At 47.2% G+C, this 56,171-nt stretch carries 65 protein-coding genes (1 of these 65 running past the window's edge); 57 read left to right on the top strand and 8 right to left on the bottom strand.

Features of this window, described 5'->3' with window-relative positions:
• From VV089_RS13765 to VV089_RS13720, 10 genes are all read left to right on the top strand, one after another.
• Positions 1-706, top strand: the 3' portion of a protein-coding gene (locus VV089_RS13765) for an ATP-binding protein (protein ID WP_334336313.1). It extends 152 nt beyond the left edge of the window; the window shows 706 of its 858 coding nt (coding positions 153-858); its start codon lies beyond the left edge, outside the window; its stop codon occupies positions 704-706.
• 30 nt (positions 707-736) lie between these two features.
• On the top strand, positions 737-919 hold the full coding sequence (locus VV089_RS13760) for a transposon-encoded TnpW family protein (protein WP_162225358.1): 183 nt from the start codon (positions 737-739) through the stop codon (positions 917-919).
• A gap of 78 nt (positions 920-997) precedes the next feature.
• Positions 998-1,822, top strand: a complete 825-nt coding sequence (locus VV089_RS13755; RefSeq protein ID WP_334336312.1) for a PD-(D/E)XK nuclease family transposase — start codon at positions 998-1,000, stop codon at positions 1,820-1,822.
• A gap of 225 nt (positions 1,823-2,047) precedes the next feature.
• Positions 2,048-3,220 (top strand): DUF262 domain-containing protein, encoded by a 1,173-nt coding sequence (locus VV089_RS13750; protein ID WP_334336311.1) that lies wholly within the window; start codon positions 2,048-2,050, stop codon positions 3,218-3,220.
• A complete protein-coding gene (locus tag VV089_RS13745) occupies positions 3,220-4,641 on the top strand; it encodes an ATP-dependent nuclease (protein WP_334336310.1) in 1,422 nt (473 codons plus the stop codon). The genes VV089_RS13750 and VV089_RS13745 overlap by 1 nt, the downstream gene beginning before the upstream one ends.
• A 260-nt stretch (positions 4,642-4,901) precedes the next feature.
• Positions 4,902-5,279, top strand: coding sequence for an ABC transporter permease (locus tag VV089_RS13740; protein ID WP_442891548.1), 378 nt, complete (start codon positions 4,902-4,904; stop codon positions 5,277-5,279).
• Complete coding sequence (locus VV089_RS13735; protein ID WP_334336309.1) at positions 5,258-6,061, top strand: ABC transporter ATP-binding protein; 804 nt, start codon at positions 5,258-5,260, stop codon at positions 6,059-6,061. The genes VV089_RS13740 and VV089_RS13735 overlap by 22 nt, the downstream gene beginning before the upstream one ends.
• A complete protein-coding gene (locus tag VV089_RS13730; RefSeq protein WP_334336308.1) occupies positions 6,051-6,797 on the top strand; it encodes an ABC transporter ATP-binding protein in 747 nt (248 codons plus the stop codon). The genes VV089_RS13735 and VV089_RS13730 overlap by 11 nt, the downstream gene beginning before the upstream one ends.
• Before the next feature lies 1 nt (position 6,798).
• Entirely contained in the window at positions 6,799-8,259 is a 1,461-nt protein-coding gene (locus VV089_RS13725) for a sulfatase family protein (protein ID WP_334336306.1), read from the top strand.
• The gene (locus tag VV089_RS13720; protein WP_334336305.1) at positions 8,259-9,029 is read left to right on the top strand and encodes a sulfite exporter TauE/SafE family protein; all 771 of its coding nucleotides are present in this window, start codon (positions 8,259-8,261) and stop codon (positions 9,027-9,029) included. Before VV089_RS13725 ends, VV089_RS13720 begins: the two co-directional genes overlap by 1 nt.
• Before the next feature lie 213 nt (positions 9,030-9,242).
• Here VV089_RS13720 and VV089_RS13715 read toward each other — a convergent pair whose 3' ends face one another.
• A complete protein-coding gene (locus VV089_RS13715) occupies positions 9,243-9,662 on the bottom strand; it encodes a putative ABC transporter permease (protein ID WP_334336304.1) in 420 nt (139 codons plus the stop codon).
• Between the two features lie 204 nt (positions 9,663-9,866).
• Between VV089_RS13715 and VV089_RS13710 the strand changes: the two genes are divergently transcribed.
• Genes VV089_RS13710 through VV089_RS13690 form a run of 5 tightly spaced genes read left to right on the top strand, consistent with a single transcriptional unit; the run spans position 9,867 to position 15,227 of the window.
• A complete protein-coding gene (locus tag VV089_RS13710) occupies positions 9,867-11,234 on the top strand; it encodes an AAA family ATPase (RefSeq protein WP_334336303.1) in 1,368 nt (455 codons plus the stop codon).
• Complete coding sequence (locus VV089_RS13705) at positions 11,234-11,827, top strand: hypothetical protein (protein WP_334336302.1); 594 nt, start codon at positions 11,234-11,236, stop codon at positions 11,825-11,827. Before VV089_RS13710 ends, VV089_RS13705 begins: the two co-directional genes overlap by 1 nt.
• A 29-nt stretch (positions 11,828-11,856) precedes the next feature.
• Positions 11,857-13,146, top strand: a complete 1,290-nt coding sequence (locus VV089_RS13700) for a bifunctional folylpolyglutamate synthase/dihydrofolate synthase (RefSeq protein ID WP_334336301.1) — start codon at positions 11,857-11,859, stop codon at positions 13,144-13,146.
• A gap of 56 nt (positions 13,147-13,202) precedes the next feature.
• Positions 13,203-14,330 carry a prephenate dehydratase gene (pheA, locus tag VV089_RS13695; RefSeq protein WP_172541291.1) on the top strand — a complete coding sequence of 376 codons (1,128 nt, stop codon included), beginning with the start codon at positions 13,203-13,205 and terminating at the stop codon, positions 14,328-14,330.
• Between the two features lie 27 nt (positions 14,331-14,357).
• Positions 14,358-15,227, top strand: coding sequence for a DegV family protein (locus tag VV089_RS13690; protein WP_334336300.1), 870 nt, complete (start codon positions 14,358-14,360; stop codon positions 15,225-15,227).
• Here the strand turns inward: VV089_RS13690 and VV089_RS13685 are convergent.
• Positions 15,208-16,116, bottom strand: a complete 909-nt coding sequence (locus tag VV089_RS13685) for an AraC family transcriptional regulator (protein WP_334336299.1) — start codon at positions 16,114-16,116, stop codon at positions 15,208-15,210. The genes VV089_RS13690 and VV089_RS13685 overlap by 20 nt on opposite strands.
• Before the next feature lie 124 nt (positions 16,117-16,240).
• Here VV089_RS13685 and VV089_RS13680 point away from each other — a divergent pair, with 124 nt between their 5' ends.
• The 5 genes from VV089_RS13680 to VV089_RS13660 all read left to right on the top strand — a co-directional run bounded on the left by VV089_RS13680 (position 16,241) and on the right by VV089_RS13660 (position 23,458).
• Complete coding sequence (locus VV089_RS13680) at positions 16,241-17,674, top strand: MATE family efflux transporter (protein WP_334336298.1); 1,434 nt, start codon at positions 16,241-16,243, stop codon at positions 17,672-17,674.
• Positions 17,675-17,774: 100 nt separating this feature from the next.
• Entirely contained in the window at positions 17,775-19,124 is a 1,350-nt protein-coding gene (rpoN, locus tag VV089_RS13675) for an RNA polymerase factor sigma-54 (RefSeq protein WP_334336297.1), read from the top strand.
• A 201-nt stretch (positions 19,125-19,325) separates the two neighbouring features.
• Positions 19,326-21,374 carry a penicillin-binding transpeptidase domain-containing protein gene (locus tag VV089_RS13670; protein WP_334336296.1) on the top strand — a complete coding sequence of 683 codons (2,049 nt, stop codon included), beginning with the start codon at positions 19,326-19,328 and terminating at the stop codon, positions 21,372-21,374.
• Entirely contained in the window at positions 21,364-22,647 is a 1,284-nt protein-coding gene (locus tag VV089_RS13665) for an AI-2E family transporter (RefSeq protein ID WP_172541297.1), read from the top strand. The genes VV089_RS13670 and VV089_RS13665 overlap by 11 nt, the downstream gene beginning before the upstream one ends.
• A 46-nt stretch (positions 22,648-22,693) precedes the next feature.
• On the top strand, positions 22,694-23,458 hold the full coding sequence (locus VV089_RS13660) for a type III pantothenate kinase (protein WP_334336295.1): 765 nt from the start codon (positions 22,694-22,696) through the stop codon (positions 23,456-23,458).
• A 28-nt stretch (positions 23,459-23,486) separates the two neighbouring features.
• On the opposite strand, the gene VV089_RS13655 is transcribed toward VV089_RS13660, so the two are convergent.
• Positions 23,487-24,713: a DNA polymerase Y family protein gene (locus VV089_RS13655; protein WP_334336294.1), complete on the bottom strand. Its 1,227-nt coding sequence runs from the start codon at positions 24,711-24,713 to the stop codon at positions 23,487-23,489.
• 123 nt (positions 24,714-24,836) lie between these two features.
• On the opposite strand from VV089_RS13655, the gene hydG reads away from it, so the two are divergent.
• Together hydG and VV089_RS13645 are read left to right on the top strand one after the other, a co-directional pair.
• Positions 24,837-26,255: a [FeFe] hydrogenase H-cluster radical SAM maturase HydG gene (gene hydG, locus VV089_RS13650; protein ID WP_172541300.1), complete on the top strand. Its 1,419-nt coding sequence runs from the start codon at positions 24,837-24,839 to the stop codon at positions 26,253-26,255.
• Positions 26,230-26,493, top strand: a complete 264-nt coding sequence (locus tag VV089_RS13645) for a hypothetical protein (RefSeq protein WP_172541301.1) — start codon at positions 26,230-26,232, stop codon at positions 26,491-26,493. The genes hydG and VV089_RS13645 overlap by 26 nt, the downstream gene beginning before the upstream one ends.
• 2 nt (positions 26,494-26,495) lie before the next feature.
• On the opposite strand, the gene VV089_RS13640 is transcribed toward VV089_RS13645, so the two are convergent.
• Together VV089_RS13640 and VV089_RS13635 are read right to left on the bottom strand one after the other, a co-directional pair.
• Positions 26,496-27,341 carry a beta-1,6-N-acetylglucosaminyltransferase gene (locus tag VV089_RS13640; RefSeq protein ID WP_172541302.1) on the bottom strand — a complete coding sequence of 282 codons (846 nt, stop codon included), beginning with the start codon at positions 27,339-27,341 and terminating at the stop codon, positions 26,496-26,498.
• Positions 27,342-27,499: 158 nt separating this feature from the next.
• A complete protein-coding gene (locus VV089_RS13635; RefSeq protein ID WP_172541303.1) occupies positions 27,500-27,847 on the bottom strand; it encodes a helix-turn-helix domain-containing protein in 348 nt (115 codons plus the stop codon).
• Positions 27,848-28,016: 169 nt separating this feature from the next.
• Here VV089_RS13635 and VV089_RS13630 point away from each other — a divergent pair, with 169 nt between their 5' ends.
• The 7 genes from VV089_RS13630 to rpsI all read left to right on the top strand — a co-directional run bounded on the left by VV089_RS13630 (position 28,017) and on the right by rpsI (position 32,786).
• On the top strand, positions 28,017-28,178 hold the full coding sequence (locus VV089_RS13630; protein WP_172541304.1) for a hypothetical protein: 162 nt from the start codon (positions 28,017-28,019) through the stop codon (positions 28,176-28,178).
• A 222-nt stretch (positions 28,179-28,400) separates the two neighbouring features.
• Positions 28,401-29,252 (top strand): energy-coupling factor transporter ATPase, encoded by an 852-nt coding sequence (locus VV089_RS13625; protein WP_334336293.1) that lies wholly within the window; start codon positions 28,401-28,403, stop codon positions 29,250-29,252.
• The gene (locus VV089_RS13620; protein WP_334336292.1) at positions 29,243-30,106 is read left to right on the top strand and encodes an energy-coupling factor transporter ATPase; all 864 of its coding nucleotides are present in this window, start codon (positions 29,243-29,245) and stop codon (positions 30,104-30,106) included. The genes VV089_RS13625 and VV089_RS13620 overlap by 10 nt, the downstream gene beginning before the upstream one ends.
• 68 nt (positions 30,107-30,174) lie before the next feature.
• Positions 30,175-30,978: an energy-coupling factor transporter transmembrane component T family protein gene (locus VV089_RS13615; RefSeq protein ID WP_334336291.1), complete on the top strand. Its 804-nt coding sequence runs from the start codon at positions 30,175-30,177 to the stop codon at positions 30,976-30,978.
• Positions 30,975-31,745, top strand: coding sequence for a tRNA pseudouridine(38-40) synthase TruA (gene truA, locus VV089_RS13610; protein WP_172541308.1), 771 nt, complete (start codon positions 30,975-30,977; stop codon positions 31,743-31,745). The genes VV089_RS13615 and truA overlap by 4 nt, the downstream gene beginning before the upstream one ends.
• A 191-nt stretch (positions 31,746-31,936) precedes the next feature.
• A complete protein-coding gene (gene rplM / locus VV089_RS13605; protein WP_172541309.1) occupies positions 31,937-32,365 on the top strand; it encodes a 50S ribosomal protein L13 in 429 nt (142 codons plus the stop codon).
• Between the two features lie 28 nt (positions 32,366-32,393).
• Positions 32,394-32,786, top strand: a complete 393-nt coding sequence (rpsI, locus tag VV089_RS13600; RefSeq protein ID WP_172541310.1) for a 30S ribosomal protein S9 — start codon at positions 32,394-32,396, stop codon at positions 32,784-32,786.
• Positions 32,787-33,002: 216 nt separating this feature from the next.
• Here rpsI and VV089_RS13595 read toward each other — a convergent pair whose 3' ends face one another.
• Positions 33,003-33,341, bottom strand: a complete 339-nt coding sequence (locus VV089_RS13595; RefSeq protein ID WP_334336290.1) for a hypothetical protein — start codon at positions 33,339-33,341, stop codon at positions 33,003-33,005.
• Positions 33,342-33,352: 11 nt separating this feature from the next.
• The gene (locus VV089_RS13590) at positions 33,353-34,408 is read right to left on the bottom strand and encodes a tyrosine-type recombinase/integrase (protein ID WP_334336289.1); all 1,056 of its coding nucleotides are present in this window, start codon (positions 34,406-34,408) and stop codon (positions 33,353-33,355) included.
• A gap of 234 nt (positions 34,409-34,642) precedes the next feature.
• On the opposite strand from VV089_RS13590, the gene VV089_RS13585 reads away from it, so the two are divergent.
• Positions 34,643-34,840 (top strand): helix-turn-helix domain-containing protein, encoded by a 198-nt coding sequence (locus tag VV089_RS13585; RefSeq protein ID WP_334336288.1) that lies wholly within the window; start codon positions 34,643-34,645, stop codon positions 34,838-34,840.
• A 256-nt stretch (positions 34,841-35,096) separates the two neighbouring features.
• Here VV089_RS13585 and VV089_RS13580 read toward each other — a convergent pair whose 3' ends face one another.
• Positions 35,097-35,471 carry a helix-turn-helix domain-containing protein gene (locus VV089_RS13580; RefSeq protein WP_334336287.1) on the bottom strand — a complete coding sequence of 125 codons (375 nt, stop codon included), beginning with the start codon at positions 35,469-35,471 and terminating at the stop codon, positions 35,097-35,099.
• 148 nt (positions 35,472-35,619) lie between these two features.
• Between VV089_RS13580 and VV089_RS13575 the strand changes: the two genes are divergently transcribed.
• The 27 genes from VV089_RS13575 (at position 35,620) to VV089_RS13445 (ending at position 56,126) form a co-directional block, all read left to right on the top strand.
• Complete coding sequence (locus tag VV089_RS13575) at positions 35,620-35,847, top strand: hypothetical protein (protein ID WP_334336286.1); 228 nt, start codon at positions 35,620-35,622, stop codon at positions 35,845-35,847.
• 56 nt (positions 35,848-35,903) lie between these two features.
• The gene (locus VV089_RS13570; protein ID WP_334336285.1) at positions 35,904-36,221 is read left to right on the top strand and encodes a hypothetical protein; all 318 of its coding nucleotides are present in this window, start codon (positions 35,904-35,906) and stop codon (positions 36,219-36,221) included.
• Between the two features lie 480 nt (positions 36,222-36,701).
• Positions 36,702-36,950 (top strand): hypothetical protein, encoded by a 249-nt coding sequence (locus VV089_RS13565; protein WP_160273400.1) that lies wholly within the window; start codon positions 36,702-36,704, stop codon positions 36,948-36,950.
• Complete coding sequence (locus tag VV089_RS13560; protein WP_334336284.1) at positions 36,919-37,104, top strand: hypothetical protein; 186 nt, start codon at positions 36,919-36,921, stop codon at positions 37,102-37,104. The genes VV089_RS13565 and VV089_RS13560 overlap by 32 nt, the downstream gene beginning before the upstream one ends.
• Positions 37,068-37,337, top strand: coding sequence for a hypothetical protein (locus VV089_RS13555; protein ID WP_334336283.1), 270 nt, complete (start codon positions 37,068-37,070; stop codon positions 37,335-37,337). Before VV089_RS13560 ends, VV089_RS13555 begins: the two co-directional genes overlap by 37 nt.
• Before the next feature lie 23 nt (positions 37,338-37,360).
• Positions 37,361-37,534 (top strand): hypothetical protein, encoded by a 174-nt coding sequence (locus VV089_RS13550; RefSeq protein ID WP_334336282.1) that lies wholly within the window; start codon positions 37,361-37,363, stop codon positions 37,532-37,534.
• Between the two features lie 61 nt (positions 37,535-37,595).
• Positions 37,596-38,741, top strand: a complete 1,146-nt coding sequence (locus VV089_RS13545) for a phosphoadenosine phosphosulfate reductase family protein (RefSeq protein WP_334336281.1) — start codon at positions 37,596-37,598, stop codon at positions 38,739-38,741.
• 363 nt (positions 38,742-39,104) lie between these two features.
• On the top strand, positions 39,105-40,148 hold the full coding sequence (locus tag VV089_RS13540) for a rolling circle replication-associated protein (RefSeq protein ID WP_334336280.1): 1,044 nt from the start codon (positions 39,105-39,107) through the stop codon (positions 40,146-40,148).
• Positions 40,042-40,698: a cell wall hydrolase gene (locus tag VV089_RS13535; RefSeq protein WP_334336279.1), complete on the top strand. Its 657-nt coding sequence runs from the start codon at positions 40,042-40,044 to the stop codon at positions 40,696-40,698. Before VV089_RS13540 ends, VV089_RS13535 begins: the two co-directional genes overlap by 107 nt.
• A 131-nt stretch (positions 40,699-40,829) precedes the next feature.
• A complete protein-coding gene (locus VV089_RS13530; RefSeq protein WP_334336278.1) occupies positions 40,830-41,291 on the top strand; it encodes a VRR-NUC domain-containing protein in 462 nt (153 codons plus the stop codon).
• On the top strand, positions 41,291-41,575 hold the full coding sequence (locus VV089_RS13525; RefSeq protein ID WP_334336277.1) for a hypothetical protein: 285 nt from the start codon (positions 41,291-41,293) through the stop codon (positions 41,573-41,575). The genes VV089_RS13530 and VV089_RS13525 overlap by 1 nt, the downstream gene beginning before the upstream one ends.
• Positions 41,576-41,748: 173 nt before the next feature.
• Entirely contained in the window at positions 41,749-42,522 is a 774-nt protein-coding gene (locus VV089_RS13520) for a ParA family protein (RefSeq protein WP_334336276.1), read from the top strand.
• 2 nt (positions 42,523-42,524) lie between these two features.
• A complete protein-coding gene (locus VV089_RS13515) occupies positions 42,525-43,307 on the top strand; it encodes a hypothetical protein (protein WP_334336275.1) in 783 nt (260 codons plus the stop codon).
• Positions 43,308-43,320: 13 nt separating this feature from the next.
• Entirely contained in the window at positions 43,321-43,716 is a 396-nt protein-coding gene (locus VV089_RS13510) for a hypothetical protein (RefSeq protein WP_334336274.1), read from the top strand.
• A 13-nt stretch (positions 43,717-43,729) separates the two neighbouring features.
• Positions 43,730-44,032 (top strand): hypothetical protein, encoded by a 303-nt coding sequence (locus VV089_RS13505; protein WP_334336273.1) that lies wholly within the window; start codon positions 43,730-43,732, stop codon positions 44,030-44,032.
• Positions 43,992-44,519, top strand: a complete 528-nt coding sequence (locus tag VV089_RS13500) for a hypothetical protein (protein ID WP_334336272.1) — start codon at positions 43,992-43,994, stop codon at positions 44,517-44,519. The genes VV089_RS13505 and VV089_RS13500 overlap by 41 nt, the downstream gene beginning before the upstream one ends.
• Entirely contained in the window at positions 44,519-46,084 is a 1,566-nt protein-coding gene (locus VV089_RS13495) for a ParB/RepB/Spo0J family partition protein (protein ID WP_334336271.1), read from the top strand. Before VV089_RS13500 ends, VV089_RS13495 begins: the two co-directional genes overlap by 1 nt.
• A gap of 20 nt (positions 46,085-46,104) precedes the next feature.
• Positions 46,105-47,505, top strand: coding sequence for a DNA (cytosine-5-)-methyltransferase (gene dcm, locus VV089_RS13490; RefSeq protein WP_334336270.1), 1,401 nt, complete (start codon positions 46,105-46,107; stop codon positions 47,503-47,505).
• A gap of 187 nt (positions 47,506-47,692) precedes the next feature.
• Positions 47,693-47,911, top strand: coding sequence for a hypothetical protein (locus VV089_RS13485; RefSeq protein ID WP_334336269.1), 219 nt, complete (start codon positions 47,693-47,695; stop codon positions 47,909-47,911).
• Positions 47,901-48,482, top strand: coding sequence for a hypothetical protein (locus VV089_RS13480; protein WP_334336268.1), 582 nt, complete (start codon positions 47,901-47,903; stop codon positions 48,480-48,482). The genes VV089_RS13485 and VV089_RS13480 overlap by 11 nt, the downstream gene beginning before the upstream one ends.
• A gap of 30 nt (positions 48,483-48,512) precedes the next feature.
• The gene (locus tag VV089_RS13475; RefSeq protein WP_334336267.1) at positions 48,513-48,938 is read left to right on the top strand and encodes a hypothetical protein; all 426 of its coding nucleotides are present in this window, start codon (positions 48,513-48,515) and stop codon (positions 48,936-48,938) included.
• 779 nt (positions 48,939-49,717) lie between these two features.
• Positions 49,718-50,236, top strand: coding sequence for a hypothetical protein (locus VV089_RS13470; protein WP_334336266.1), 519 nt, complete (start codon positions 49,718-49,720; stop codon positions 50,234-50,236).
• A gap of 77 nt (positions 50,237-50,313) precedes the next feature.
• Positions 50,314-50,856, top strand: coding sequence for a phage terminase small subunit P27 family (locus VV089_RS13465; RefSeq protein ID WP_172528985.1), 543 nt, complete (start codon positions 50,314-50,316; stop codon positions 50,854-50,856).
• On the top strand, positions 50,856-52,649 hold the full coding sequence (locus tag VV089_RS13460; RefSeq protein WP_334336265.1) for a terminase large subunit: 1,794 nt from the start codon (positions 50,856-50,858) through the stop codon (positions 52,647-52,649). The genes VV089_RS13465 and VV089_RS13460 overlap by 1 nt, the downstream gene beginning before the upstream one ends.
• 1 nt (position 52,650) lies before the next feature.
• Positions 52,651-54,054, top strand: a complete 1,404-nt coding sequence (locus VV089_RS13455) for a phage portal protein (protein ID WP_172528987.1) — start codon at positions 52,651-52,653, stop codon at positions 54,052-54,054.
• Between the two features lies 1 nt (position 54,055).
• A complete protein-coding gene (locus tag VV089_RS13450) occupies positions 54,056-54,871 on the top strand; it encodes a head maturation protease, ClpP-related (protein ID WP_334336264.1) in 816 nt (271 codons plus the stop codon).
• 25 nt (positions 54,872-54,896) lie between these two features.
• Complete coding sequence (locus VV089_RS13445) at positions 54,897-56,126, top strand: phage major capsid protein (protein WP_334336263.1); 1,230 nt, start codon at positions 54,897-54,899, stop codon at positions 56,124-56,126.
• Positions 56,127-56,171: the final 45 nt, after the last annotated feature.

The following is a 56,171-nucleotide window of genomic DNA, read 5'->3' as shown; positions in this document are numbered from 1 at the left end:
AGGCTCCGGCTATTTCATGCCCCGCTGCCTCTGCCCCTGCCAGCAGAAAGCGCAGGAGGAACGGAAAGCCATGGAGGAACAGAGGGAACGCATGAAGCGTGTCAAACGCCGGAAGGCACAGGGGCTTCAGGACAGATACCTTTATGATTACACTTTTGCCAACGATAACGGCCAGAATCCCGTCATGGAGAAGGCACACGCCTATGTGGAACATTGGAAGGAGGCGTACCGGGACAATACCGGCCTTCTGCTCTTTGGTGACGTGGGAACCGGGAAATCCTTTTTTGCCGGCTGTATCGCCAATGCCCTGCTTGACCGTGACGTGCCAGTACTGATGACAAATTTCCCGTCTATCCTGAACCGGCTGACCGGTGTGTTTGCCGAGGACAGGGCGGCCTTTATCACCAGCCTGGACGATTACAGCCTGCTTGTCATTGACGATTTAGGGGTGGAAAGGAATACCGAGTATGCCATGGAGCAGATGTTTACCGTCATTGACAGCCGGTATCGGAGTAAGAAGCCGCTGATTGTCACGACAAACCTGAAACTGGAAAAGATTAAGAACCCGCCAGACCTTGCCCACGCAAGGATTTATGATCGCATACTGGAACGGTGTGCGCCGGTTCTCTTTTCCGGAAAGAATTTCCGGGAGGAAGGAGCCAGGGCGACCAAAGCGGCGGCGAAAGAGATTGTGAGTAAGGGATAACAAAATCTGATTGCATGAAAAGGAGAATTTATGAGCAGCGAGAAAATCACAGAGGACACTACCATCACGGCACCGGCTAAGGACGCTCCTGCACTGGTGAAGAAGATTGGCCGGACGACCTACATTGTGAGGGTTCATTTCAGCAAGACGAGCAAGGAAACCATGAGTGACAAAATCAAGCGTATGCTGAAAAATGAGATACAGCAGATGTGAAAAAGCGATAACGGAAACAGGCCGGGATTCAGAAATGCGCTGGCTCCCGGCTTGTAAAATCAGGAGGTTTATGGTAGTATGGAGATACGAAAACAGAAGGGAAAGCAGGTGGGAAGATTGACAGTGACAGATAAGCAACATCAGGAAGATTTGCAACGTTTGCGTTTGTTAAGGCCAATCGACGATGATTTTATGCGTTGTCTTTTTAAGGATAACATTCCATTGGCTGAATTTGTGTTACGCATTATCACTGATAAACCTGATTTAATTATTACTGAGTGTGAAACACAGAAAGATATGAAAAGACTGGCCGGGGCACGTTCTATCTGTTTGGACGCATATGGAACGGATTTGGTTGGAAAAAAATATGATTTAGAAGTCCAGAGGCAGGACAAGGGAGCAGATCCACATAGGGCAAGATACCATTCAAGCGTAATGGATATAGAGAATCTTCATTCTGGTCAGGAATTTAAAGAGTTGCCAGACACATATACAATTTTTATCATTGAAAAAGATTTTTATGGTCAGGGTAAAGCTGTTTATCCAATTGAGAGAATCAACCTTGCAACGGGTAAATCTTTTGAAGATGGGGAGCATATTCTTTATGTGAATGGTGAATATCGTGGGGATTCTGCTATAGGAAAACTCATGCACGATTTTAATTGCACCAAGGCAGATGATATGAATTTTGAATTGATGGCAAACAGAACACGGTATCTAAAAGAGAACCCGAAAGGAGTGAGCGAGATGTGTAAAATTATGGAGGATATGAGAATTGAATCTTTAAAAGAAGTTGCGCTTCGTATGCTGGCAGCTGGAAAATATGCTCTGGAAGAAATTGCGAGTATTTCTGGACTTTCTCTTGATGAAGTAAAGAAATTGAAAGCCGAAAGAACAGTGTAAACAGAACTGTAGGCCAGGAATCTAAAAAAGGTTCTTGGCTTATTCTTGCTGAAATTGAACTTGGACAAGAGGAATAAAAAGCCAATAAATTGTTTAGTTGTAGTAATTGACATTGAACAAGTTATTTATGATTTCGTTAGATTAAAGTTTAGAAACAGTTTGAACAGAAACAGTAGAAATTTTCTCTCTGAAATGTAATATAGTTGTAAGAAAGGATAAAACTTTATGAAATGTGAATCTACAGATTTAGAAATCGAAACAATAGTAAATCGAATAAAAAATGAAGATATGGACTTGCAACCGGACTTTCAAAGAGGGGAGATTTGGACACTTCAGAAGAAACAAAAGTTAATAGATTCAATATTAAGAGGTTGGAAGATACCACCTATCCATGTAATACATAATAATCAATCCATAGATGAAGTATTAGATGGTCAGCAAAGATTAGCAGCTATACGAGATTTTTATGATAATATAATTTGTATTGACGGAAAAATTCTGCCTGAAAATTCTGAACTTATTCAGCTAGATGGTATGCATTATCGTGATCTTCCTAAAAAATGGCAAAGGCAATTTAGGCAATATAGTATTGTTATTATAAGATTAACAGAATATCAACCAGAAGAACCGGCAGAATTATTTTATCGTTTAAATCAGCCTACGGCGTTAACGTCTGCAGAACAAAGGAATGCATATATTGGTGTTACCAGAGATCAGGTTAAAGAATTGTCCAATAAGTTTGTTGCATTAGGAGCAAGTAAAGAAACAATTGGATTTTCAAATTCCAGGCTGGCTTACGATGAAATTATCTCAAAATTTTGTTTTTCAGTTGAAACGGGAACATTAAAGAAAAAGATAACATCTAATGATATTTCGATTCAATATCGTCAAGCAATACCTTTTTCAGATGAGTGTATTAGGATAGTTGCTAAAACTTTAGAAAAATTTATGGAGTGTATTATTGGTTGGGATGATTTTAAATATTCATTTAATAAAGCAACAATTTTTAGCTGGTTTGTTTTTATTCGTAGAAATTTGTCTTTGAGTGATACGGAATTAAAAAATGTTATTGGTTACTTTGAATTTTGTAGAGCCTTTATAAAAGGAAAATACAAAAAAGTAGATCAACGATACATAGAAGTTTTCTCTTCTTTGCAAAAGAGAAATTCATTTTTTGAGATAATGCTCAATACTTTTAACCAAAGATCTAGTATGGGAAGTACAGACGCTCTTTCAATTATATATCGTGACATTATTATTACAGTTTTTAGAGATATGTTATGGGGAAACGAAACAGAACTTATACAATATACTATAAATACATTTAAAGAACTTGAAAATTTAAATTATACACTTGAGAAAATTGTTGAAAAATATAATTGGGGAGAAAAGTTTTAATGAGAAAGGCGAAAGAAACAGATTATTGGGATAGAGCATATAAGAGAAAATATTTAAATAGTGTATCCGGCGTAGAGCTTAATGGCTTAAACGATTTACAAGAAATTTCTTTTTCAGACGGAATAACTGCAATATGTGGTTTGAACGGAGCAGGAAAAAGTACGGTAATTGCTGCGGTAAAAGATATTTTAGGAGTAATTTTAACAGAAAGTGACAGACATAAGTTAAAAGGAAGTACGGTTAATGGAAAGGTTGTAAGCGAAAAAAAGGAAATCCGATGTTCAAATTGCACGGGATATCGACTTTGCGATACTGGATATGACTTAGATAAAATTATATATTTGGATTGTGATGAAAGTAATAATATTCAAGAGTTTACTATTAAACAGGCAAATTTTGAAGAATTACTTGAACAAAATGAAGAATATAGGTTGTCTGAAGAAGAAATAGAGGATATCTGTTATTTGACGGGGAAAAGATACCAAGATTGCAGAGTATGGGAGTTTGAAGAAATTGAAGAAATAGGAACTGTGCCATATTTTCAGGTTACCATTGATCAAATAGAATATGATTCTCGAAGTATGGGGAGAGGGGAGCACTTTTTACTATATTTGTTCTGGTGCATAAATAAATGTAATCAGGGAACAATTGTCATTATTGAAGAACCAGAAACATACATTAGTATATGTTCACAAATGCATTTTTCAAATTACTTGGGGAAACAAATGGCAGAAAAAGGAATTCAAATAATTATGACTACGCATTCGCCATATTTGTTAGAACATATAAAAAATGGTAATATAAGAATTGTGAGTAGAATGGGGAATATTGCTATGGTTACAAAACCTGATGACAATATGATGGCTGAAGACATATTAGGTGTTTCGCAAAATTATATGGGAACATTGTTTGTTGAAGATAGAGTTGCATATGATTTTCTTTCAATTATTTTAGAGGATAAGGCTCCATATATTTTGAAAAGATATACAATCGACATTGCGGAAGGTGGAGAAAAAGCAATCTCTTGTCGTCTTGAATTTCCGGCAAGTGATAGAATTAAATACGATTTTATAGGTGTATATGATGGAGATATGAGAAATCATTTAAATACAGAGAAATTACAATGGAAATGGGTTTTTCTGCCGGGGAATAAACCATTGGAAGAATTATATAGAGAATACTTGCATAATGCAGAAAACATTAAAAAATTTTGTGATAATATGGGAAAGAGCGATAGCCAGATAATAACTATGTTGGCAACGATTGATGGAAATGACCATCATGATTGGTTCGAAGAATTGAGAAAATTTCTCGGTGTTCATGGGAGAATGTTGGTTCGAGTTTTTTATAATATTATGCAAGATATGAGTGAAGGAATAGACAGTTTTATTTCAGACTTAAAGAGTTGTATTAATCATTAAAAAATAATTAGCGTTAATGATTGTTGTTATATTGATAAGAGTTTAGAGAAATTATATTTTTCTTCCAAGTAATGACGCAAAAACAGGCAGGTAATAAAAAAGTTGATAGAAACACATAAACAAAGTTAATAAGCCGGGAACCTAAAAAACAGGTTCCTGGCTCTATTTTTTTGCCCTGAAATGTAAATTTTTTGTGAATTTGATTAAAAAGTCCTTTACAAAACGTCACTGGGGAGACGACAAAATATTTTATTATATTTATGGGAGGCTTTTCCAACATTGTTCTCAATTCCTATGACGGCACAAGCAAGGCGGATCCAAGGCTTATTGGGGCGGCACAGCTTCTGGGGGCGAACAAAGGGCAGATTTTTCTTCATATTATTCTTCCAAGCGCCACGCCGTATATTTTCGCAGGGCTTCAAGTGTCTTTGTCCACTTCCTGGATGGCCGTGCTGGCGGCAGAGATGATAAGCTCCTACGAAGGCGCGGGATGGATCATCAATATGGGAATGAATACGGGAGATACGGTGCTGATTCTGGTGGGAATGATTTCCATTGCCATTGTAGGGTTTGCCCTGGCGAATCTGATGAGAGTTCTGGAGAGGAGGCTGTGCGCATGGACGGTAAGGGGAAATTAGCGGTAAAATGCAGCAAGGTCTGCAAGACATTTTATGCCAGAAACAGAAAGCAGAACGAGACAAATGAGGTTGTGAGAAATCTCGATCTGGAAGTGAGGGAAAATGAATTTCTGGTGCTTTTTGGCCCGGGGCAGTGCGGCAAGACGACGATTCTGAACCTTCTGGCAGGACTGGAAAAGACAACGGGAGGAGAGATTGAGGTAAACGGGAAAAAGGTGGAAGGCCCCTCCTGGGACAGGGGAATGGTGTATCAGACAACGGCGCTCTTTCCCTGGATGAGCGTTATGAAAAATGTATCCTTCGGGCCGAGAATGAGGGGCGTAAAGAAGGCGGAGTGGAAGAAACGGGCGCAGTATTACATTGATCTGGTAGGTCTGACGGGATTCGAGAACAGCTATCCGGTGAAGCTCTCCGGAGGAATGCAGCAGCGTGTGGGAATTGCCCGGGCCTACTGCAGCGAGCCCCAGATTATTTTTATGGACGAGCCCTTCGGCCATCTGGATGCGCAGACACGGTATCTGATGGAAGAAGAGGTGGAGCGCATCTGCGGGGAGGAGAAGAGGACGGTAGTCTTTGTGACAAACAACGTGGAAGAGGCCGTTTATCTTGCGGATCGCATTGTGGTGCTTACGGATATGCCCGCATCCGCAGCCAAAGAGTACGTGATTGATCTGCCCCGGCCCCGGGATAATACAAGTCCGGAGTTCTTAAGGCTCCGGGAGGAGATTACCCGGCTGGCAGAGGACAATATGACGACGGGAGGCGAGGCGGATGCAGGATAGAAGGGTAAAAGTCCAGGTAAAGAACTTAACAAAAGCATTTGGGGATCTCCTGGTGCTGGACGACGTTTCCTTTGACGTCTATGACGGGGAGTTTCTCTGCATTGTAGGCCCTACCGGGTGCGGAAAAACTACATTTCTCAATTCCATGACTAAGATTTATGAGCCCAGTCAGGGCAGCATCCGGGTGGATGGGGAGGAGATCAATCCCCAGAGACACAATCTGGCTTACATTTTTCAGGAATATTCCACGATGGAATGGCTGAACATCCAGGAAAATGTGGAGTTCGGCCTAAAGGCAAAGAAGTTTCCCAAGGAACGGCTAAAGGAACGCTCCGACTATGTGATACGCATGGTAGGGCTTGACAAATACCGGAATTACTATCCCAGCCAGCTTTCCGCCAGTATGCTGCAGCGCGTGGTAATTGCCAGGGCATTTGCCATAGAGCCGGATCTGCTTTTGATGGACGAGCCCTACGGGCAGCTGGATTTATCTTTGAAATACAAGCTTGAGGACGAGCTTCTGAAAATGTGGCGGGAAATCAAGACCACGGTTCTTTTCATCACCCATAACATTGAAGAAGCCGTCTACCTGTCCGATCGGATTCTGGTTCTGACAAATAAGCCTACCCACATTAAGACAGAGATTGTCAATACATTGCCAAGGCCGAGAAAGGTGTCTGATCCGGAGTTTGTGGCTCTGCGCAGCCAGGTTACGGATCTGATTAAATGGTGGTAAGATGAAAAAGTATAATCTGGTTATCATAACGCCCGATCAGCTGAGGGCGGATTATCTAGGATGCTACGGGCATCCATCTATTGGAACAAAGCACATTGACAGCCTGGCCGCAGAGGGCGTCAGGTTTGAAAATATGTACTGCGCGGCTCCCCTGTGCGGCCCAAGCCGGTGCAGCTTTGCGACCAGCACTTATTTTTCCGAGCATAATCACCGGAATTACTGGTCTACCATTTCTCCGAAGGTTCCCAACCTTGTTACCTCCTTGAAAAAGGCCGGCTACCGGACGGGGATGTTTGGGAAAAACCATCTGTTTACCTACTCAGAGCTTAACAAGGTATGGGACAGCCTGGATGAAATCTGCCTTGGCAATTATGATGGGCATCCGGCTTATAAAAAGGCTTATTCCTCCTTTACCCTTGAGGAGGATCATCCTTTTAATATCACGGGGCGCCTTACGGAGGAGGCAATTCACTTTATGGAGGAGACCAGGGACAGGCCGTATCTTTTGTGGGTGAATTATCAGGATCCCCATCCGGCCTACTGCTGTCCGAAGCCCTATGACACCATGTTTGATCCGAAGGAGATTGAGCTGTCTCCCAGAGTAACGGCCTATGAGAAGGAAAAGCAGCCTGTGAGAAATGAGGTATTCCGCGTTCACTCCCAGATGGAAGCGTGCAGCGGGGAAGAGCTGCGCAGGGCTATGGCCCACTATATGGGGCAGATCCGCTATGTGGATGACAGTGTGGGCCGGATTATGGAATATTTGAAGGAGAGCGGCGGCAAGAGAGAGACGGTGGTTTTGTTCTTTTCGGATCATGGGGAGCTGCTGGGCGATTATGGAATGACCCATAAAAATCCTACCTTTTATGAGTGCCTGTCCCATATTCCGGCAATTCTTGTCCATCCGGAAGGAAAGTGGAGGGGACTGTCCTTTGAGGGCTTGACGGAGGAGGTAGATCTGGCTCCCACCCTGCTGGAGCTTCTGGGGGTGGAGATTCCGCCTACGATGACGGGAACCTCCTGGGCAGCCGCCCTTGATAAGGGGGATACGACGGGGAAGGAGACCATACTCTGCGAAGCGGGAGGGGGATGCCCTACCTGGAAACAGCCCATAGAAGGCTTTACAATCACGGCGCCTCACGCGCCCACATCCTTTGGAGCGGGGGCAATGATACGCAGGGGCAGCTTAAAATTATCGATCTACGGAGACGACCGCTGTGAATTGTATGATTTGGACTCGGATCCCTATGAGCTTCATAACCTTTACGAGGAGCCGGAATTTCGCAAAGCCAGGGAGGAGCTTACCCTTCTTCTGTTAAAACGCGTAATGAGCGTGAAAGTCCGGGATATCGGAAAGCTTACCTGGGATTATGAGGCCTACCCCTATGACGTCCGCTTTGAACCCCTGGAAAATACGGGAGAGGCCCTTCAGGATATCCGCGCCAGCGGTGATTACGGCTGATGAGGGTTTTCATATATTTTTTCACGGCCCTGGCAGCCTCCTTTATCGGCGCCGTCAGCGGAATCGGGGGAGGCGTCATTATGAAGCCTGTGCTGGACAGCATGGGGGAGTTTCCCCCGGCTGCGGCCAGCTTTCTCTCGGGATGTACCGTTCTGGCTATGGCTGTATCCAGCATGCTTCGCAGGAGAAATGCCCTGGGAAGTAAAAATCTTAGGCTTACGGTGTATCTGTCCCTTGGAGCAGCGGCAGGGGGTATTTTCGGAAAGCAGGCGGCCTCTGCCATTGGGGGAAATCTGGGACTGATACAGACGGCGCTGCTGTTTTTGGTGAATGGCGCGGTTCTTATTTATGTGAGGAATAAAAAGCGTGTGGCGGGGCTTACTGTTGCAAGACGGGAAGCGAGCATGGGGATCGGGCTGGCTCTGGGATTTGTATCTTCTTTTCTGGGAATCGGCGGAGGGCCCTTGAATCTTGCGGTTTTGTATTTTTTCTTTTCCATGGAGGCAAAGGAGGCGGCCGGGAATTCGCTGTTTATTATTTTCGTTTCCCAGACAGCCAGTCTCGGGGCGGTTTTGCTGACGCATACGGTGCCGGAATTTCCCCCCGCAGTGTTATTGCTGATGTGCACAGGGGGAGTGACGGGAGCGGTCTTTGGAAGTGCTGCTGCGAAAAGAATGGACGACAGGCGGACGGAAGGCTTCTTTTCCCTTCTGCTGTGGTTTTTGATCGGGCTCAATGTGTTTCATCTGTTTCAGATTTTTTGTGATTAGACAGTAACATTTCTTACCGTGTTGGAAAGAATGCAGACATATGCGGTACTGCAGGGATGCTGCAAAATGGGAAGAAGAAGGGATATTCGAAAAATAAGGCGTCAGTCATTTCCATCTCGTGTGTTTGGACGGCACACGGGATATTGGAAATGGCTGATGCCTTATTTTATGGTATGCTCAGTAGATAGGGGGACACGCAAAGCATCCCGTTTTTTACGGGCGGTTGACTGGGGCCGGGCCGGAAGAGGGCTGCATCCGGCGGAATATTTTTTCAAACAGCAGCCCGGTAAAGAACCAGACCGGGGCATAGTCAAGACGTATCACGCCGTCAATGTTCCACCGTGCCTTACTGTAGTCCCAAGGGCACATATCGCGCTTTTTCAGCAGACTTCCGGTGATGAACTCCCCGAGAAAAATGATGCAGGCATAGACGCTCCCCCGAAAAAGCGTCCCTTTCTTTTGAATCCAACGGGAGACAGGAGCCAGAAAAGCGGCCATCCCATAAATGGGAAACATCCAGATGGAGGAATGGCCCACCAGCTTCATCTGCCTCCTCTGAAGGGATTTGAGGCCCGTCCAGAAGATTTCCAGGCACCAGCCGATAAGTCCGCAGAGAATAAATTTATTTTTCATAGGGATAGTATGCGCAGAAAAGGCGGAAGAAATTCTATTGAAATAAGGCGGAGGATGTAATATACTTGGAATGCAGAAAAATAGATGAAGCTGAAAATATTTTGCGATATGGGATAGACTTTATATATTCAGGTGAGATTGAGATTTTTTGGAACAAGAGGATGGCGGCAGCCGGCCATAGGGCAGAAAGGAAAGGGGAAGCGTATGAATCGATGGTCTGTGCATGTGAAACACTTTGGAAAAATAAAAGAAGCGGTTGTTGAGGCGGCGCCGATGATATTTTTTCTTGGGGACAATAACAGCGGAAAAAGCTATATGATGACATTGTTATATGGTTTGCTTAATATTCGTTTGTTTTTTTCGAAATATGATTTTGCTGAAGATTCCCCGGCTTATCAAAAATGCGTCAAGATACTGGAGCCTAATCTCAACTTAGATGCAGAGAACTCGTCTCAGATTTTTAAACTAACTTCAGAGGAATGCGCTTATTTTGCCGAATTGCTAAATACAATTTTGGAGAAGAATAAGGAAAAGTTTCTTCGGGATTTGTTTAACAAAGAAATGGAGATAGAGCAGATACATGTGAGCTTCTCCGAAAAAACGGATTGCGGCTTTAAGATCAGCCAGGGCTATCATGTAAACGATAAGGAAGCTCATATGTCAATATTCGGAATGGATGGAGAAAAAAGTGTTATCTTTGGCTATAGCATACCAGTAAGCCGATTTAGAGAGAGAGACGGTGTCCGCTTTTTTCTTGCCTATATGATGGAATTCATGCTGAAAGATGGTTTTACAGAAATCGGGCATGGAGATGCCGTTTATTTTCCCATGGCCCGAACAGGATTTCTTCTTACCTATAAGTCCCTGGTAGGCAGTGCCATGCAGGATAAATTCAACCTGCAGGAAACCAGTAAGAATCTTCTTACAAAGCCCAACAGTGATTTTCTGACGGTATTAAGCCAATTAGATACACAAGAACCCAGGGAAGAATATGGAGAGATTGTAGAATTTATAGAACAGCAGGTGATTCACGGCCGTGTCAGGAGAACGGAGTTTCCCTCCCATGAGATTTTCTATACGCCGGAAGGCCAGGAGAAGCAGCTGCCGATGTTTGTGGTATCGGGAGTTGTTACGGAGATGGCTCCGCTGCTGCTGTTTTTGCAGTATACAAATCTGGGAACGCTGCTTATGGAGGAGCCGGAGATATCGCTTCATCCGGAACTTCAGTGGGCCATTGCCCGTGTACTGATTCGGATACACAACAAAGGGGTGCCGGTATTTGTTACAACACACAGTGATATTATCCTTCAACATGTGAATAATATGCTGAAACTGGAAACGGCAGAGGGAAAAGAAACTTTTTTGCAGGAACTGGGATATGACGTTCAGGATCTTTTAAAAAGAGAAGATGTGGCAGTCTATCAATTTGACGTAGATAAAGAAAACTGGACAACGGTTACGAAGCTGCCCTGCGGCGACTATGGCTTTGAAGCTATGACATTTTATAACACACTCAAGAAGCTGAATGACCAGATTGACTGCATTGAAAAAGTGGAAAGCGAGGAGGAGTAATGTTTTCTGCAAAATTACAGGAACGGCTTAAGCTGTTGGATGAGCACCTGGTATGTTGGAATGACCATCAGTTTGTATTGGAGGAAAAGAAGGAACAGGGGGAGGCAGAGCTGATCCTGGAGCTTCCAGATCCAGGCATATTATTCAGCAGACTGGAGGATAAAAAATTACGATATTTCAAAAATCAGAAATGTGCAGACTATCTTTTATATAAATACAAAGGGAATAATTGGGAAATGCATATTTTTGAGCTGAAGCGCACTATCGGATTGTCTCAGTGGGAGCAGATCAAAGAGCAGGCAAAAGGAGCTATACAGAATGGTATGGCAATTGCAGGATTTTTGGGGATAGAGATATGTCTGGACAGGGTGCATCTCTATTCTGCGTATAGGAATGATAAGATCAATGATTTTGCAAATCCAGGAAAGCAGAGATATCAGATGTATAAAAAAGCTTCTCCGGAGTATAAAGAAAAAGAGTGTGATTGGAATAAGCAGTTGATAAAGCTGGATTTTCTTGGGAAGAGAGAATTTTTGCATCACAAGATACGTTTGAATCCAGAGGACGGAAGAGGAAGCTATGCAATTGCATAGGGCTGTTTTTAGGAGATCAGGAGGAGACCATGACATACGAGGAAGCAAGAGCATTTATAGATGATACATCAAAATACGGCTACATTCTGGGACTTGACACGGTGACGGAGCTTCTTTCCCGTCTCGGGAATCCCCAGGACGATCTCAAGTTTGTACATATCGCGGGCACCAACGGCAAGGGCTCCATTCTGGCCTATGTATCTACGATATTGAAGGAAGCCGGATACAAGGTGGGAAGATACATTTCCCCCACAATTTTTGAATACCGGGAGCGCATCCAGGTAAATGAAGCCTATATTCCGGAGGAAGCAGTGGCAAGGCTGGCAGAGCGCATTTACCAGGCGGGGCAGGCGATGCTGGCGGAGGGCCTGGCCCATCCCACAGCCTTTGAGGTGGAGACAGCCCTGGCATTTCTCTATTTTAAGGAAACGGACTGTGATATTGTGGTTCTGGAGACGGGCATGGGCGGCCTCACAGATGCAACCAATGTAGTAAAAACCACGCTGGTATCCGCATTTGCATCTATCAGTATGGATCATATGGGATTTTTGGGAGATACCCTGGAGGAGATTGCCAGGATCAAGGCCGGAATTATCAAGCCGGATACCACAGTCATAAGCACGGTGCAGACAGCCCGGGTTCGAGAGGTGCTTGAAGAAGCCTGCCGGGAGAAGCGGGCTTCCTACCGGGAGGTGCAAAAGGAGGAGCTTAAGGATAAAAAAATAAGCTTTGAGGATCAGAGCTTTACCTACAAAGACAGGACAAACCTCCGTCCGGGAATCCTGGGAAGCTGCCAGCTTGAAAATGCCGCTGCAGCCCTGGAGGTTATAGACGCATTGAGAGAGCTTGGCTATCCCGTAACGGAAGAGGCCCTTCGCAGAGGGCTGGAGCAGACGGAATGGGCCGGCCGGTTTACCGTGATAGAGGAGGATCCCCTGTTCCTGGTGGACGGCGCCCATAACAGGGATGCTGCAGACCGGCTTTTGGAGACCTTGAAGCTTTATGTTCCGGAAAAACGGAAGATATTTATCATCGGCGTCCTTGGAGACAAGGAGTATGACTATATGATGAGCCGTCTGGCTCCGGAGGCGGAGCGGATAGTGACGGTTATGACCCCGGACAATCAAAGAGCGCTGCCGGCAGAGGAGCTTGCAGAGGCAGTACGAAAGTACAATCCCAATGTAGAGGCGGCAGAGAATATCCCGGAGGCAGTTAAGAAGGCAAAGGGCTACGCAGGTGGGGACGGGATGGTTCTGGCTTTCGGCTCCCTGTCCTATCTTGGCGACTTGATCCGGGCAGTGCGGAAAGAAGCCGGCTGATTGATTGGTAAGCGCCAAAACACGGTAAGCGTGATTTTGTGGGAAAGGAGAACAACATGAGGGATCTGGCAGAGCTGAGAAAAGAAATTGATGAGATTGACATCCAGATGGTAAAGCTTTTTGAGCAGCGGATGGCTGTCTCAGAAGAGGTGGCGGAGTATAAAGTAGCCGTAGGAAAGAAGATTCTTGATAAAGAGCGTGAAAAACGGAAAATCCAGGCTGTTAAGGCTATGACTCACAGCGCGTTTAACAGCCACGGCGTGGAGGAGCTGTATAATCAGATCATGGCCATGAGCCGGAAGCTCCAGTATCAGCGGATGGAGCAGCAGGCCGTAGGCCGTCTGCCTTTCGTAATGGTGGATGAGCTTGAAAAGAAAAATGTCCGGGTCGTCTACCAGGGAGTGGAGGGAGCCTATGCCCAGCAGGCCATGTTTGAGTTTTTCGGGGAGGATGTGAATCACTTTCATGTGGAGCGGTGGCGGGACGCTATGGAGGCCATCGCCGAGGGCATGGCAGATTACGCAGTGCTCCCCATAGAAAATTCCTCCGCAGGCATTGTAAATGACAACTACGATCTCCTTCAGGAATTTGACAATTACATAGTGGGAGAGCAGGTAATGACCATCTGCCACGCACTCCTGGGAACAGAGGACGCAGAGCTTTCGGATATTCAGACCGTGTATTCCCACCCCCAGGGCTTGATGCAGTGTGCAAAATATCTGGACGAGAACCGTCAGTGGCAGCAGATCAGCCTGCTCAATACGGCGGTAGCGGCCCAGAAGGTGGCGGAGGACAAGGATAAAACCCAGGCTGCCATTGCAAGCGCCCTGGCCGGGAAGCAGCACGGGCTGAAGGTTCTGAAAGAGAATATCAATTTCAGCGGCCAGAATTCCACACGCTTTTTCATTGTGACCAATCAGCGGATTTTCTGCAAAAATGCGGGGAAGGTGAGCATCTGTTTTGAGGTCAGCCATGAGAGCGGCTGTCTTTACAATGTGCTGTCGCATTTCATCTTCAACAACCTGAACATGTGCCGGATTGAGTCCCGGCCCATTGCGGATAAGAACTGGGAGTACCATTTCTTCGTGGATTTCGAGGGGAACTTAAACGACAGCGCAGTAAAAAATGCCCTCAGAGGAATCCGGGAGGAAGCGCTGAATCTGAAGATATTAGGGAATTATTAATAAACTTAGAATAGGAGGAGAAGAGGAATGAACACTTATGTTATTATGACAGACATCAATGCGGATCTTCCTGAAGAGTACATCCGCGAGCACGGGCTGGAGGTTTTGTCTTTGAGCTATATGATAGACGGGGAAACCTACGACAGAAATCATCCCTTGGAGGTAGGAGAATTTTACAAGCGCATGCGCAATGGCTCCATGCCTACCACCTCCCAGGTGAATCCCGATCAGGCAAAGAAAGCATTCACCGCCTGCCTAAAGCAGGGAAAGGACGTGCTCTACATTGCGTTCTCCTCGGCCTTGAGCGGAACGTATAACAGCGGAAGGATCGCCGCTGAGGAGATTAAGGAGGAGGGGCTTTTTCCGGATCGGAAGCTCGTAGTCCTGGATTCGCTAAGCGCCTCTCTGGGCCAGGGACTTCTGGTGCACAAGGCCGTGCAGCTTAAGGAAGCCGGAAAATCCCTGGAGGAGACTGTTTCCTGGGTGGAAGAGAACAAGCTGAATCTCTGCCACATCTTTACGGTGGACGACCTCTTCCATCTCCACAGAGGCGGCCGCGTGTCCAAGGCAACAGCCGTCCTGGGAACCATGATTAACATTAAGCCAATCCTTCATGTAGACGAGGAAGGCCGTCTCACACCCATCGGAAAGGTCCGGGGGAGAAGAAAATCACTGTCCGCTCTGGCAGACCGCATGGGCGAGCAGATCAAGGGTTTTGAGAATCCGGAAGTATTCATCAGCCACGGCGACTGCCTGGAGGATGCTGAATATGTGAAAAAGCTGGTGAGGGAGCGCTTCGGCGTGGAGAACTTTGTCATCAACCACGTAGGCCCCACCATCGGAGCGCACTCCGGCCCAGGAACCATGGCCCTGTTCTTTATGGGCAATCAAAGGTAGGCAGCAGCCCTTTTCGATATTCAAGGGGAGAGATACCGTACTTCTCCCGGAAAAGCTTTCCAAAATAACTGGAGCTGCAGAAGCCGCAGAAGCTGCCGATCTCGGAGATGGAGAGATTCGTCTCACGCAGCAGGCCGGCGGCCTGGAGCAGGCGATACTCATTGATGTATTCCATGGGCTTTTTTCCCGTATAGCGGTGGAAGGAACGGAAGCATTCGCTGCGGCTTACGTGAGCATGCTCCGTAAGATCCCGGATTGTGATACTTTCTGCAAAATGCTCCTGTATGTAGGAAATCATCTGTCTCACCATGGCTCCATGGTGAGGCGGTGTCTCCTTGATAAGAAAGGAGTGGTTCTTTTCGGAAATATAGGCCAGGGTCTCCAGCCAGAGCCGGCTTGAAAGGCTTAAGGCTTGAAGCTCATACCCATAAACGTCATCCGGAATTCGGCAGATATCCTCGATGAACCGAGCTATGTTTATTCCATGGAGATCGGAGGCTTCTGTGCAAAAGCCCTGGAGCTGCATGTTCATAACAGGCTGAAAATATTTGTGAAAGATGCTTCCGTCCGGAAAGAGAGAGGGCGGAAAGCCCACGCCGATCATTTCGGCAGGCTCCCCTGGATTTACTTGTTTTGCCATATGAAGGACATTGCAGTTAACAAAGATACAATCTCCCTTTTTCATTCTCAAGCAGGTTTCTTCTGTATAAAAATCCAGTTCCCCCTTTACCACCGTTCCGAATTCAAAAGCATCGTGCCAGTGGCAGTTCAAGGTATAATCGGGAAAAGAAGTATAAAGATCGTCCCATGTTTCCAGGGGAAACGAAATATCCTTATAGTCAATCAGTTCTCTTAAGTGCTCGTCGGTTTTAACCGGAATCTGCTGCATATCCCCTCCGCCTTTGAAACGATTGTTATAAAAATTGAGATTATTATTATATACAAATCCGAATTTTGCAATTATTATTATATTTACTCTGATTGCAGAAGTCAAGAAAGAAAGGTGATATTATATGCGGTTTTTACATAAGGGTAAGGCTTCCTCCCACAAGGAAAGCACAGGCAGGGCTAAGGACATGACGAAAGGAAATCCCACAGGGCTGATTTTTTCCTTTGCCCTGCCGCTGATTCTGGGGAATCTGGGCCAGCAGCTTTATATGATTACAGACACCATGATAGTAGGCCAGGGGGTAGGCCTTAAGGCGCTGGCTTCTCTTGGAGCCACGGACTGGATCTACTGGCTGGTGCTCTGGCCGGTACAGTTTCTCACCCAGGGCTTCGCCGTTCTGATCACCCAGAACATTGGGGAGGGGAATGAAAAAAACATCAAAAAGTCCATCGCTATGTCTGCCCTTTTATGTCTGGCAGTGGGCGCCCTGGTTTCGGTGCTCTTTCCGCTGCTGGCAAAGCCGCTTCTTGGGCTTTTGAAAACACCGGCAGATATCTTTGACGGCGCCTATTCCTATGTGACTGTGATGTATGCAGGCACGCTGATTGTGATGGCCTATAATATGGCTTCCGCCGTACTGCGGGCCTTTGGAGACGGGAAGACGCCTCTTTTGGGCATGATCATTGCCGCTGTCCTCAATATAGGCCTGGATCTCTTGCTGGTGATGGAATTCCGATGGGGCATTACGGGGGCAGCGGCGGCTACGATATTTTCACAGCTTGCTGCATTTCTCTACTGCCTGTTTATGATTGGGAAGATTCCGGCTGTCAATATGAAGCGTGGGGACTGGAAGCTGGATGTATCGGTGGCAAAGCAGCTTTTGAAGCTTGGAACGCCTCTGGCCCTTTCTCATGTTGCGATTGTGATTGGCGGCATTATTCTCCAATTTGTGATTAACGGCTTCGGCTCCCTGTTTATTGCGGCGTTTACAGCCACCAATAAGCTATATGGCCTGCTGGAGAGCACTGCTATTTCCTTTGGCTTTGCAACGGCTACTTATATGGGACAGAATTGGGGGGCGGGAAACTTAGAGCGCATCCGTATGGGGATGAGAAGCGCAATGAAGCTTGCGGCTGTCTTTTCTGTGAGCATTTCCCTGCTGATGCTGGCTTTTGGGAAAAATCTGCTTCTCCTGTTTATCTCATCTGCCAATGAGGATGCGCCCAGAGTGCTGGAGCTGGCTTACCAGTATCTTGTGATTATGAGCGTGACGCTGATGATTCTATACATTCTGCATGTATACCGCTCCGCCATCCAGGGCATGGGCAATACCATTGTGCCCATGATTGCAGGTATTATGGAATGCGTGGGCCGCATATCCGTGGCGCTTCTGCTTACCAGGGTTATGGGAGAATATGGTTTGTTCTTTGCGGAATCCGCCGCCTGGCTGGGCAGTGCAGCCTGTGTGACGCCGGCTTACTATTTTATGGTAAGGGGGAGGGCTCTTGCAGGCGGGAAGGAGGAAAGGGCGGTTAAAACCTGCACCTGTCCCAGGTAGGCGGCGCTTTTATCTCTGCATCTTTTCATTTTAGAATAATTTTGGTATATTGATATTAATAGATAAAATGATTTCAAAAAAGATGCAGAGGTAAGAGCAAATGATGAAGCAGGGGTTTCAATTAAATACCACACAGAAGCTTAAGATGTCCCAGAAACAGATGCAGTCTTTGAATATATTAACCATGGATCAGACGCAGCTTTTAGAGTTTATGCAGAATGAGTACCTGGAGAATCCTATGCTTGAGTATACGGGAGGGCAGGACGGCGTCTATGGGGCGGATGATATAAGCAGTCGTTATGAGCATGCGATTACGTATGAAAAGACGTATGAGGAGCTTATTGAGGAGGACGATAAGCGGCGCAGGGATCTGCCGGATACAGAGCCGGAGCTTGTGAAAAAGACTTTGCTGTACCAGCTTCCCTTTCAGGATTTTACCGAAAAGCAGTGGGAGCTATTCAATTATATGATAGACTGTCTGGACGAGACGGGCTTTTTTACAATGTCCCTTGAGGAAACGGCTCTGAAAGCCCATGTGACCCTTCGGGAGGCGCAGCAGGCGCTTGGCATTCTAAAAGGGCTGGAGCCCCATGGCATTTTTGCCCGGGATCTGAGGGAATGCCTGCTGATACAGCTGGATTTTAAAGGAATGAAGGGGACGAATACCTGGAAGATTGTGGAGGAATATTTGGAGGATGTGGCAAAAGGGAGGATTGGGACGATCTCACGGGGACTTTCCCTGTCTACCGCACAGGTGCGCTTGTGTATTCAGCAGATTGCACATTTGAATCCCAGGCCCATGAACTTTGTGGCCGCCGGGGACAAGAACAAATATATCATTCCGGATATTTTATTAAAGAAAGAACAGGGAGTGTGGAGGGCTGAATTAAACGACGGGTGGATAGAAAATTATCAGATCAATGATTATTATATCCGCATTATGAAGGAATCTCAGGATGAGGAGCTCTGCCTGTATTTTCAGAAAAAGCTGGACAGAGTCCGCTTGATTCAAGAGGGCATCCGGCAGAGGAGGCAGACCCTTATCGATATTACAACTGCGATTGTGGCGCATCAGACCGCTTTTTTTGACGGAAACGGCCTCCTTGCGCCTATGACAATGGCAGAGCTTGCCGGAGAGCTTAACATCCATGCTTCTACCGTAAGCCGCGCCGCGAAAGGCAAATACATTCAGTGCCGGCAGGGGACGCTCCTTCTGCGCGACCTGTTTTCTGCTGCGGTTTCGTCGGGAGACGACGAGGCTGCGGTTAATGCGGACAATATAAAGGATATGATCTCCCGGCTTATCAAGGAGGAGGACAGAAAAAAACCTCTCAGCGACCAGAAGATCACGAATGCGTTGAAAGAAAAGGGCATTCACGTATCCAGAAGGGCCGTTGCAAAGTACAGAGAGGCCCTGGGAATAAAAGGAAGCTTCGAGCGGAAACTGTAGTGTCAAAAAAGAAGCCAGTCCGGTATCATCCGGGAGCAGGCTTCTTTTTTGCGCTTAAGTAACGATGGGGTTTGAAGGGATTTGAAGTGACACGGACGGGAACTACTTGTATCACGCAAAAGAAAATGGTATGATAAGAAAGAAGTTTACGAAAGCTGAAACAGGAAGGACGTTATGGTAATCGGCTGCAGAGGAGACAAAATGAAGAGTTTATGGGCAGCGGCGGTTCTGGTTCTTGGCCTTACGCTTCTTATGGGATGCAAAGAAAAGAAGCCGGAGCCGGAGGAACTGCTTGCAGAATATATGGATTTGCTGGGCGAAGAAAAATACGAGGAAATGTACACCTATCTCACCGGAGAGGCCAAGGAATCCATTGACCAGGAAGCCTACGTAGAGCGGTATCAGAATATCTACGGCGGAATCGAGGCTATGAATATCCGTGTAGAGATTGAGGAGAGGGAGGAAGGCCACAAGGACAAAAAGGCTGTGACTCAGAGGGTGAAATATGCCCTTACCATGGACACCCTGGCCGGAGAGCTTTCCTTTAACAATATAGCTATTTTTACAAAGGATGAGGAAGGCCTCTACAAAATGAGCTGGGACAGTCAGGATATCCTGCCGGGTCTCTATGCCGGGGACAAGGTCCGCATAAAGACCATCCAGGCCAAGAGGGGAAATATCTACGATCAGAATCAGACAACCCTGGCAAGGGAGGGGACGGCTTCTTCTGTAGGGCTGGTGCCCGGCAAGCTGGGGGAGAACCGGGAGGAATCCCTTGCAAGCCTTTCGGAATTATTGGAAATCAGTGTGGAGCGGATAGAAAAGGAGCTCAATGCCGGCTGGGTCCGGGATGATACCTTTGTTCCCCTGCGCACAGTCTCTAAAGACGATTATGAGCTCAAGGAGCAGCTTCTGGAGATTCCGGGAGTGATGATTACCGACACAACCGTGCGGTACTATCCCTTTAAGGAAAAGGCGGCCCAGCTCACCGGCTATGTGCAGAATATCACGGCGGAGGAGCTGGAGGAGCGCAAAGGACAGGGCTATAACCAGAACAGCCAGATTGGAAAGGCAGGGGCAGAGCGGATCTATGAGGAGATCCTGCGCCCCAGAGACGGATATTCCATCCAGATTATTGATGCGGACGGATATGAGAGGAGCACGGTGCTGGAAAAGCCGGCAGAGGACGGCAAGGACGTAGTTCTGACCATTGATATCATTCTGCAGCAGCATCTGTACCAGGCCCTTGAGGGAGATGAAGGCTGTGCCGCTGCCATAGATCCCAGAAGCGGCGCGGTACTGGCCATGGCCAGCGCCCCGGCCTATGATCCCAACGACTTTGTTATGGGCTATACGGCCAGTGCCTGGGATGCGGTCAACAATGACGAGACGCAGCCTCTTTACAACCGATATCTGGCTTCCTGGGTGCCCGGCTCCGTATTTAAACCGGTTACCGCAGCCCTCGGGCTTACAAACGGCAGCCTGAATCCCGGCGAAGAGATGGAGAATGAGGGCTTGAGCTGGCAGAAGGATGAGAGCTGGGGCAGCTATGAGGTTACGACCCTGACGGATTATCCTGTGAAGAATCTGGAAAATGCCTTGATTTATTCCGACAATATCTACTTTGCCAAGGCGGCGGTGAATATGGGAGAGGAAGCCTTTTCCCAGGGTCTTGACAGCCTGGGCTTTGGGGAAGAGATGGAGTTTGACTTTGACTTGAAGGCGTCCTCCTATGGAAGTGAGGGAAAGCTTGGATCTGAGACGGAGCTTGCGGACAGCGCCTACGGGCAGGGAAAGGTTCTTGTGAATCCTCTTCACCTGGCAGCTGTTTATTCTGCCTTTGTCAATGAGGGAAATATGGTGAAGCTTTATCTGAGGGCTGGAGGGGAAGAAGGGTTCTGGAAGGAGCAGGTATTTACGCCGGAGGCGGCCGGGGAGGTTCTGAACGGACTGTACCAGGTTGTGGAGCATCCGGAAGGAACGGCCCGTGAGGCTTACCGCAGTGGATACCGGCTGGCGGGTAAGACGGGGACTGCGGAGATCAAGGATTCCAAAGAGGATACAAGCGGCACGGAGCTTGGCTGGTTTGTGGGAATCAGCGGAGCGGACACGGACAAACCTCTTCTGATGGTAATGATGATAGAGGATGTAAAAGGCCGGGGCGGAAGCCATTATGTGATTCCAAAGGCTATGACAGGTTTTGACGTTTATAATATGGGAGAAGAGGAGGAGGCAGAACATGAAGGATGATTCATTTCGAAAATACCTGTTTATCAGTCTGGCCGGAGCCGTGGGCATCATTTTGTGTATTGTGTTTTTCTTTGCTTTATTTCGGTTCAAACAAGTGATGGAGGGAATACGTACTCTGGAGAGTATTCTTATGCCCTTTATCTATGGGGCGGTGATAGCGTATCTTCTGACGCCGGTGTGTAATTTTGTGGAGATCCGTCTAAATGCCTTGCTGACGGGGAGAATGAAGGTGAATGAGCAGAAGGCGGCGCGTTTTTCCGCAGCGATAGGCATTGGGCTGAGCCTGCTCTTTGGCTTTTTCATTGTCTATCTCCTTCTTGCCATGGTGCTGCCCCAGGTATTCGAAAGTGTGCGGGGGATTGTGCAGGTGCTTCCGGGAAATGTGGTAAAATGGAGCGACTGGATTCAGCAGAAGCTTGCAGACGACGAAGTTCTGGCCAATTATGCGGAGCAGTTTATCAATGCGGCTTATCAGAATATGCAGGTATGGCTGAACACAAAGTTTCTGCCTGATATGCAGGTGATTGTAAGCGGCGTGTCCGCAGGACTTATCAGCGCTCTGGCTGCAGTGAAAAATATCGTGATTGGTATTTTTGCAGCCGCTTATCTTATGGGAAACCGCAAGAAGTTTGCGGCCCAGGGAAAAAAGCTGATTTACAGCTTTGCCAAGGTTCCCGTTGCCAACGGCATTCTGGATGAGATCCATTATATTAACCGGGTGTTCGGCGGCTTTATTGACGGGAAGCTTCTGGATTCCCTGATTATGGGAATTTTGTGCTTTGTTATTATGAACCTTTTAAATATGCCTTACACCATGCTGATCAGTGTGATCGTAGGGGTGACGAATATTATACCGTTTTTCGGGCCCTTTATCGGGGCGATTCCAAGCGCCCTGATTATACTAACGGACAGTCCCGTCAAATGTGTGTATTTTCTAATCCTGATCCTGGTGCTGCAGCAGTTTGACGGCAACTTCTTAGGCCCGAAGATCCTGGGGGATTCCACAGGGCTTTCCAGCTTCTGGGTGCTGTTTTCCATTCTGCTTTTCGGGGGGCTGATGGGCTTTGTGGGAATGGTTATCGGGGTGCCTACCTTTGCGGTGATTTATGATCTGATTAAGAAGTATTCCAACTGGATGCTGCGCAAAAAGAAGCTGGCTACGGATACCTCTGTCTACGAGGAGCTTTCTTCCATAGAACCCGATGGGGAAGGCTACCGCTATATCCATGCATTGACGGGCGAAGCCCGCCAGTCCCGGAGGGATATGCATTAATATATATCTGCAGGGGATTAACAAAGAAGAAAAACAGGAGGCAGGTATGATTCTGGCGATTGATATTGGAAATACCAACATTGTAATCGGCTGCATTAAGGATAACCAGATTCTGTTTGTGGAGCGTCTGTACACAGATGTGAAAAAATCAGAGCTGGAATACGCCATCAGCATAAAAAACGTACTGGAAATATACGGCGTGGACCGGAAGGAGTTAGAGGGAGGCATCATTTCCTCCGTAGTGCCTCCGGTGACAGGCACCATCCGGAATGCGGCGGCAAAGGTGATTGGCAAGGAAATGCCGGTGGTAGGCCCCGGTGTGAAAACAGGCCTGGATATCCGCATTGACAATCCGGCGCAGCTTGGGCCTGACCTGGTGGTGGGAGCCGTGGCGGGCATCGAGGAATACGGCTGCCCTCTGGTGATTATTGATATGGGAACGGCCACGACCTTTACGGTAGTTAATGAGAAGCACCAGGTGATCGGCGGAATGATTCTGCCGGGGGTGGGAGTGGCTTTGGATTCGCTGACGAACCGCACCTCCCAGCTTCCCAAGATTAGTCTGGAACCGCCGAAGAAGCTGATTGGCAGCAATACCGTTGACTGTATGAAGAGCGGCGTGCTCTACGGCAATGCCTGCTGTGTGGACGGAATGCTTGGACGAATCCGGGAGGAACTGGGCATGGCGCCCCAGGCAGTCGCCACCGGGGGTATGGCAAAGCGCATCATCCCTTATTGCCGGGAAACCATACACATGGACGATGCCCTTTTGCTCAAGGGGCTGAATCTGATTTACCAAAAGAATCAATAGGATTATGGCTCACTTCGCAGCCGTCCGCTTAATAACCGCCCCGTTTTATGGCGTCTGTCCCATACTTTTTGCGGATAGAGTCCAGGGCGCGATCCAGCTGCCTCAGCTTTTGGGGAGAAGGCGTCTTGGCAGAGCTTTTTGCTTCCGCCCCTGCCTCTGCTGCCAGAGGCAGATCAAAGATTGAGAGCTGAACCGGCTCGCCGACGGATACGAGACGGGAGCTGCGTACTCCCAAAAGGCGGATGGGGCGTCTGTCCCAGAGCTGGTCAAAAAGGGAGCAGGCCAAGTTGTACAGTTCGCCTGTAGAATTGCAGGGAGACAGCGTCCTGGCCTGGTGGGAAGCTTTTGTAAAATCATGGTATTTGATCTCTACGGTAATGGTTCCGGCCAGCTGTCCGGCACTCCTGAGACGTCCGGAGACGCTCTCGCAGAGTGCAAGAAGCACCTTTTTGGCTTCTGTCGGATCGGTGACGTCCTCCCTTAGGGTTGTAGAGCTGCCGATGCCCTTGGCTTCCTGCTTTTGGGAGAGCACGGGAGTGGGATCGATGCCGTTGGCAAATTCCCACATAAGGCGTCCGTGGCTTTTGAAATGGGCGGTGAGGAAAGACGGGTCTGTATGGGCCAGCTCCCCGATGGTCTGTATGCCAAAGCCCATGAGCTTTTCGGCGCTGCGGCGTCCCACCATAAAAAGCTCGGATACAGGGAGAGGCCACATCTTCACAGGAATTTCCTCAGGGAACAGGGTGTGGATTTTACCGGGCTTTTCAAAGTCGCTGGCCATCTTGGCAAGAACCTTTGCAGGGGCAATTCCGATATTGACGGTAAAGTGAAGCTCCTCGTAGATGCGGTCCCGGATAAGAGCCGCAGCTTCCACAGGGGAGGGATACAGGCGGGCGATGGGCGTAAAGTCCAGATAGCACTCGTCAATGGATACCTGTTCCAAATCCGAAGTAAAGGAGGACAAGAGCTCCATCATGGCATGGCTGTAGCTGCGGTAAAGCTTGTGATCCGGGGACTCGATGACCAGGGAAGGGCACTTGCGGAGAGCGGAGGCTACCGGCTCCGCAGTCTGGATTCCGTATTTTTTGGCAGGAATGGATTTGGCCAGTACAATTCCGCGGCGGCTCTTTTCGTCGCCGCCGATGATGGAGGGAATGGTGCGCAGATCCACGCTGCTTCCGTTTTTTAATTTTTCCAAGGCAGTCCAGCTTAAGTAGGCTGAATTTACATCAATATGAAAGATAATAGTGGACATAGGGGGCTCCTTGGTTTTATCCTGTAAGCAGGTGCTGTGGATTTTTAGGAACTATAATTTTAGTATAGCACAAGAGAACATTTGTTTGCAATATTATTTTATGGAAGAAAGAGGGAACCAAGAATGTACAATCCAGCTTCCAGACAGGCGGAAGAATTTATAAATCACAAGGAAATCCTGGACTCCATTCAATATGCCCGGGAGAATCAGAAGAACCGGGAATTGATAGAAGGGCTGCTTAAAAAGGCGGAGGAATGCCGGGGACTGTCCCACCGGGAGGCGCTGGTGCTTCTGGAATGCGGGGAGCCGGATCTGACGGAGCGGATGTTTGGCCTGGCACGGGACATCAAGCAGAGATTCTACGGAAACCGGATTGTTATGTTTGCGCCGCTGTATTTGTCCAATTACTGTGTGAATGGGTGTACCTATTGTCCTTATCATTTTAAAAATAAGCACATTGCCCGAAAGAAGCTGTCCCAGGAAGAGATAAGGAGGGAGGTTATTGCCCTTCAGGATATGGGGCACAAGCGTCTGGCTCTGGAGGCTGGCGAGGATCCGGTAAACAATCCCATTGAGTATGTGCTGGAAAGCATTCGGACCATCTACGGCATACAGCATAAAAACGGGGCAATCCGCAGGGTGAATGTGAACATTGCGGCAACTACCGTGGAGAATTATCGAAAGCTTAAGGAGGCGGGAATCGGGACTTATATCCTGTTCCAGGAGACTTATCATAAGGAAAATTATGAGAAGCTCCATCCAACGGGGCCGAAGCATGACTATGCCTGGCATACGGAGGCCATGGACCGGGCCATGGAGGGCGGCATTGACGATGTGGGGATCGGGGTGCTTTTTGGACTTCACCATTACCGCTATGATTTTACAGGGCTTTTGATGCATGCAGAGCATCTGGAGGCGGCATTCGGAGTGGGGCCCCATACGATCAGTGTGCCGAGAATCCGCAACGGGGATGATATTGACGCTTCCGCTTTTGAAGATGCCATTTCCGATGAGCTTTTTGCCCGGATTGCGGCAGTGATCCGGATTGCCGTTCCCTATACGGGAATGATCATTTCTACCCGGGAATCCAAGGCTACCCGGGAGAAGGTGCTGGAATTGGGAGTGTCCCAGATTAGCGGCGGTTCCAGAACCAGTGTGGGCGGCTATGCGAAGGAGGAGGCGAAGGAAGAGAATTCCGCCCAGTTTGATGTGAGTGATACCAGGACCTTGGATCAAGTCGTAAACTGGCTGCTGGATCTTGGGATGATTCCAAGCTTTTGTACGGCCTGTTACCGGGAGGGGCGCACTGGAGACCGGTTTATGAAGCTGGTGAAGTCGGGGCAGATTGCCAACTGCTGTCAGCCCAATGCCCTTATGACGCTGAAGGAATATCTGACCGACTATGCGTCGGAGGATACCAGGAAGAAAGGGGAGGCGCTGATTGCCCGGGAGCTGAAACGCATAACCAGTGACAAGATCCGCCAGAGGACAGAGCAGAACCTAAAGGAGATTGAGCATGGAACAAGAGACTTCCGATTTTAAACAGAGCCTGAAGGAATCCCGGAAATACCGCTGGAAGGAAAGCAGTGAGGGACAGGAGCCGGAGGAGGACCGGGCTTATACCCAGAAATTTGAGACCATCTGCCCCGTGGATTCCTCAAAAGTGGTACATACAGTGAGATTTCTAAAAAGCACCTGTACCCGTGTGGATGATATTGTGGATGATTTCCGCTGCAGCCGCAATGCAAGCTGTGTGAAATGCACGGAGAACTACCGGTAGATTCAGGAAGAAAAGATATTTTCCTCAAATTTCCGGGCGAACAGATGGGGAAGGGAGCGCAGATATCCGGCATCCTCTTTTTGAAAGGTGTAAGGGCTGTTTTCACTGCCCCGCTCCCAGTCAATGTAGCGCAGATTTCCCAAGGACAGCTTGTCTCCAAAGGGATCAAAGACTTGCTCCATAAAAGGAGAGCTGGCGGCAAGGGTCTGAAGAAGCAGTTCGTCCGCACAGACGGAGTGCCGGAAATACTTTTGAATCCAGTCCTGGCGGCTTAAGACATACTCTGCAAAGGAATGGGTGATGCTGAACCAGTTGGCGCCCTTTTGGATGGTGACAGCTTCTCCCCTCAGACGGTTCACACGGAACAGTCTCTGAAGCCGGGTAAGAAGCATATCGGCAGGCTCTGCCAGAGGGCAGGAGCTCTCCCGGAAAAAATGATAAAGAGAGATGCGCTCCCGCACTTCGGGCGCCGGTTTTGGAGCGTCAAAATGTATAAACTCTTTCCCGGCATGTTCTTTGAAGAACTGGTGAATCTGATCTTGAGATTTTAAGGGAAAGTCAGAACCGGAAAGAAGGTGATAGTAGGCGTAGCGCCGGGGAACGGCCGCCTTTAAAAGTGCCAGCTCGCAGGCGGTCTGGCTGTAGCCGCCCCAGTGGACATTCAAACGTTCTGTAAGATAAAGATTTGACTTTTGAACAGCATGAGAAAAATCCGGAAGGTCAGAATCCGGAACTTTTTGATCGATGTGAAGGTAGATGTCATTGCGTTCATCATCCAAGGCCAGAAGCAGCTCTTTTAGGAAATCAAATTGGTGGTGGGCCATGATTAAGAAGGCGTGTCGGTTCATAACAATTTCTCCGGGTATTTGAAATTTGTACATGGGACGGGCAGGACATACGTTTGCCGTTAACGCTCATTATATCACAGCAGCAGCGAAAAAGGCCACCTTTTGCAATTGTTTTTTATTGTATAAATACTTTATTACTGGCTTAGGGGCGTTTTTCGTCAGCTTGTTTCATTGTTTTGAGAACTTTGCTCGCACTGTTTCAGATAGTTCAGATAAGACATGAGATGCTCTTTTCGGGAAGGCGATAACTGATCATAGGCTTCCAGCAGGTAGTCCTGTTCCTTTGTCAGATCTCTGGAAGAGCGTTCAAAAAATTGCGAAACAGAAATGCCGCAGGCAGAGCAGATCTTTTCAATTGTATGCACACGAGGATCTGTATTTTTATTAAACATGGATGTGAGCGTGGAAAGGGAGATACCGGATTTGCTCGCAAGACGGTATGCATTGAAATTATTTTTTTCCATAAGCTCTTTGATACGTCTAATGCAAAAATTTTCTTCGTACATGAAAATAACTCCGTTACCATTATGATACGTTCTATTTTAGTATATTATACGGTGTATATAAAAGAGTTATAAGCCGATGAAAAGGATAGGATATACGTTGCAGTTATGATACAATGAAAGGGTAACCTGCAACCGAACAGTGACAAAAGAGGCAGAAAGGAGGGAGCATTTGAACAAAAGGATTCGTAAAAAAAAGGGGCTTATTAAGGAGCAGCGCTATAATGAAATAAAAAAAGAAGTATTCGAAGCCTTGGCAGACAAAGCTGCGGTTTTGGAAGAGAAGGCTGTTGTTCAGAATGCTGCAGTTCAAAATGCAGCGAGCGATGAATAATGCCCGGCTCCGGAAAATAAGTTTTGCAAGCATTGGAACGCGGTTATATTGTTGGGATATGATATTCGGACAGTATAGCCGCGTTTTTTGTTTGTTGGTGAAGCTTAAGGGCAAAGAGTTCTGCTTGCAAAATAAGAGGAGATATTATACAATGACAGCAGCATTTAAGAACAGAGCCTTGTACTGCGAGAATATTGCGAAACTGGAATAAGAGGTAGAACCATGGGAAAAGAGATGGTTCAGGCCCAGAGCCTGGTATATGAATATAAAAAATATGACGAAGAGGGCCGGGAGACAGATGTGATCCGGGCGGTGGACGAGGTATCCCTGCAGGTGGAGAAGGGTGATTTTGTAGCGATTCTGGGACACAACGGATCCGGAAAATCCACCCTTGCCAAGCATATGAACGCCATTTTAACTCCTACAGGCGGCACAATGTGGGTGGACGGAAAGGACACCAGGGATGAGGACAGGCTTTGGGAGATCCGCCAGAGCGCCGGAATGGTATTTCAGAATCCGGATAACCAGATTATCGGAACCATTGTGGAGGAGGACGTAGGATTCGGCCCGGAAAATATGGGAGTTCCCACAAAGGAGATATGGGAGCGTGTAGAGGAGAGCCTGAAAGCAGTCAATATGCTGAAATACCGCCACCATTCCCCCAATAAGCTGTCCGGAGGCCAGAAGCAGAGGGTGGCCATTGCGGGAGTGGTCGCCATGCACCCCAGATGTATTGTTCTGGACGAGCCCACGGCTATGCTGGATCCTAATGGGCGCAAAGAGGTCATACGGGCTGTCCGTGCCTTGAACGAGGTTGAGGAGATTACCGTGATTCTCATTACCCATTATATGGAAGAGGTCATATATGCGGATAAGGTTATTGTGATGGATCAGGGCCGGGTGGTAATGGAGGGAACGCCCAGGGAGATATTTTCCCAGGTGGAAAAGTTAAAGTCCTACCGCCTGGATGTACCCCAGGCCACTTTGCTGGCTTATGAGCTCAAAAAGGCGGGTGTTAACCTGCCGGATGGAATACTGACCAGGGAGGAGCTGGTGGAGGCATTATGTCATTAAAGCTAGAGCATGTAAATTATGTATACAGTCCGGGAACCGCCTATGAGATTCACGCACTGAAGGATATCTGCCTGGAGATTAAGTCCGGAGAATTTGTAGGCCTGATTGGCCATACGGGATCGGGAAAATCTACTCTGGTGCAGCATTTAAACGGCCTTGTGAAGGCTTCGGAGGGCCATATCTATTTTCATGGGGAGGATATATATGGAGCCGGCTATGATATGCGCCGTTTAAGAAGCAGGGTGGGCCTTGTATTCCAATACCCCGAGCATCAGCTTTTCGAGGTAGACGTATTGAGCGATGTGTGCTTCGGTCCCAGGAATCAGGGACTTTCCAGGGAAGAGGCGGAAGAAAAGGCGAAGGCGGCCCTTGTCATGACAGGTTTGGGCGAAGAGTTCTATCATCAGTCACCCTTCGAGCTGTCCGGAGGCCAGAAGCGCAGGGCGGCTATCGCCGGAGTGCTGGCAATGGAGCCGGAGATTCTGGTTTTGGACGAGCCCACGGCCGGGCTGGATCCCAAAGGCCGGGATGAGATTCTGGATCAGATCAGCCTGCTTCATCAGGAGAAAAAGATCAGCATTGTGCTGGTATCCCACAGTATGGAGGATGTGGCGAAATATGTAGGCCGGATTATTGTTATGAACCAGGGAGAGGTTCTCTTTGACGACGTGCCGGGCCAGGTGTTCCGCCATTATAAAGAGCTGGAGCAGGTGGGGCTGGCTGCGCCCCAGGTGACGTATATGATGCATGCGCTGAAGGAGAAGGGGCTTTCGGTGGATGAGAATGCGACCACCATAGAGGAAGCCCGGGATTCGATTCTTGCAGCACTTGGAGAAAAGAAGCCGGATTGCTGAGCCTGCGGCTCATGGCTTTTTAAAAAAGAGGAAGCCGGATATTTGCTGAACATATTAGGAGATACATCATGATTCGAGACATTACGCTGGGGCAGTATTACCCGGCAGATTCTATTCTTCATAAATTAGACCCAAGAGTAAAGCTTACGGCAACCCTTGTCTTTATCACGGCATTGTTTGTGGCAAAGGGGTGGCCGGGGTATCTGGCGGCAACGATATTTCTGATAATGATAATTAAACTGTCCAAGGTGCCCTTTGCTTTTATGGTCCGGGGGCTGAAGGCCATTGTGATGATTCTGATGATTACTGTGGTTTTCAATCTGTTTTTGACGCCGGGAGACCGGATATTGGTGCAGGTGTGGAAACTGAAGATCACGGATACAGGGCTTCGGACGGCGGTCTTTATGGCAATCCGACTGATTTATCTGATTGTAGGTTCATCGGTAATGACCTTGACGACTACCCCAAATGATTTGACGGACGGTCTGGAGCGGCTGATGGGGCCTTTGAAAAGGCTGCGCGTTCCTGTGCATGAAGTGGCTATGATGATGTCCATTGCGCTGAGATTTATTCCCATTCTGCTGGAAGAGACGGACAAGATTATGAAGGCGCAGATTGCCAGAGGTGCGGATTTTGAAAACGGGAATCTGATACAGAAGGCGAAGAACCTGGTTCCGCTTCTGGTGCCGCTGTTTATTTCGGCCTTCCGCCGGGCCAATGATCTGGCCATGGCTATGGAAGCCAGGTGCTACCATGGCGGCGAGGGACGAACGAAAATGAAGCCTCTTGTATATGCAAAAAGGGATTATATGGCTTACGGCGCTGCGGCCCTTTTTCTGGCTGTTATGATTACATTGAGAATTGTCTTATGAAACGTATTTTATTGGCGGTAGCCTATGATGGGACGGCTTACTGCGGCTGGCAGGTGCAAAAGAACGGGGAAACCATAGAGGGCGTGCTGAACAGGGAGCTTTCCGGGCTTTTTGGCGGGGATATCCAGGTGATTGGAGCCAGCCGTACAGATTCCGGCGTCCATGCCCTCGGAAATGTCGCAGTTTTTGATACGGGGACGCAGATGCCGGGGGAAAAGATTTCCTACGCGCTGAACAGCCGGCTGCCGGAGGATATCCGGATTCAGAAATCTCTGGAGGTGGAAGGGGATTTTCATCCCCGGAAATGTGCCTGTACCAAATATTATGAATACCGCATTCTGAATCGGGAATTTGAGCTGCCCGGACGGCGGCTGGATACGTATTTTTACAGGCGGCCTCTTGACATAGAGCGTATGAGGGCTGCCGGTTCCTTTTTGCTGGGAGAGCATGATTTCAAAAGCTTCTGCAGCATTCATACCCAGGCGGAGACTACGGTCCGAAGGATTTGTGCGTTGGATGTGAAGCGGGAGGGTGACTTGATCCGCATTCAGGTGTCGGGGAACGGCTTCCTCTATAATATGGTAAGAATTATTGCAGGGACTTTGATACAAGTGGGAAGCGGAATCCGGAACCCGGAAGATATGCAGTCTATGCTGGCCTCATGCGATCGGCAGTCGGCAGGGCCCACGGCCCCGGCGAAGGGACTGACGCTGCTGGGCATGGAGTATGAGGGCGGATTTTTCAGCAGTCTGCCGGCTGCGAGGTGAACAGCGGCATTTTGCTGGTATTACAGTAACTTTTATAGGTTTTACAGGCGAAAAATAGAAAAAATCGGCTTGACACACGAGGATGGGTGTACTATAATTACTTGGTGCGACGAAGTGCAAAAATGCTGGATCCAAGCCCCGGTAAAGGCATTTTTCCATAGAATGTTCAATATTATTTAGGAGGAGAACCAATGAAGAGTTTCATGGCCAGTCCGGCAGCAATTGAGAGAAAATGGTATGTGGTTGATGCTTCAGGATATACATTAGGACGCTTAGCTTCTGAGGTGGCTAAGATTTTGAGAGGCAAGAACAAGCCGATTTTTACGCCTCATATTGATACGGGCGATTATGTAATCATTGTAAATGCAGATAAGGTAAAGGTAACCGGCAGAAAGCTGGATCAGAAGATTTACTATCATCATTCCGAGTACGTAGGCGGTATGAAAGAGACCACCCTGCGGGAGATGATGGCAAAGAAGCCGGAGAAGGTTGTAGAGCTTGCCGTTAAGGGCATGCTTCCGAAGGGACCACTGGGAAGACAGATGTACACCAAGCTTCATGTATACGCCGGCCCGGAGCACAATCATCAGGCTCAGAAACCGGAAGTCTTAACATTTTAAGTGAGAAAGCGGAAGGAGGAAATCTACAGTGGCTAATTCAAGATTTTACGGAACAGGCAGAAGAAAAAAATCAATCGCCAGAGTATACTTAGTACCCGGCACCGGAAATATTACCATCAACAAGAGAAGCATTGACGAGTACCTTGGTCTGGAGACTTTGAAGGTTATCGTTCGTCAGCCTCTGACAGCAACCGAGACTACCGACAAGTTTGACGTACTGGTGAATGTGCATGGCGGCGGATACACCGGACAGGCAGGCGCCATCCGTCATGGTATCGCAAGAGCCCTGCTTCAGGCAGATCCGGAGTATCGTCCGATCTTGAAGAAGGCGGGGTATCTGACACGTGACCCGAGAATGAAAGAGCGTAAGAAGTACGGCCTCAAGGCAGCACGCCGGGCGCCGCAGTTCTCCAAGAGATAATTCAAGCGAATATTGCAAAAGAGCAACAGACCCCGAAAACATCGTGTTTTCGGGGTTTTCTAATATTCTGGATTTCCTATGAGACACCACGAAAACACACAAAATTTTCACGGTAACTAACACGTAACTGACACGTAACTGACAAATAAAATATGGTCTTGTGCAAGACTTTTGAAATCTTGTGCAAGACACTTTTCGCAATAAAAAAAGGACGAATCAATCGCCCTTTTTGCAGCAGTATTCAATGATACATGACCGGACATCCTTTTTCGTGCGACAATGGCATGAGTGACCGTCTTTGAATATGACATTATATCCGTCGTGCATGTTTCCGTTTATGCCGGAAATCATTTCTCTGTTCTTTTCCGCAATCTGCATCGTGTCAAACATTCCGCACTGGTCTTTACGGACTAAGTCTTGAATATAGGAATTGACCGACATTCCTTTATCAGATGCAAGAGCCTTGATAATATCTTTCATTCCTTTAGGTACTGCAAGACTGATTCTCTCATAATGCTCTTTATAAAAATTATTCTTGTATTCAGTTCTATTCATGGCACACCTCACTATATGCGGTTGATTGCGTCCAGTAGTTCCTCAATTTCAAAGTGTGTATAAACAACCTCCGTGACCCCTTGCCCTTTATGACCAACAATTTTTTTAATGACCTTATCGGAGACACCTGCGACGGTCAACATGGAAATGCAGGTGTGGCGTGTATCATGCGGGCGGTGCGTCATGTTCAAGGTTGTAATCAGAGGCATCCAATAACTGTCATAGTAATTCCTATACTTGAAATGTTCTCCCTCCGGTGTTGAAAGCAGATATTCGCAATCGTTCCGGTGATACCAGTATTCAAAAAACGGATATACTTTTTCAGCAATCGGAGCGGTTCGGATTCCCGCCTCCGTTTTGGATGCGATGATTTTGAAATATCTTTCCTCAAGGTTCACGTTCTCTTTTTTCAAATCTAATAATTCACCGATACGGCATCCGGAATATATTAACATGAGAATGACCGTGTAATATATATTTGCGTCCTTGACATCCCACAACCTTTTTACTTCTGCTTTACTGAATGGTTTTCGGTTATAGGCGTTCGGATTGCCCGCTTTTGCGATGTCGAGATATTCAACAAGATTCCGCTCTTTTGGTATGATTTCATGAATCACGGCGTATTTATACATCATGCCGAGGAGGACTTTCAATTTTCGGAGCGTGGGATAATTTTTTCCGGATTCATCAACGACCATTTGCAGATGGTCGAGTTTCACATCAACAAACCGCATCTTTGCAATTTTATCACACAACGCCCAGGCTGCTTTATACCCTGTCACATTGGAATCGCTCACAGTTGGGAAATGTTCATCACTCCATCGTTCATATACATCCTCAAAAGTAACCTTTGCAATATTGACATCATAGGGGTTATTGTTGAACTCTGCGAGGGCGTTCAATGCGTCTTTTCGGGTCGGGTAGTAGCCGACAGTTATATATAATTGTTTTGTTTTTCCGGTTTCGGTGTCGATTTCCCATCCTTTTGTCTTTTTGGCGACATAGGGATTTCGGCGGTTTTTTCCGGACAGCTTATAGACTGAACCAAAACCGTTCGGGAGTTTCATAAAATCACCATCCTAAAAAGAGTATAAAAAATAAAACCAGTGCAAAAAGCACGGTTTTATGATAGAATGGTTATGTTCGGAACATTCTGTCAGTGCTTTTTGCGAGGCGCAAGATAGGAGTTTCACAAAGGCGATTCACGTTGCAGCGTGGGTCGTCTTTTTTATATGAATTTGCCGTTTCTATAAGAGAATCAAATCACCTTGTAAACTTCCTTGTGAAAGGAGGTGAGCAGGGTGAAAATTCTTTTATGGGAAATGAGAACCGAAAAGCGGTTCACATTGGTGGAGTTGGCGAAGAAATCCGGAATCGGAAAATCAACGCTCAACAACATCGAAAACGGCAAGGTGTCGCCGACATTGTTTCAGCTTGAAATGATAGCCATTGCAATGGGCGTTAAAATCACTGACCTGTTTGAATCCGAATACAAATAATTGTACCACACGCCGGACAGGATGTCGGCAGCAGGTGAGAATATTTCCATAATCATGGAAATGTGCCTCACGATTTCCACAATCATGGAAATTTGTGTTACAATGTGATTCGGAAAGGGGTGGTGTTCCCTTGAATTACAAAGAGGCTATCATGGAGTTAGTCGGAAAGATACATAGTGAAAAAATCCTCAAGAGGATATATAAATTCGTTTTGTATCTTTACACCAAAGAATGAGGCTGGCAGTTGAAAAGACTGTCAGTCTTTTTCTTTAAAAAATTCTATCATTTGGTCAAGAATCCTGCCTAGTGCTGCAATATCATCATCGTTCAGACTAAGCATGAATTTAAAAATGTTCTTTCGGGCATCATCCTCCCCTGCCATAATGCGGTCAATCTTTTCGATGAAATCATCGTCAGAATCGACGAACATTTCTCCCTCACCAGTGGTCAACCATATGTAATCAACATTAAATTCTCTGTGGATAGCCTTGATATTTGCATCGGTGAGGGCGTTTCTGCCTGTTTCGATTGCGCTCATGGTAGCCTTTTTTAAGCCGATGCGCTCACCAAATTTCTCCAATGTGAGACCAAGAGTTTTTCGGACTTCTTTGACACGTTCACCTTGCGTCACGTTTTTTCACCTCCATCCTTTTGGGATAGCATACCACACAAAAAAATAGAAATCAATAAAAAAGTTTATTCAATAGACAAAATGTTATTGACAAAGTCAATTTAATAGATTATGATGTCTATAAAATAAACAACAGGAGGGAAAATCAATGAAAGAATATACATTTGAGGAATTAGGATATTTCGCAGAAAGAGAGTGCGAGGCAATCAAAGAACAGTTACAGGGTCATAGCTATATGAATTTTGATATTACATGGAGTAATTGCGCCGGAAACTGCACGTTGATTGTAAGAACAGACTATGAAGATTCGGAAAAAGAAATCAAAAATTTTTTCCTGCATTGCGCTCTTGGAATGATTTTTCAGTTAAAGAAGTGATAAAGCAGCAGGGAGGCGCAAGCCTCCCGCATATTAAGGACAGGAGGGTCAAGGGAATGGAAGAATTTTTGATGACCATGCAGATGGCAGGGGCAACGCTCACAAATGAACAGATTTCGGAACTGGGAACAGAGGCACATGAGAAATTCGGAATCAACAAGGACATTTTCATGTTTCTGCTTTTGAGCGGGAGGGATGATTTCAAGAAGTGGGTGCATGAACAGGCAAGCAGGAGGTTAAAAAAGGATTTGCGGTCTGCATATGCACAGACCGCAGAGAGTGAAAAAAAGGAAAAGGTTCTCAATGAGTGGTTAGCAGGTTTTCAAGGGAAGATGCAAGCTGCTCATGATATTCACGGAGAATCCCGACCGTGACACCTGCGGAAATTTTTGCAATACGTTCAATCTGTTCAGCGTGTCCGGCTGCATCCGGATTCTTGTCAGATAGATTGACGGTTGCATCAATAGCAGAGTTCACGGCATTGTTTAATATTTCGTCAAAATCAATGTTGATTTTCAAAGTTCTCACCTCCTGTCATTTATAAGATGGTCGCACATTCATTATAGGGCAGGAGGGGCAGCAGGGCAAGGAGAACTGAAAGCCGAAACGGGGCAGCAGTCGCCCTGTCATGCAAGGATGGCAACCTTGTGTCTGACGATGGCAAGCCGAGAGACAAAGTCAGTGATACCGTGGGAAACATGGCAGCGGGTGAGCCATGCTAGAGAGTTCATAGTCGGTCAACAGGTTTTTCTTGATTTTTTAAGGTGAAAAATCAAAACACGGTAGACATCGCCGGAGCAGAGGTGAGCGGTTTGAATAAACCGAGAGAACCACCACAAGGAGGAGGAGAGGACATGGAAATCGGGAGGATATTGCCAACGGAGGCAGCAACAATCCTCAATGTGTCACCGCAATTCGTGAGGATTGCAATGCAGCAGGGAAAGCTGCCAATCGGAACGGCGGTTCAGATGTCATCAATTTGGACGTATCACATTTCGGAAAAGCTGTTAGCGGACTATTCCGGAAAAGATATAGAGAAAGAGATTCAGCAGATTAGAGGAGGTGCTAATCATGACCAAAAAAGAGAAAAAAGCAGTAATTGAGAGCATGGCAGAGCGTTTCATGGGAATTGATGACCTTGAGGGAAAGTCAATGACCATAATGATGATGTCTGCATATGCGGAGGGAAAAGCAGCAGGAAAAGCGGAGGAGCGGAGACGATGGGAGCAGAAACAGGCAGCAGTCGCAACGGCTTGATGGTAGCATGTGAGGGCGACTGGGGATTGCCCTGCGAGTTTGAAGAAAGAGACATCCGGATGTGTCCGGTATGTAATAACGAGGTTGACCGTGAGGACATGGATTTTACAAGGGATTGTCACGGAATCACATTCAGACTTGTTTGTCGTCAGTGTTGGGCGAGGCTCATGTCAAAGGGGTATGACGGAGAGTATTACACGGAGGCAGACGAGCAGATTGAGGATGACTATTGATAAAACAGAGAGGAGGAACATTCATGACAGTAAAAGCAAAGAAAAGGGAAATGGTTGAGGGAATTGCAGAGAAATTTCTGTTATTGCCGGAATCTGACAAGTCGTTCATCGCCGGATATTTGACAGGCAAAGAGGAGGAACGGGCAAGATGGCAGCAGGAGCAGGAACGGAAACAGGCAGCAGTCGCAACGGCTTGACGGCAGCGGGTGACAAGATGCGCCCTGTCAGAGACGGCAGGGCAAGGGCAGGAGGGGCAACGTGAGAGAAAATAAAAAGCCGATAAGCCGAGAAGATTGGCGACATCAGCCGTGGGAATTGAGACAGATGCAAGCCCTCTCTTTAGATTCAAAGCAAAGAATGTCCGAACGGAGAATTAACGGGTGGTTCGAGGAGTTCGGCGATGATGTGTATTTGAGTTATTCGGGAGGGAAAGACAGCAGTGTTTGTCTTGAGTTAGTGGCGAGGTATTGTGCATCATGCGGTTACGACCTGCACGTTGCTTTTTGCGATACGGGTCTCGAATATCCGGAAATTAGAGAGTTTGCAGAATATAACACAAAGAAAGTTGCGGAGCGGTACGGAATCAATATCAGTTTTGACAGGTTGAGACCGGACATGAATTTCCGGCAAGTGATAATCGAATACGGATATCCAATTATCAGTAAAGAGGTATCGAAGATTATATATGGTGCAAGGCACAGCAAAGATAAAAAACAGTCATACATAAATAAATTAAAAGGCTTGAATCCGGATGGCTCATTTTCAGAATACAAACAGAGATACAAAAAGTATGAGGTTCTACTGCAAGCACCTTTTGAAATATCAAATCGGTGTTGCGAGAAGATGAAAGAGTTACCCGCAGCGAGGTATGAGGCAGAAACGGGGAGAAAAGCGATTGTCGGAACTATGGCAGAGGAATCGAAACAGAGGCTTGATGCGTGGTGTAAAACCGGATGCAATGCGTTTGATTCAGACCGCCCGATGTCAAAACCTATTTCTTTTTGGACGGAGCAGGATGTTTTGAGATTGATTCTCAATGAGGGGTTAGAGATAGCGTCAGTATATGGAAATATCGTGCCGGACTATAAAAAAATGGGAACAACAAACGGTCAGATTGATTTTTGCGATATAGGATTTGGTGGCACGGATGAACGACCGCTCAAGACGACTGGATGCTCAAGGACTGGATGTATATTCTGCGGTTATGGTTGCCACAGAGATAGAGGAATCACAAGATTTCAGAGACTAAAAGAGACACATCCAAAGCTATACAGATATTGCATCGACGGAGGAGAGTGGAACGAAAAAGGAATGTGGCAACCGAGCAATTCGGGGTTAGGGATGGGGTTTGTCTTTGACTGGCTCAATGAGCAGTTTGGGGAGGATTTCATCAGATACAAATAAACAGGTCGGGAGGTGACAGCAGGTGAGCGCAGAGAATATCAAGAAATTTTATGAGACCATTGCACGGATAATCTCTGAACGGGAGCAGGTCAAAGTGACAGTGCAGGTCAGAGAGAAAGAGGCAGCAGCTTGAAAAGGATAAAAAGAAACGGGCGACCGTTGGCAGCAGTCGTCCGTTTCAATCGTGTCTTTGTGTCAGTTGTTCTACAAGAAACATTATAACAAATCTGACACCAAAACACAAGCATAAAATCATGAAAAAAGCCTCATTTCAAGGGATTTTTCGGGCTTTCAGCGTCCTTGTAATAGATAGTAACAAGTCAGCGAAAACCTTGAGGGGCAGGGATAACGGGAGTGTGTCAGATGGAGAAGAAAGGACAGGAAAGAAAGAGGAAAAAGAGGGGGATGCAATTCATCCCGTATGACTATGAGGCAGCATACAACAAGTCAATAGAGTTCATGCACGAATGGATTCTTGAGAATATGTTTTCCCACGGGAGAAAGATGGTGTATGCCCTCAAAGAGATAACAGCAGGAGAACAGTTTGAAATTGAGATATATCCGCAGTTCCGGAAAATGGATGATGTACCAAAAGAGGGGCAGAGGATTGTCAAGGATAACAGCAAGGCGCAAAAGAATCTGAATGATAAAAATGCGAGGAAATATGTGGAGCGTCTTATCAATCAGAATTTCGGCGACCGTGACATATGGTTGACGCTGACCTATGATGACGAACACCTCCCTCCGGACGGAGACATTGACGCAGCAATCAAGAACATGCAGAACTACATACGGCGGGTGAACTATCAGAGGAAAAAGCGGGGATTGCCGAACGCAAAGTATGTCTATGTGACGGAGTACAACGAGGACGCAGAAATCCGGTGGCATCATCACATTGTCATGGATGGTGCGCTTGACATGGATGTGGTTGAGGGATGTTGGAATCAGTCGAGCCGGAATGAGGTGAGGAGGCTGCAAAAGGATGAAAACGGTCTCTCCGGAATGTCAAGGTACATGGTCAAGGAAAAGAAGCGCATCAAGTCGGAAAAGCGGTGGAATAGTTCTCAAGGGCTGCAAGACCCAAACATCAAGGTCGTTCATTCAAAGCAGCCGGAAAAGGGCAAGGGCAGCTATAAACCGATAGGGAAATACGTTGACGGCATGGTCAAGAATCAAGATTCCATTCGAGAAGTGCTTGCGGGGTGGTATCCGGAATTTGATTTCACGGATGCGGGCGTTTATTACAACGATTTCAATTTCATGTTCTACATACACGCAAGAATGAGGAGAAAAAAGGACAATGAAAAAGAGACAGAGGGAAAGAAAGCGAAAGCACATCCGGATGATGGTTCTGCCCGTGGTGGTGGCGGTGGTCATCCTCATGCTAACGGCAGCGGTCAAGGGTGATGACAGCGGGCAGCAGGGCGAGAGGCATGAGGAGGTCAAGAACATCGAGGCGGTGTCCTCATGCACACAGACCGCCGACACGCTGACAGGGGCAGCAGTACCGGAGCAGGAAAAGGAATTTGAGGAGTGGGTGAAACCTCACATTGAGGGCATGGTTCCCGTATATGGCAGGGCGGGCATTGACTACATATCACTGGATGACTTTGAACTCATGGGAAAGACCGTGTTTGCGGAGGCAAAGACGGAGGAATTTGAGGGGCAGGTCGCCGTTGCGGAGGTCATTTTGAATCGGGTCGAATCAGAGAATTTTCCGGACACGGTGGAGGAGGTCATCAAGCAGGGCGGGGCGTTTTCCTCATGGGGGAATGGTTCGGTCGAGGATGCACCGCTTGACGATGAGTGTCTTGAGGCGGTGCAGGATGCGGTCAACGAGAGGATTTTTCCGGATTCGGTGGTTTATTTCCGTGAGGGGAATTTTCATTCGTTTGGAACGCCGTACACGGTCATCGGACACCATTATTTCAGCAGCGAGGAGGGAGAGGACAGGTGAGGACGGTCGGGCAGCTTTTCCGGAGGCTTTTGTGGATGTTCAAGGTCAAGGATTGCCGTCATATATGCCTGTTCTGCGAACATTATCATATTTGCACCATAGACGGGGAAACGGAAAGGAGAGGAAAAGAAATGAACATGAAATATGCAATAAGGAGCGAGGACACGGAGCAGATTGCCGTCGTCCAGTGGGCGCAGTACAACGTGAACCATCATCCGGAATTGAAATGGCTGCACCATTGCCCGAACGGGGGCAGCAGGAACCGCCTTGAGGCGGTCAAATTAAAGCAGATGGGCGTGAAAGCGGGTGTCTCCGATTTGTGCCTCCCGTACCCGAAAGGGATTTACTGCGGGCTTTACATTGAAATGAAATACGGGAACAACAGGCAGCAGGATTCGCAAAAGGAATTTCTTGCGGACATGGCAGCAGTCGGACATTTCGTCGCAACCTGTTATTCCGCAGAGGAGGCAATCACAGTCATTACGGAATATTTGAGCCTTGCGGACAGAAAGCACATGGAGCGCAACGACAGAATGAGCCTCCCGAATAACTGCATCCTCAAGGATGGCAAGGTCAAGGGAGGCGGTGCGTGATGACATTGGAGGAATTTGTCAAGCTGCTTGAAAATTCTGACAGGCTGCGAATCCTAAAGGATGAAAAAGAGGTTTTCGTCGGATGGCTTGCGTTGTTGTTCATGCACAATGAAATGTTTGAGGAGATTCGGACGGATGCAGTCAAGAAATTCAGAGCGATTCCGGAAATCCGTCATAAACAGTGGAAAGAGCGGAATCTTATGAAACCGCTTGAGCCGGACAAGACACCGGAATTTGCTTTCAGCGATTTACAGATGAATCTCTATTACACAATTTATTTATAGGCGGGAGGTGAGGAGGACGAGAAAATTCATCATGGCAGCAGGTGTCATTGCACTGGGGGCGTTCGTCATATTCGGGATTCTGCTTTATAAGGTCGGGGAAAACATGGCGTATATGCACCGATGCGGATGTCATCAAAGAGATTATTGATTGAGAGAGAACAGGAGGAAACAACATGAAAACTATTGCAGTAATGTCACCAAAGGGAGGAATCGGGAAAACCACAACCGCCGATTCCATCGCCTATATTTTAGGAGAGGAACACGGGAAACGTGTGCTTGTGATTGACGGAGACCCGCAGGGCGACACGTCAAAGACGTTCGGGGCGTATGAGCCGGAGGGAATCGGATTGAGTGAACTGCTTGAGCGTCATGTCAATGTTGGGGGAGATTACCGGACATCGGAACTCATTCAGACGACGCAATATGAACACATTGACATCATTCCGGCGAACGGGTATCTCATGCGGACGGACATGAACCTGCTGCTCAAGCAGGAAGAAAATCAAGTCACAAGGCTGCGGGATGCGCTCACGGAGGTGTCGGGTGCATACGATTATTGTATTTGCGATTGTGGGAGGCTGCTTGACATGGTGGTCATCAATATTTTGTTGTCCGCCTCCCTTGTCATTGCACCTGCAAAGGTAGGGGGATTTGAGAACGAGGCTCTCCGGAATCTTGAGGAGCAGGTCGAGGATTTGAAAGAGGTCAATCCGGATTTGAAAATCAAGGTCGTCATGACGATGCGACAGAAAAACAAGACCTCCCTTGACATGGAGTTGTGGCTGCATGAGGAGTATGGGTGGAAGATGTTCACGACACCGATTCGTCGCTCTATCATTGCAGAAAAGGCGACCATGTCAATGAAACCGTTGCCGGAGTTTTCAAAACGGGGGATTGTGACGCAGGACTATCGGAACATGGTTGAGGAACTCATGAGGGAGGTGTGAGCGTGGGAAAGCGGAAAATAACATGCAATAATTCCTCATGCAAGTATCATCAAGCAGGTGGAAAGTGCGACACCTGCATCACAATCACTCCGTCCGGAAAATGCGGGTCGTTTGAAAAAGGATTCGTATATTATTTTCATATCGTGTGGGATGCACTGAAAAACAAGAATTATATTGACATGGTGGAAGTGCAGCAGAATCCGGACTTGAGAATCGGCTTGTATTATGTGATGGACTGCTACGGTTTAGGATGTTCGGAAATGGAATGGGGAACATGCCGGATGCTCATGCTGAAGAACGGAGAAAAGGGCGAATCGCTCAACTATGAGGGCATCGTTGCACTGGGGATGAACAAAGAGAAGTTCGGGAAACATTATGAAAATTTCATAAACGGAATCATGCCGAACACAAAAGAGGAGCAGGAGGCAGCGGGGCAGCAGGAGACAGAATCAAAAGAGTTCGGATGGTTGTCTCCGGCAGGAGAGTTCACGGAAAGCCCGTTCGGGTGTCATGAAGAATCTGCGGAGGAAATCTGCGAAAAGAAAGGATTCGGTGAAGAATACTGGAAGTGGAGAAAAGAGAGAAAAGACGGAGAAAATTGCTTGAGATTAAAGCGTGATTTCCTCTCAATGGTCAAAGGATATTGTCTGATTCACAATCCGTCCGGATGTGGCGGTTATATTGTGACCAACATGAAGAATCTGACAAAGAAACAGAAAGATTTCTTGTATGGGTATTTCATGGATATGGGAGACAGATTCAAGGCAGAGCAGTTCATCGAGTAAAGGAGGAAAGGCGATGGGAAATGTTATAAATACCGCACCGTGTCGATTCTGCGGACAGATGGTGCAGATTGAGGCAGATGGAAAACTGACACAGCCACAGGCAGAGGAAAAGGCGACAATGACCTGTCAGTGTCCGGAGGCGGTCGAATATCAGAAAGAAAAGCAGCGGAAAGAAAAGGCACTGAAAAATGTTTCTGTCCTTTTTGGTGAGGATGCAGCACCGGAGAAAAGAATCGGGGAGGGGATTGTGAGCATACTGCGGGCAGCAGTCGAGGAAATTTATTCGGGAGGGCTTGCAAAGGTCACTTTAAACCTACGGGGGGGCGTTAAAGCCTCAATTTCGCAAAATAGCAAAGGTGAGATAAATGTTGAGCGGACGGAGACTAAAAAGCAGAAATTAACAGAATAGAGGGTGATGTGGCGTGACGGAGAGGGAAATCTGCATCATGTACCGTGAGGCGAGAAACCAAAACACGCAGTTACAGATATTAGCAGAGTTAAACGACGTAAACCGGAATGAAATCATACGAATTTTGGTCAAGAACGGTGAAAAGCTGCCCTCCCGTGTAATCAATCAGCTATACAAGCGGTTAGACGTTTTAGAGGCACAAATCTCCGAGAGGGAAAAAGAATATCGTGAAATCGTTCGGGCATTGAACGGTGGTGAAAAACAGGAGGAAAACCATGCAAAGAATAAATATATCCGTGGATATGGAAAACAATGAGATTCTATCAAAAGAGATAGAAAAAGCTATTGCGGGAACGGTCAAGGCAAAAACAAGGGAATTTTTCAATGAAGAACTTGAGGAGGAGGTCAAAAGGCTTGCGGACAATACTCTCAAAAAGTGGAATGAAAGAGGGTATTATAGCAAAGAGACACCGATTGAAAAAGAGGTGAAGAACCGGATTGATGCAGGAATCAAGGAAATATTGGGAGAAATCACCGTGTCAAGACGGGATATAGACGACCGGATTGAGGAAAAAATGAAAGACATTGCATCAAATATTGATTATGCGGTCGGGTTGCGTGTGGAAAAACTGGCAATAAAGGACTATGTGAAAGAGGTGGTTGTGTCAGCGGTTCGGAAATTATACCCACAGGAGATTTTGAGACTTGCGGAGCAAAAGGAAATTGAGGACTTGAGACAGAGGGTGAAAGAACTTGAGACAGAAAACGAGGCTCTAAAAGCCGGAAAACAGGAGGTTTTGTGATGGCAACGGGATTCAGCGTCATGGACGCATTAAACAAGAATAGCAAGGCGGGCATCGAGGAGACACCGAAAGCGAGATTCCGCACCAAAGACATTTCGATTTTCAAGATGTACCGGAATGAAATGAACTTTTACAGTATAGCAGCGGTTGAGGAACTTGCGGGAGACATTCTGACATTCGGTCTCAAACAGAACCTTGAACTTGTATATGAGCCGTGCGAAAAGGGTGAATATAGGATTGTTGCAGGGGAGAGGCGGTGGCTTGCATTAAAGCACCTTGTCTCAAAGGGTTATAAAGAGTTTGAAATGGCGACGAGTAAGCTGACCACACCGCAGGATGCGGACGAGGAGCAGGTGGAGATCATTATTGCGAACGCATACCGGAATAAGAGCGTCGCCGACATGATTGAGGAGGAAAAACGCCTCAAGGAATCACTGGAAAAGATGAAAGCAGCAGGAAAGCAGATAAAAGGCTATGACCTCACGTCCGGTCGGCTGCGGGATGTCATTGCCTCCATGCTGCACATGTCAAAGACAAAGGTTGCACAGATTGAATCTGTCAATAACAATCTGATTCCGGAATTTAAGGAAGAACTGACAAACGAGCGTCTCACGTTTTCCGCTGCCTATGAACTATCCGGAATGTCAAAACAGGAGCAGCAGGAGGCACTTGAAAGGTTCAAGGAATCCGGCGAACTCTCCCACAAGGAAATAAAGACGATGAAAGAGGGAAAAACGGGGCAGCAGGAGACGCAGAAAGCAACCGGAGAGAGCGCAGAGACCGCCACAGACGGGCAGAACGGAGCAGAGCCGGAAAAGAGTACACCGGAAACCGAAAACGTCGGAAATGGGGCAAATACAGAGCCGGAAAAGGTATCAGAGGAGGCGGGTGCATATATCGGGGTTGACATGGCAGCAGGAGACGGCTATCAGACACCGCATCCGGAGGGAATCACGTCTCTCTGCTATTCCTGCACAAAATACGAGACTTGCAACGTCAAAACCGGAACATGTACAAAGTGCGACCAGTACGAGAACAGAGCGGAGGCGTACAAGACCGACGAGCAGCGGTATTCGGACGAGCAGGACAGGATTGACAAGGAGACCGCAAAGAAACTCCGTGAAAAGGCAGACGAGGAGAGCATGAACAAGATTCCGTCTACATCCGGCGAGAATGGTCAGAAAGTGCATCAGATAAGACTGGGGGAATCCTATTTCGAGGACGCTTGCAGCAATAGAAAGAGTTTTGAACTCCGGAAAAATGACAGGGGATATAAAGAGGGCGACATCCTTGAATTGATGGAGTTTGCGGACGGCAGGAACACCGGACGCATGGTGAGGAAACTGGTGACATATATCCTTGAAGATTACACAGGACTTGAGGACGGATTCTGCATCATGGCGACATCGCTTGTCAATAAGGACGGGGAGGCGTTGCAGGGGGCTGATTTGGGGCAGATATGCGCTGATATAAGGGCGAACGGCGACGGCTGCATTGACGGGGGTGAGGAGTACATATTGATTGACAAAGCCGTGAGCATCGTGAGAGACGGCGGGAGAGAATAAGGCGAGGAGGCAGCAGGACGGTGAATGATGTGAAAATGACATTAGGAAGTTTGTTTGATGGAATAGCCGGGTTTCCTTTAGCAGCAAAGCAAAACGGAATAGAGACAGTGTGGGCGAGCGAGATTGAGGAAAATTGTATTGAGATAGCGAAATATCATTTTCCGGATGTTGTGCAGTTAGGAGACATTAGGGAGATAAAGGGAGAGGACATTCAGCCCGTGGACATTATCAGTTTCGGCTCACCATGTCAGAATCTTTCAATAGCAGGAGACCAAAGAGGACTTGACGGAAAAAAATCAAATCTTTTTTTTGAGGCAATACGAATTATTTATGAAATGAGAGGTGCGACAAATGGGAAATACCCCAAATATATTATATGGGAAAACGTGGCAGGAGCATTTTCAAGCAATAAAGGACAGGATTTTCGCCGGGTGCTTGAAGAAATCACAAAAACCTATATTCCAATACCTAAAAGCGGGAAGTGGGCGACAGCCGGAATGGTTAGAGGCAGCACTGGCAGTACCGCATGGAGACAAATGGATGCTCAATACTGGGGAGTGCCCCAACGTAGAAAACGTATCTACCTTGTACATGATTTTGCAGGAGACAGTGCAGGAGAAATATTATTTGAGTGCGAAAGCATGCTTGGGTATACTACGCAGGGCAGAACAACGAAACAGGATATTGCCCGGAGTTCTGAAAGAGGCATTGGAACAACAAATATAGAGCATATTCCATATAGGGATTGCGGATATGGTGCGTATGCAGAGGGAATCGGTACACTAAGGGGAAGCAGAGGAAACAACGGAGGAGGCAGTGAAACCTTGATTGTGAGAAAAGAAATGACGTTTGCGGAGGCATATCAACATCATGGATATAGAATAAGCGATGTAGCGAATACGCAGACGGCGGGAGCGAATACATCAATAAGGGGAGACACAAGCCTAATAATTGAAAATGAGATAATTCCGTTTGATGATTTCGCAAAAAACGAGGATGGAAGATACTGGGCGTGTATTTGCGAAAAATGCGTTAAACAGAACAATATTTCTGAAAATCTGCTTGATGATGTGGGAGTGGGAATTTGTGGAGTGGCAGGTTGCGAAAATGAGGCTGATTATTACATTGATTTTCCGGAAATAGAAGAACCAAAGGGGAGCGTATGGAAAATACCGCTTTATCTGCTGCAAGGTGAAAAAGAACATAAAAAATATAAAGTGAGGAGATTCACGCCGACAGAGTGCGAAAGACTTAACGGATTTCCGGACGGATGGACGGAAAAGAGGTCAGATGGAAAAGATTCATCCGACACAGCGAGATATGTGTCGCTAGGGAATAGTATTGCGGTCCAGTGTGCGGACAGAGTGTTCGCCGGAATTATTGCAGTGGAAAAGAGAAAACAGGAGGCAGCAGGACAATGAATAAAAGCGCATTAAAAGCGTTGTTTATCAATGCAAAGGTAGAGGGGGGGCAAGGTATATTGGCGTAAAGATTGCGACCGAGGGCAGCAGCGAGCTGGAAATCATTATCAATCCGGAAAATAAACTTTAGAGGACGAGGAGACCATCAGAAACGGGATTCCTTATGATATTGGAGAGGAGGAAAATCATGGAATTAGTTAGATGCGATTTGTGCGGAAAAGAAGTGAGAAAAAAAACGGGAAATAAGGTGAATATTCAATATGGGAGTAGGATGTTCTTTTTTGCAGGAAATGGCAGTTTTGAAATGGATATGTGTTCTAAATGTACACGGGAACTTGTAGAAAAAGTGAAAGAAAACCGAAAAAGAGCAGACGGAGAAGATGGGAGGCAGCAGGATGATGAATAAAAGCGCATTAAAAGCGTTGTTTATCAATGCAAAGGTAGAGGGGGCAAGATATGTCGGGGTAAGGATTGAAACGGCGGGCAGCAGTCAACCGGAAATCATCATAAATCCGAGGGAGAATTTCGACGCAAAGTTAAACTATTATATGAGTGCATATGATGACGATTTGATTCTGATTTCCGCAAAAGGAAAGAAAGAAATCCGAATCACGGGCGTTGCACAGGGGAACACGTTTGAGGATATTGAATATCAGTTGATGTCGGTTGGAGTGGGGTGGAAAAAGCCGATTTCGGACGCAATCGACAAATCCTATAACAAAATGATTGCGGAGACACCGCCACAGACCGAGGAGGAAAGACTGCGGTGTGAAACCATGAAAGAGGCGGTCAAAGGGATGTTCCTTAGTGCGAGCAGGACGGCAGCGGAGGCAAGGTTCATATTCGAGAATATTGAGAAGTACGAACGGCTTTTCGACATTTGCATGAACGGTGATGACATGGAGTTCAGAAAGGGCTTGACGGAATTACAGAGGATGCAGAATGAGCATATTCTGAAAGAGGAGAGCAGCAAATAAAGAAGTGGAAACAGAAACGGAGGAATCGGCGTGAAAGAGGAAAAAGAACAGACGGTCATCGACAAGACATATTTATATCTTGAGAACTATCGTGAAATGGAGCGGTATATCAATGATGCGGTGTCGGAAGTGTCACAGATTCCAGATATAGATAAATATAATATATCGGCAGAAAAGGCGTTTTTGCAATCAATCAAAGAGTGCAAGGCAGAAACTATCATATTGTTCTATCATTTGAAAAAAGCCCTTGCATCGCTGAAAGAGGATGCAGAGGCAGCAGGAGAGTTATACAAATATGAGGCTCTTGAGGAAATTTACATAAAAGGGAGAACATACGAGGATATTGCAAAGGAAAATAACTGTGGTAAAAATTCTCCGAAACGATGGTGTAAAAACATGGTTCAAAAACTTTCAGTGAAATTGTTCGGTGCAAGGGCAATTATAGAAAAATTTTAAAAAGTGCTTGACTTTTTGCGCGTGCTATAATAACATATTTATTGCAAGGGCAAAAAGTGAGGTGATAAATATTGAGTCCACGCACAGGGAGACCACCAAAAGAAAATCCGAGAAATGTTAACTTAAACATAAGGATAACAAAGAATGAGGCAGAAAGGATTCAGAGTTGTGCTGATAAATTAAGTATGACTAGAACAGATGTTATTATGACGGGTATAGAATTGGTGGAAAAGCAGATTGAACAAAAATAGAGTGTTGCCCGACTAGCAATCAACACAACACTCTATCAACAAGAAGTTTCCTTCCATGAAATATTCTATCATGATTGAGAACTTCTTTCAAGAATGATTTTGAAAGGAGAATGACGATGAACGGGAATGAGTGTGTCAGCAAAGTGATGGAGGCAGAAATTTATAGAAATGCAATAGTGGATATTATTGGAAAGATAAAGCCGGAGTATTTAAAGAGAATTTATAGTTTGGTCTCTTATTTGTACTTATGGAAATAAGGGGAAATACATACAACGGAGTGAAAATAGTGTAAAAAACGTGGTAAAACAGTGGTTTTTTTGTGGTAAAAAGATGGTGAACACAAGTCAAAATAAATGTGTTATTATGGTAGCGTGAACAGTTGAGACGAGCGATTGCAGAGATGCAGTCGCTTTTTTCTTGCCTGTTCGCCCTCCTGTTATAGCGGGCAGCAGGGCGCAGCGATGCGGTCTATTGCCCGCCTCTCAAAAGCGGATAGCAGGAACGGGAACAAAGGGAGGAGGATGAACCATGCTATTGAAAACATGCAGGTGTGGAAAGCTGATTCCTCAATCAATAAAGATGTGTGGGGAATGTGAGCAGAGGCAGCAGTCAAGGTATGTGGTGTACAACAATACACGCAGAGACCAGAGGGCAGCAGAGTTCTACATATCAAAGGAGTGGCGGACATTGCGTCCGGTCATCATGAGCGTGTACGGGCATGTGGATATATACGCATTGTATGTCCTGCACGAACTGAAAACTCTTGAGGAATCCGACCCGATTCACCACATCGTTGAACTTGAGGAGGACTGGGAGCAGAGGTTGAACCCGCTGAACTTGATACCTCTCAAGCATGAGACGCACAGCACCATCACAGCACTATATAAACAGAGCAACGCAAGCATGAGAGCGACGCAGAAACGGTTGAGGTCACTGATTGAACGCCACTTTAAAGAGGCGGGGGGATATGAAAAAGTTTTGAGTGATGCTTTTCTAGTCACGCCCCCTCTTTTCCGTGGAGAAAACTCCCCACGGAAATTTCAGTAAACAGGGTACGCCGGAGGGGGTGTCAGAATGTGACACAAAAACGCTGAACACTAGACGGAAAGGGGGTTGACGTTGCGATGGCAGGACAGAGACAGCCCACGGATTTGGTGGTCATGAAAGGCAAAAAACACCTCACAAAAGCGGAGATTGAGGCGAGGAAAAACGCCGAGGTCGTCGCACCGAATGACAAGGTCAAGCCCCCGTCATACCTAACGCCGGAACTCAAGAAGAAATTCCGGAAAATGGCGAAAGAGCTGCTTGAAATCAAACTGATTGCAAATGTTGATTGTGATGCGCTTGCGAGGCTGCTGATAGCACAGGAACAATATCTTGAAATAACGGCGCAGATAAGGGAAACGCCGTTGATGTTGGATGTTCCGGTTTATGAGACACAGACGAATCCGGACACGGGGGAAAAAGAGCAGGTGCAGGTCGGAACACGGCAGGTCGTGAACGGGGAGCGTGAGCGTCTCATGATAATACAAGACCGCTGCATGAAACAGTGTCGGCAGGGGGCAAGCGATTTCGGGATGACGGTGTCGAGCCGTTGCCGTTTGGTCGTTCCGAAAGCGGGCAAGGAAAAACCGGAAAACAAGTTCAGCAAATACGCTAACGCATAATGGCAAAAGCGGAGCGCATCACCGACCGATGCACACAATACGCCCTTGATGTCACAGAGGGGCGCATCATTGCCGGAGAACTTGTCAGACTGGCATGTCAGAGGCATCTTGACGACATTGAAAAGTCAAAAGCTGCACCGTATAGGTACTATTTTGACGTTGAGCAGTCCGAGAAAATCATCAATTTTGCAGAGGAACTCACCATTGCGGAGGGCGAGGAGCAGGAAAGCGTCACGGCATACCCGTTCCAATGTTTCATTTTAGGCTCAATAAACGGGTGGAGGACGAAAGAAAAGTCATACAGACGGTTCAGAACGTCCTACATTCAGTTGGGGAGACAGAACGGAAAGTCATTCATCAATGGGATTTTGGCTGCATATTACGGCAATTTCGACGGTTACAAGTACGGGAAAATATACTGTACAGCCACAAAGCAAGACCAGGCGAACATCGTCTTTGATGAAATCGTCAAATTCATCAATTCGGACGAGGAATTGTCAGAGTGGTTCAAGGTACATGAGCATAACCACACAATAGACTGCCTGTTCACTCATTCGGAAATCAAGGCACTGTCCGGAGACACAAAGTCACTGGACGGACACCGTGCGTATTTGGGAATCGTTGACGAGTACCACGCACACAAGACAAATCAGATGTACAAACTGCTTGAGGGAGGTATCAAGAAACTCAAGTCGGCACTGATTTCCGTCATCACAACGGCGGGATTCGATTTGAAATCGCCGTGCTATAAATTATACGAATACTGCTGCAATCTTTTAAGGGGCGTATTCGAGAATGACAGTCAGTTCGTGTACATCGCACAGATGGACGCAGAGGATGACTGGTATACTCCGGAAAACTGGATAAAAGCGAACCCTATTTTAGAGTTTGATGCGGATGCGGTCGAGAACCTCATTCCGGTGGCGCATACCGCCCGTGACATGGGCGGGGAGGATTTACGGGATTTCCTTGTAAAGCAGCTTAATATGTGGATGCAGTGGTCAAATTCCATGTACATCAAGGAAATTGCAAAGTGGAAGATGTGCGCCGTTCCGAAATCGCTGAAAGATTTCAAAGGCTCAAAATGCTATGTCGGGGTTGACCTGTCATCCGGAGGGGATTTGACATCAATCGCAATCATCATCCCGCACATGGTCGGCGATGTGAAAAAGTATTTTGTACATACACATTCGTTCATACCAAAGTCACGGGTAGACGAACACATCAAGACTGACAAGATTCCGTATGACCTATGGATTGAAAAAGGTCTTGTGACGGTCACGGAAACACTGGGGGGAATCAAGACAGATTATAAATACATCATCAAGTACCTTGAGGAACTTGTGAAAAAGCATGGTTTGAAACCGCAGTTGATTTGTTATGACCCGCACAATGCGTCGGCGTTCCTGTCAGACCTTGAGGCGTTGGGGTTCGATTCCGTGTCCGTAACGCAGACGGCGAAAGAGTTGAACGATGCGACCGTCGATTTCAGACTGGAAATCCTTGCGGGCAACGTGGAGATTGAGGGCGTTGAGGTCGGAAAGGGTGAGAAAAAGAAAGTCGTTCCGGTTGATGAACTGCTGACATGGTCAATCGCAAACGCAAAGACCATTTCCAACAATTACGGGGAAATCAAGATTGACAAGGACATCACGACAGACCGCATCGACCCGATTGACGCAATCATTGACGCATGGAAACCCGCAATGAAAGAGGAATACAAGCCGGACATCAACGAATCCGTGAATGAATGGCTTGAGCAATACAAGAAATATGTGAAAGGTGGTGAATAAAATGAATCCGTTTCAGAGGCTTGCAAGCCGTTTCGTGAACTGGTGGCGGGGCGCACCGCAGGACACCGGAGGGGTGAGGACGCTGAACTCACAGTCTTTCCTTGAATCACTGGGATTGCGCCGGAAAAGGAAACCGACATCAGAGGTGACATATTTCACATGCCTCAAGATGCTATCGGAGACGCTTGCGAAAATGCCTATCAAATACTATCAGAAAACGGACAGGGGAATCGTGGAGGCAGAACAGACAGAAACGTCAAAGCTGCTGACAAAGAGACCGAACCCGTTCATGACACCTACGGTATTTTGGAATACCGTTGAAATGAACCGCAACCACTACGGGAACGCCTATGTGTACATGAGGAAAAAGTTCATCCGGCAGCGGTACGGGGGAGAGTTCCGAATCATTGACCTGTGGGTGATGCAGTCAAATTGTGTGCAGATAGTTGTCGATGATGCGGGGATATTCGCAGGGGTGGGGCGTTTGTGGTACGTCTACACCGACCCGACATCCGGCAGACAGTACGTTTTCAGCACAGACGAGGTGATGCACTTCAAGACATCATTCAGTTTTGACGGAATCACGGGATTGCCCGTGCAGCAGATATTGAGAGACACCGTGAGCGGGGCATCGGCATCACAGGAGTTTATGAACGGAATGTATGAAAGCGGGCTGACGGCAAAAGCGACGCTTGAATATACGGGCGAACTGAATGATGGGGCAAAAGAGGCTCTCCGGAAATCGTTTGAGGAGTTCGGCAGCGGGGCAAAGAATGTCGGGAAAATCCTGCCCGTGCCGTTGGGGATGAAACTCACGCCCCTGGACATCAAGCTGACCGATTCGCAGTTCTTTGAACTGAAAAAGTATACGGCGTTGCAGATTGCAGCAGCGTTCGGGGTGAAACCGAATCAGATTAACGACTATTCAAAGTCATCCTATGCGAACAGTGAATTGCAGCAGTTATCTTTTTATGTTGATACGGAATTGTTCATCATCAAACAGTATGAGGAGGAAATCAATTTCAAGATAGCGACGGAGGAGGAGCAGGATTCCGGATTTTATTATAAATACAACGAAAAAGTGCTTTTCCGGACAGATTCAAAGACGCAAATGTCATATCTGAAAGAGGGTGTCACAGGGTCAATCATCAAGCCAAACGAGGCGAGGAGAAAACTTGACATGCCGGATGCGGAGGGTGGCGATGAACTGTTTGCAAACGGCAGTATTGTTCCGCTGACTATGGCGGGGGCAGCATATCAGAAAGGCGGTCAGACAGAGGAGACCGCAGAACCGGAGCAGCCGGAGGAAAATGAGCCGGACACAGGGCAGCAGGTCACAGAGGAAAAAGAACCGGACGACACCGACGAGGCAGAGGACGGGGAAACAGAGGAGGGAGGTGATTGAAATGGCATTGAAAAGACGTTTTGATTTCACAAAAAAGAACAGGCGCACCGGAAAGATGGAAAAAGTCGGGTATCTGGATTTTTCCGAGGGTGAGGAGCAGGGCAGATGTTCCTTGTATTTTTACGGAGACATCGTGTCGGCGACGTGGCAGTCCATGTGGTACGAGGAGGACAAATGCCCGCAGGACATCGCAGATTTTCTCAACCAGTTGGACGGATATGAGGAAATCGACATCTATTTCAACTCCGGAGGTGGTGACGTGTTCGCAGGACTGGCAATCTACAACCAGTTAAAGCGGTACAACGGGAAAAAGGTCGGATATGTGGACGGGATGGCTGCATCCATCGCATCCGTCATCATGTTTGCATGTGACGAACTGCATTTTGCAACGGGCGCACAGGCGATGATTCACAAGCCCTTGTGCATCACGATAGGAAATGCAGACGACCACAAGGAATCCATAAAACAGTTGAATTTGTGCGAGGATTCCATTCTTGACATCTATGAACAGCACACAAAAGACGGTGTGACGAGGGATAAACTCAAGGCTCTCATGGCAGCGGAGACGTGGTTCAACGGAGAAAAACTGGCAGAGTATTTCGATGTTGAGGTTGAGGAGTGGGCAGCGGTCGCAGCGTGTACGTCTGACTTTTTTGACAGATACGCAAATGTTCCGGAGCAGGTCGGGGAGACAGGCAGGACGGGAACGGATGACATCGTCGATGCGGTGATTGAGGAAATGCAGAACCGTGAAAACCGGAGAATCGAGGAAGAAAAGCAGGAGATTCTTGCGGATTTGGATTTGTACGGTATTTGAAAAATGGAGAGGAGAAAAAGAGACCATGAACAAAGAATTGCAGAAACTTTTGAGGCAAATCAATGACAAAAAGAACGAGGTCAAGAGCCTTGTAAACGATGGGAAACTTGACAAGGCGAGGGCAGCGAAAGAGGAACTCAAGGCGTTGCAGGAAAAATTCGACCTGCTTTTCGATTTGGACGAGGAGGAACACGAGGGAATCGAGGACAAGGTCAGCAGGGGAACGGCAAAGGTCATCGGCGGTGAAAAGGCTGACAAAAAGAACCTTGTCAAGTCTTTTGTCAATATCATCAAAGCCGGATTCCTGCACGTTGAGCCGGACGAGGCAGACGTGAAAGTCTACAAGGACGCACTGACATCCGATGCAACGCCGAACGACGAGGGGCAGCAGGGCATCGGGGTGACGATTCCGGAGGACATCAGAACCGACATCATCGAGTTGCGCCGTTCCTCCGACAACCTTGAGCAGTATGTCAACGTGGAGGGCGTGACCACAAAGACAGGCACGAGGAACATTGAGGTCGATGCGGAATCCACGCCGTTTGACAATGTGGACGAGGCTGCGGATTTTCCGGAAATGGACGAACCCGTTTTCGAGCCTATCGAATACAAGGTCAAGAAAAAGGGTGGAATCCTCAAGATGACCGCCGAACTGCTTGAGGACACGGCAGCCAACATCATGGCGTATATCAACAAATGGATTGCCAAAAAGACAAAGGCGACCCGCAATGCGATGATTCTGAAAGTGCTGAACACCATGACGGTGGGGAAAGAGGTGGTCGTTTCCAACCTTGACAGCCTCAAGGATATTTTCAACGAGCAGCTTGACCCTGCGGTGGCAGCGACCTCTATTGTCATCACGAATCAGAGTGGGTTCAATTTCCTTGACAAGCTGAAAGATTCGGACGGCAATTACATCTTGCAGAAAGACCCGACGTTGCAGACAAAGGGAAAGCTGCTTTTCGGGGAATACCCGATTGTGAAACTGTCAAAAAAGACGCTGAAATCAAAGCAGATTCTTGCAGAGGACGGAACGACGGTCACAGGGTACAAGCATCCTGTTTTCTGCGGTGACTTGAAAGAGGCAATCACGCTTTTTGACCGGAACGTGCTGACCATCGACATCAACGACAAAGGTTCGGGGATGTGGGAAAAGGACTTGACCGGAATCAAGGTGCGTGACCGTTTTGACGTGCAGCCCGTTGACAAGGGGGCGGTCATCAAGGGAGAAATCACGGAGGTCGTGAACGGGTAGAAATGAGCGGGGCGGGATGACCGCCCCTGCAGGAAAGCAGGTGAG

The sequence above is a fragment of the Candidatus Merdisoma sp. JLR.KK011 genome (assembly GCF_036941125.1).
Taxonomy (GTDB): Bacteria; Bacillota; Clostridia; order Lachnospirales; family Lachnospiraceae; genus Laedolimicola.
The sequence above is the reverse complement of the archived record's forward strand: the minus strand, read 5'-3'. Positions and strand labels throughout refer to the sequence as shown.

Bases quoted from the DNA above. Each gene is read 5' to 3' on its own strand.
- VV089_RS13760 (WP_162225358.1), top strand. From the start codon at position 737: ATGAGCAGCGAGAAAATCACAGAGGACACTACCATCACGGCACCGGCT.
- VV089_RS13755 (WP_334336312.1), top strand. From the start codon at position 998: ATGGAGATACGAAAACAGAAGGGAAAGCAGGTGGGAAGATTGACAGTG.
- VV089_RS13750 (WP_334336311.1), top strand. From the start codon at position 2,048: ATGAAATGTGAATCTACAGATTTAGAAATCGAAACAATAGTAAATCGA.
- VV089_RS13745 (WP_334336310.1), top strand. From the start codon at position 3,220: ATGAGAAAGGCGAAAGAAACAGATTATTGGGATAGAGCATATAAGAGA.
- VV089_RS13740 (WP_442891548.1), top strand. From the start codon at position 4,902: ATGGGAGGCTTTTCCAACATTGTTCTCAATTCCTATGACGGCACAAGC.
- VV089_RS13735 (WP_334336309.1), top strand. From the start codon at position 5,258: ATGGACGGTAAGGGGAAATTAGCGGTAAAATGCAGCAAGGTCTGCAAG.
- VV089_RS13730 (WP_334336308.1), top strand. From the start codon at position 6,051: ATGCAGGATAGAAGGGTAAAAGTCCAGGTAAAGAACTTAACAAAAGCA.
- VV089_RS13725 (WP_334336306.1), top strand. From the start codon at position 6,799: ATGAAAAAGTATAATCTGGTTATCATAACGCCCGATCAGCTGAGGGCG.
- VV089_RS13720 (WP_334336305.1), top strand. From the start codon at position 8,259: ATGAGGGTTTTCATATATTTTTTCACGGCCCTGGCAGCCTCCTTTATC.
- VV089_RS13715 (WP_334336304.1), bottom strand. From the start codon at position 9,662: ATGAAAAATAAATTTATTCTCTGCGGACTTATCGGCTGGTGCCTGGAA.
- VV089_RS13710 (WP_334336303.1), top strand. From the start codon at position 9,867: ATGAATCGATGGTCTGTGCATGTGAAACACTTTGGAAAAATAAAAGAA.
- VV089_RS13705 (WP_334336302.1), top strand. From the start codon at position 11,234: ATGTTTTCTGCAAAATTACAGGAACGGCTTAAGCTGTTGGATGAGCAC.
- VV089_RS13700 (WP_334336301.1), top strand. From the start codon at position 11,857: ATGACATACGAGGAAGCAAGAGCATTTATAGATGATACATCAAAATAC.
- pheA (WP_172541291.1), top strand. From the start codon at position 13,203: ATGAGGGATCTGGCAGAGCTGAGAAAAGAAATTGATGAGATTGACATC.
- VV089_RS13690 (WP_334336300.1), top strand. From the start codon at position 14,358: ATGAACACTTATGTTATTATGACAGACATCAATGCGGATCTTCCTGAA.
- VV089_RS13685 (WP_334336299.1), bottom strand. From the start codon at position 16,116: ATGCAGCAGATTCCGGTTAAAACCGACGAGCACTTAAGAGAACTGATT.
- VV089_RS13680 (WP_334336298.1), top strand. From the start codon at position 16,241: ATGCGGTTTTTACATAAGGGTAAGGCTTCCTCCCACAAGGAAAGCACA.
- rpoN (WP_334336297.1), top strand. From the start codon at position 17,775: ATGATGAAGCAGGGGTTTCAATTAAATACCACACAGAAGCTTAAGATG.
- VV089_RS13670 (WP_334336296.1), top strand. From the start codon at position 19,326: ATGAAGAGTTTATGGGCAGCGGCGGTTCTGGTTCTTGGCCTTACGCTT.
- VV089_RS13665 (WP_172541297.1), top strand. From the start codon at position 21,364: ATGAAGGATGATTCATTTCGAAAATACCTGTTTATCAGTCTGGCCGGA.
- VV089_RS13660 (WP_334336295.1), top strand. From the start codon at position 22,694: ATGATTCTGGCGATTGATATTGGAAATACCAACATTGTAATCGGCTGC.
- VV089_RS13655 (WP_334336294.1), bottom strand. From the start codon at position 24,713: ATGTCCACTATTATCTTTCATATTGATGTAAATTCAGCCTACTTAAGC.
- hydG (WP_172541300.1), top strand. From the start codon at position 24,837: ATGTACAATCCAGCTTCCAGACAGGCGGAAGAATTTATAAATCACAAG.
- VV089_RS13645 (WP_172541301.1), top strand. From the start codon at position 26,230: ATGGAACAAGAGACTTCCGATTTTAAACAGAGCCTGAAGGAATCCCGG.
- VV089_RS13640 (WP_172541302.1), bottom strand. From the start codon at position 27,341: ATGAACCGACACGCCTTCTTAATCATGGCCCACCACCAATTTGATTTC.
- VV089_RS13635 (WP_172541303.1), bottom strand. From the start codon at position 27,847: ATGTACGAAGAAAATTTTTGCATTAGACGTATCAAAGAGCTTATGGAA.
- VV089_RS13625 (WP_334336293.1), top strand. From the start codon at position 28,401: ATGGGAAAAGAGATGGTTCAGGCCCAGAGCCTGGTATATGAATATAAA.
- VV089_RS13620 (WP_334336292.1), top strand. From the start codon at position 29,243: ATGTCATTAAAGCTAGAGCATGTAAATTATGTATACAGTCCGGGAACC.
- VV089_RS13615 (WP_334336291.1), top strand. From the start codon at position 30,175: ATGATTCGAGACATTACGCTGGGGCAGTATTACCCGGCAGATTCTATT.
- truA (WP_172541308.1), top strand. From the start codon at position 30,975: ATGAAACGTATTTTATTGGCGGTAGCCTATGATGGGACGGCTTACTGC.
- rplM (WP_172541309.1), top strand. From the start codon at position 31,937: ATGAAGAGTTTCATGGCCAGTCCGGCAGCAATTGAGAGAAAATGGTAT.
- VV089_RS13595 (WP_334336290.1), bottom strand. From the start codon at position 33,341: ATGAATAGAACTGAATACAAGAATAATTTTTATAAAGAGCATTATGAG.
- VV089_RS13590 (WP_334336289.1), bottom strand. From the start codon at position 34,408: ATGAAACTCCCGAACGGTTTTGGTTCAGTCTATAAGCTGTCCGGAAAA.
- VV089_RS13575 (WP_334336286.1), top strand. From the start codon at position 35,620: ATGAAAGAATATACATTTGAGGAATTAGGATATTTCGCAGAAAGAGAG.
- VV089_RS13570 (WP_334336285.1), top strand. From the start codon at position 35,904: ATGGAAGAATTTTTGATGACCATGCAGATGGCAGGGGCAACGCTCACA.
- VV089_RS13565 (WP_160273400.1), top strand. From the start codon at position 36,702: ATGGAAATCGGGAGGATATTGCCAACGGAGGCAGCAACAATCCTCAAT.
- VV089_RS13560 (WP_334336284.1), top strand. From the start codon at position 36,919: ATGACCAAAAAAGAGAAAAAAGCAGTAATTGAGAGCATGGCAGAGCGT.
- VV089_RS13555 (WP_334336283.1), top strand. From the start codon at position 37,068: ATGGGAGCAGAAACAGGCAGCAGTCGCAACGGCTTGATGGTAGCATGT.
- VV089_RS13550 (WP_334336282.1), top strand. From the start codon at position 37,361: ATGACAGTAAAAGCAAAGAAAAGGGAAATGGTTGAGGGAATTGCAGAG.
- VV089_RS13540 (WP_334336280.1), top strand. From the start codon at position 39,105: ATGGAGAAGAAAGGACAGGAAAGAAAGAGGAAAAAGAGGGGGATGCAA.
- VV089_RS13535 (WP_334336279.1), top strand. From the start codon at position 40,042: ATGAAAAAGAGACAGAGGGAAAGAAAGCGAAAGCACATCCGGATGATG.
- VV089_RS13530 (WP_334336278.1), top strand. From the start codon at position 40,830: ATGAACATGAAATATGCAATAAGGAGCGAGGACACGGAGCAGATTGCC.
- VV089_RS13525 (WP_334336277.1), top strand. From the start codon at position 41,291: ATGACATTGGAGGAATTTGTCAAGCTGCTTGAAAATTCTGACAGGCTG.
- VV089_RS13520 (WP_334336276.1), top strand. From the start codon at position 41,749: ATGAAAACTATTGCAGTAATGTCACCAAAGGGAGGAATCGGGAAAACC.
- VV089_RS13510 (WP_334336274.1), top strand. From the start codon at position 43,321: ATGGGAAATGTTATAAATACCGCACCGTGTCGATTCTGCGGACAGATG.
- VV089_RS13500 (WP_334336272.1), top strand. From the start codon at position 43,992: ATGCAAAGAATAAATATATCCGTGGATATGGAAAACAATGAGATTCTA.
- VV089_RS13495 (WP_334336271.1), top strand. From the start codon at position 44,519: ATGGCAACGGGATTCAGCGTCATGGACGCATTAAACAAGAATAGCAAG.
- VV089_RS13485 (WP_334336269.1), top strand. From the start codon at position 47,693: ATGGAATTAGTTAGATGCGATTTGTGCGGAAAAGAAGTGAGAAAAAAA.
- VV089_RS13480 (WP_334336268.1), top strand. From the start codon at position 47,901: ATGATGAATAAAAGCGCATTAAAAGCGTTGTTTATCAATGCAAAGGTA.
- VV089_RS13470 (WP_334336266.1), top strand. From the start codon at position 49,718: ATGCTATTGAAAACATGCAGGTGTGGAAAGCTGATTCCTCAATCAATA.
- VV089_RS13465 (WP_172528985.1), top strand. From the start codon at position 50,314: ATGGCAGGACAGAGACAGCCCACGGATTTGGTGGTCATGAAAGGCAAA.
- VV089_RS13460 (WP_334336265.1), top strand. From the start codon at position 50,856: ATGGCAAAAGCGGAGCGCATCACCGACCGATGCACACAATACGCCCTT.
- VV089_RS13455 (WP_172528987.1), top strand. From the start codon at position 52,651: ATGAATCCGTTTCAGAGGCTTGCAAGCCGTTTCGTGAACTGGTGGCGG.
- VV089_RS13450 (WP_334336264.1), top strand. From the start codon at position 54,056: ATGGCATTGAAAAGACGTTTTGATTTCACAAAAAAGAACAGGCGCACC.
- VV089_RS13445 (WP_334336263.1), top strand. From the start codon at position 54,897: ATGAACAAAGAATTGCAGAAACTTTTGAGGCAAATCAATGACAAAAAG.